Below are 47,336 nucleotides of genomic sequence, written 5' to 3'. Positions count from 1 at the left end.
GGCGCGTACCGACCTGTTCGGCGAACTGGTCGAGCATGTTGGTGCCGCCGCCTTTGGTGTAGTCCACGCGGTTGGCCACGATGCCTGCGAGCTGTACCTTGTAGCGCACGCTCTTCTGCTGAATGGCCATGCAGAGTCGGTTGGCCGCGAAGATGCTGTCGAAGTCGTTGGTGGCGATGATGACCGCGTAGTCGGCGTAGTTCAGCGGGGCGCTGAAGCCGCCGCACACCACGTCACCGAGCACGTCGAAAAGAATGACGTCGTACTTGTCGTACAGCCCCATCTCCTGCAACAGCGTGACCGACTCGCCGACGACGTAACCGCCGCAGCCACTGCCCGCTGGCGGGCCACCCGCTTCGAGGCCGTCGATGCCCGCGAAACCGGTTTCGACGATGTCTTCAGGCGAAAGCTCCTCGTGGTGGAAATCGACCTCTTCAAGAGCCTCGATGACGGTTTTCTGGAGCTTTCCGGTAATCGGGAAGGTACTGTCGTGCTTCGGGTCGCAGCCGATCTGAAGCACCTTGGCTCCCTTGAGCGCCAGCGCTGCCGAAATGTTCGCGCTGGTCGTGCTCTTGCCGATCCCGCCTTTTCCGTAAACGGCCAATACTAAACTCATGGTATGATAGAGGTCAATTGGTTTGTTGATTTTTCAGATTTTCCCGTTACCCGCCGAGATGCTCCTTCGCCTTCCGGAATACATCCGCCGTGATAACCTGTTCCCCGATTTCGCGGGCATAGTTATCGGTGTTCTTGCGAACCTTCTTGCGCACGAAGAACGGAACCTTGCCGAGCATCTTCTCGGCCTCGGCAGTCCAGCTCAGTTCGCCGGTTGCCGTTGCGGTCGCGACCGCGGCTTCCGCCGGAGCCTCCGCGGACGAAGTCACAGTGCCATTGCCGGACATCGCCGGTTCGGTGAACACTTCCGGCTCCTCCTCCTCGTATTCGAGACCGGCATCGCCGAAGAAGTCGATCAGGTGCTTCTCCAGACCAAGCTTGGCCGAGGTGTAAACCCTGTCGGCCATCACATCCGCGCCGTCGAAACCGAAGAAGGGGTAGTAGCCGAGCAGGTGGTTCTCGATATGGGTCGGCGTCGAAATGACCATGCAGGGCACGTCGAGCTTGCGGCAACTGTGCCGCTCCATCTGGGTACCGCAGACCAGCTCCGGCATCTCCTCCTCGATGAAAGCCGAAACCTCCTGGAATTTGTCGGTCACCATCAGCTCGCCCGGCAGGTAGCCTTCGAGCTGCTCGCGCACCCAGTCCGCCTGCTTCGGCAGGTAGGTGCCCGCGCCGATGATCTTCATGCCGAGTTCGTCCTTGAGGAACTTCGTCACGCCGACAACCTGCGTGGCGTCGCCAAACACGAACGCGCGCTTGTTGCTGAAGCTCTCCATGTCCGCCGTCCGCGCGAACCACGGCACGCCGCTCGGAGCGCTCTGGCCGTCGAGCGAAAAGTCCCGCATCTCCGGCATCTCGATCGGAGCCATTCCTTTTTCAGCGCCGATTTTGTTCACCTCGGCAATAATCGCCCTGAGCCAGCGCAGCGTTGCGTTGACGCCCAGCGGTGCTTCGGTGATCGAGGGCATACCAAAATTCTCCTTGAGGTATCCGGCAGCCTGGCAGCCAAGCTCACGGAACGGCGCGATGTTGACCCATGCAGCGGGCAGCTTCTTCAGATCGTCGATGCCTGCGCCCCACGGAGCCACCACGTTCACCTCGATGCCGAGCGTCTTGAGCATCCGGCGAAGGCTGGTGAGGTTGGAGCGAAGGTGGAAGCCGAGGGAGGTGAAGCCGAGCAGGTTCACCGAAGGCTTTTCAGTTTTCGGCTGTTCGGCGGCGAAGCGCTTCACGAGTTCGGTGAAGAGTCCTTCGGCGGCCTCGGTTTCGGCCACGCGGAACGGGTTGACCGCATAGACCATGATCTTGTTTTCGTCAATCCCGGACGCGCGCGCCATCTGGCCCAAATCCTCCTGAAGCAGCGCCGTGCTGCAACTCGGAGCCACCACGATCAGTTCGGGATTGTAGTGCTTTGCGACCTGCTCGACCGTGCCGGGCAGTCGCGAGGTGCCACGAGCCAGATCCTGGCCGCGCACAACGCTGATGGAAAGCTTCGGGAACTCGGGCGTCCTTTCGAGCATGGTGTAGGTCGCCGTGATGTAGTCGTCACCCTGCGGGGCATGATAAACGGTATGGACCCCTTTCATGCTGTTGGTCACCCGGCTTACGCCGTGCAGCGCGGTCCCTTCATAGAGCCAGAAAGCTAAACGCATGTTGGTTCGTTGGTTTTCGTCTTGAAAGTTACTGAGCGCTGGGCATCACCCCTTCGAGCCACACCGATTCGTCGAACTCAGGCAGGCTCTCGCGGCGCAGGAGCGGAGAGACGAACAGGTTCGCCAAGGTGAACACGCCCGACCAGCTGTGGATCGACATGAGCGTGAACTCCATGCTCCACTTCACGACGAAGCCATTGCCGACGAACGGGTTGGCCGTCATGAGCGAGGTGACAATCATGTCTGGCCTCGTCGCCTTGATCTCTTCGAGCTGGCGATGGAAGTTGGGCTGCTCGACCACCTTGACGCCTTCGAGCGCTTCGAGTTCGCGAGCGTGGAATTTCTTGTTGATGTAGGCGCTGCTGCACTCGACAACCTCCGCGCCGGCGTTCTTGAGGAAGCGGGCCAGCGGCAGCTCCATCATGGTGTCGGCGGTGAGGAAAATCTTCTTGCCCTTCAGCAGATCGGTCTGCGGCTTGATCTTCTCCCACGCTGCTTCGGCGCGGTCGGAGAGATCGACCTTGATGTCGAACATCGCCGCGAGGTCTTCCCAGAAAGTCTTGGTGCCGTCGGGGCCGAACGGGAAGAGCGAGGTGAGCACTTTCGCGCCGCGCTCACGGCTCAGGCGGGAGCAGACGCGCGACAGGTAGGGCTGGATCGGTGCGAGCACCGTGTCGGGGCCGATGGCCGGAAGCTTGTCGAAGCGGCTCTCGGGCAGGAAGCCCGCCACCGGAATGCCGAGCTGTTCGGCTTCGGTGCGCAAGTCATCCGCCGTGATGTCGTTGACCGAGCCGACGAACACCACCTTCTTCTCACCGGCGGGAGCTTCGGGGCAGAAGGGCACCAGCGCCTGAAGCACCGAGTCCTCGGCCTGCGTGAAGTTGAAGACGAGGCCGCTGGCAGGCACGAAAAGCACCGGAGTCTTGTCGGTGCTGAGATGGTGGGCCAGGCCTTTGAAGTCCACCTTCATCACCTCCGGAGTGCAGGACGAAAGCAGGAAGATCACCGACGGGTTGTGGTCGCGCTTGATCTCCTCGATCACCGCTTCGAGCTGAGGCTCGGCTCGGGAAAGATCAGCCTCCTCGATGAGCGCCACGCCGAATCGCGGCTTGGCGAAGATCATCATGCCGAGGGCATTCTGGAGAAAGTGCGCGCAGGTATGGGTACCGAGAATAAGGAAAAAGCTGTCCTTGATCTTCTGGTAGAGCCAGCCGACGCAGGCCAGTCCGCAGAAACTGTGGGTAACGTTATCCTCTTTGAGAATCTGGCAATCGCTTGAAACCGGCATCATGGCAGTATGACTTTATAAGATGGTGCTGGCTGCTCCGAAGTGGCTCCGGGCGCTCAACCCTTGATAATTGAGAACTCGAAGATAAAAATAATTTTCATTTATCCGGCGCGGCTTTGCGGGCTTCGACCGAAGCGACCTTGTCACCGATGGCAACTTGCTTGTCGCGCCGGTCGTCGATCTTGATGACGGTGTAGACTCGCGCTACCTCTGCGCCGAAGCAGTGCTCGTGCAGCTTTCGGCCAATCTCGAACAGTTCATCCGCCGAACCTTCGACGATCGTGCCCATGTCGTTCAGCCTGAACGAAAGGCCGCTCTCTTCGAGCAGCCTTTCAAGCCCGGCAACCCAGGCGCTCAGTCCGCTGCCACCAGCACCGAGAGGAATCACCGTAATGTCGAGGAGAGCCATAGAACAGCAGGAAGAGATTGGGCTAAAGCCCTTATTTATTATACCTTACTTGCGTACCCCGGACTAAAGTCCGGGGCAATTGTTTCTAAGAAAGTTTAAGAGATTTAATGGCCGAAGTAATAACCCCGGCGGACATTCACTCTTACATTGCAGTTCAATTGCCCCGGCGTTCCCATACTCAGGAGGGAAAGCCCAACGGACATTTCATTCTTACTTTCTCTTCTGTTGCCCCGGCGATCTTACATTCAGGAGGGGTTTACCCCGACGGACATTCAACCCCTCTTACATTTCAATTGCCCCGGCTTTCAAGCCGGGGACACGGAATCCCAAAAAACAACTCAGGGCTTCAGCCCAATCTCTTATTTGAACACCGTCTCGTCGCGACCGGGGCCTACAGAGATAAAGGTCACCGGCACACCTGTCGCCTCTTCGAGAAAGTTGACATAGGCCTGGGCGTTTGGATGCATCTCAGCGAAGCTCTTCGCATTGGCGTTCGAGGCCATCCAGCCCTTGAGGCTCTTGTAAACCGGCTGCACGCGACAGAGGGTCTGGTGCTCGGTCGGGAAGTCGAAAATCTCCTTGCCGTCGAGCATGTAGGAGGTGCACACCTTGATCTCCTCGAAAGTGTCGAGCACGTCGAGCTTGGTCAGCGCCAGCTCGGTCACGCCGCTGATGGTGAGCGAGTAGCGCAGCGCCACAAGATCGAGCCAGCCGCAACGGCGCTTGCGCCCGGTCGTTGCGCCGAACTCGTGGCCGATCTCGCCCAGCTTTTCGCCGGTCTCGTCCTCAAGCTCGGTCGGGAAATCGCCGTTGCCGACGCGGGTCATGTAGGCCTTGCAGACGCCGATCACCTTGCCGATGTGGTTCGGCGCGACGCCGGAGCCGGTGCACGCACCGCCGGAGGTCGGGTTGGAAGAGGTGACGAACGGGTAGGTGCCGTGATCCACGTCGAGCAGGCAACCCTGCGCGCCTTCGAGCAGCACGGTCTTGCCCGCCTTGATCTGGCGGTTCAGGTAGAGCTGCGTGTTGGTCACGTAGGGATCGATCACCTTGTCGAACGCCTCGTACTCGCCGATGATCGCGTCGACGTCGATTTCCTCTTTTTCGTAGACCTTGCAGATCAGCTTGTTCTTGGCCTCGATGTTGTCGCGCAGCTTCTCTTCGAGCACCTTCGGATTGAGCAGATCGACCACCCGGATGCCGTGGCGGGCGAACTTGTCCTCGTAGCTGGGGCCGATACCGCGACCGGTCGTGCCGATCTTCTGATCGCCGGAGAGGCAGGACTCGCTCAGCGAATCGAGCCGCTTGTGGTACGGCATGATGAGGTGCGCGTTATGGCTGATGAACAGACGGCCTTTCACGTCGTAGCCCAGCTCTTCGACCTTCTGGATCTCCTCCATCAGCGCGTTCGGATCGATCACCACGCCGTTGCCGATCACGCAGATGCAATCCTTGTTGAAAATGCCCGAGGGGATGAGGTGAAGCACCACGGTTTTGCCATCGAAGCAGATGGTGTGGCCTGCGTTTGCGCCGCCCTGGTAGCGGACTACAATGTCATATTGATCCGAGAGGTAATCGACCAGCTTGCCCTTGCCCTCGTCGCCGAACTGCGTACCGACCAGGACAGTTGCAGACGCCGCCGGCCTGCTGAATGTTCGTTCTTCCACGTCGCTTGCTTTTACTGAGAAAAAAGATCGAGGCGCTCCAGAAGCTTGTCCCGGCCCGCGCCCGACAAAGACGAGTAATTTACAATAAATCTGGCATTCGATGCACAACTTTCAATCGTACGCCGGGCCTTGGACTTTTCGGCCTGTTTGAGCTTGTCCCACTTGGTGAGCACGATGCCGAACGGACGACCACAATAGTCGAGAAACTCCATCATTTCCCGATCGGAGCCCATCCCCGGATGCCGCGCATCGACGAGCAAAACCACAAGGGCGATTTCGTCCCGCTTGACCACATAATCCGTCAGCAACTTCCCCCAGCTCTCCCGCTCGCCGTGCCCGACCTTGGCATACCCATACCCCGGCAGATCGACGAAGTAGAGGTTCTCGTTGATAAGGAAATAGTTGATAAGGCGAGTCTTCCCCGGCGTCGAACTGGTCTTCGCCAGCCCCTTGCGGGCGCAAAGAGAATTCAGCAGCGAAGACTTCCCCACATTCGACCGCCCCACAAAAACAATCTCCGGACGACCGTCTGACGGGAGGCCGTTCAAGCTCGAATAACTACAGAAAAAATCAGCGCTGGTGATATTCATGGACGCGGGTGAAAGGTGAGAATGCGCAGGCGAATTCCGGGCGGAATGACCTGTGCTTTATGGTGATTGCCAAAGAGGGAAGCTAAATAGTAGATGCAGGAAATCTGAACGACTTAAGGCGCTGATCAAGCAGGTTTTGACCAGCACCTTACGGTTGCAAAATAATTTAGACAATGGAGACGTCTTCGTTCGACCACCGCATAAATACGCCGCATCTACTTTGGTAAGATACCAATGATGGAACACCACCAAGCAAAAAGGTTTACGAACCATTTAGAGAAAACTCACTAAAAATCTGAAAGTTCATCAGCTCATCAATTCAGGTTTTGATTTTCTGCGATTTTTCATTTTACGAGATCGACTCCCAGATCGAGACATTTTTTTAGACCCGCTTTCTAAATAAAGCAATCGACTACCAGTTATGAGTACTGATTTACCTTCCTGCCAGACAACCGCATACTGACCCGACTCTTTTTTTCTTTTTAAAGCTTTGTTTACAGCACGCTGAAGAGCGTTAAGTGCAAATTGCCCATCCTTAGAAGGAGTAGCTTTTGAGATTATAGTCATAGCAATGCCTCCTCAAGCAGCACCTGATAGTAATCCCGGTGTATTATGCTACGAACCGAACGATCTTGTTCAAAAATCAGCTCGGGTTTTTTGCCGTGGTTCATAAAGCAAAAACAGTGATTGACACGGTGAGAAAAGACTTTGAATAAATTTTGCAAACTACGGGGAAAACGTCGCTCAATAACTGATTTAGGGATATTATGGCCTCCATGCTCAACTCGCTCGGCAACACGCAATATGGACATTTCAACTGACGGCAAAGCCAAATAAATCAATAAAACATACCACCCCTCGCCTTGAAGACGCTCAACTCGCTTCACTGTCGATTGGCCTGAAAGGGTTGTTTCGAAAGCAAAATTTTTGCGATTTTTGGTGCACTGGTCCATTTGGTCAAAAAAAAGACGGCCTACAGAAGTAAGTGGTTTTCGATCTGGAGCCTCAGACGACAACTCTTGAGCAATAGAATCTGCATTTAAAAAGCAGGAACAATCTGGAACATTAGAGAGAAAATCTTCGGCAAAAGTTGTTTTGCCCGCTCCATTAGGCCCAGCGAAAATCCAACAAGTAGGCATAACGGTACCCTTCGTTTTTTTCTCATATAGATGCCTATCAGTTCAAATCCGTACCGTTCAAACAACTTAAGCCTACATAGCCAAAAACACCTGCCGAAAGAAAGCTCGGACATAAAACATTATCTGCCAATACGATTTTTATGATAATGAAAAAATAGCAAATTCAACAATCAGCCGAGAATTTCAAGAGCTATTTCGCCAATAAGTTCTTACGCCCCTTGCGGATATCCTATCGCCACATCCATGTTGCGCCTTAGAACCATTGTTTCAACATCAAAACGCTTCTCATCTCTATCTCATTTCAAAAAAATTTTTAATCCGTCTTCATCAGCGCTCAAAAACTCATAGCAGGGTATCAACGCGTATCTGGAGCCGTATCGGAAAGGATAAAGAGTAGGGTCGAGAGACGTCAAACAAGAACCGCTGCCCGGGCGCGAAAAGCATTCAGCCTCCTGCAAAAAAGCCAAGGCAGCGGTTCCCGAAAAACGTTATTTATAGCTGAAATTCTTCCTCGCTGCCTGCGTGCGCAGGTTTTCGAGAATCACCGTTCCGAGGCTCTTTGAATCGGCGCTCTCCTGCTCTTTCTGCTGAACATAGGCATCCCGCTTTTTGCTGAGAGCGGAGATCTGCGTTTTCAGGTTTTCGCGCTCCTCTTTTTTCTGCTGCACATACCTGCCGATCTCTTTATCGGATTTGCCTTTCAGCTCTTCGGGAAGGCTCTCTTTCTTGAGCCCCTCGACCGTCACCTTCTTGTTGTCGATGGCATCGACAAGATCCCAGCCGGAAGCCTTGTACAGCGACGAACCTTTCGAGGCCGCACGCTCTGCCGCAACCGGTGCCGATACTGCCGCGGCGTTCCGATCCTGCATGGACTGCCGAGCCTTCAGCTCTTTACCTTGTGCGCCGTAAGGAACGTAGGTGTCGTTGATTCTGCTGTTGAGCCTCATGAGGTCGTCATCGTAGGGGGTCACAATGCCTCTTGTCGAGCGGTCGCTGTCGATGGAGAAGTAGCTGCCGCCGCCAAGCGTGGCGCCTCGTTTCCAGAGGCCCTGAACACCGGCATAATAGTCGCCGCAATAGATCGTGTTGACCGCCACATCGCGCTCGGCTGCCCAGCGGCATGCCGCTTCATAACTGACATCACCCTGGTCGAAAGGCTCATTGCCGGCGATGTAAATCAGTTTCAGACCATCGTGGGAAGTGTTCCATCTCAACTGGTTCAGGCTGCTGCCGATCACATGGCCGCAATACTCCGAACCACCGTTGGTTGTCAGCGAAAAGAGCGCTTCGGAAAGCCGGTCGAGATCCTCGGTGAACGGGACAACCTGACGAATGTACCCGGTTCGGGGAGAGAGGCCATTGTTGCCGTACTCGTACAGCGCAACCTGCAACCGGATCGGCTCGCCCCTTTTGCGCATTCTCGACACCTCGTTCACAATACGCCAGAGCTGGCTCTTTGCCTGGTTGATCAGGCCATCCATGCTGTTGCTGGTATCGAGCAGGAGAGCAAGCTGCACCAGTTTGTAGTCCGACGGGCACTGTCCCTTGATGGGCCTCAGGTTGTCATACTCCTGCGCATACTTCGCGAATGTCTTTTTCAGCGATTGGTCGCGAATTGGCTGCACTTCGGAACGTCCGGCTTCGGTTACGGTTTTCGCTTCGAGGATGGCGTTGCCAGGAAGCACCGTGGACGCCAGCAGCAGTGAGATCAGTTGTTTTTTCATCGGGGGATCTTGGTATAGAGTTGGAAAAAGCCACTACTCTTTTTGACGATGGTATGAATGGCCTCTTGTGCCAGCACTCAAAAAAACAGAACAACCGTGAAGGCAACGTTTTCAGCCTCCGCCAATGCCGCCATAGCGGATTCCGGCCAGCGCGGTCATCTCCTGCTTCCAGCTTACCAGATCGGAGACGGTGAAGCGATTGAGGTGATTGTGGCCGCAGGCTCTTGCCATGACCTGCATCATGGCGACCGAGTTGCGCAGGAAGCGGTAAACCCGTTGTGCGGCGTGGTCGATCTGGAGGCGCTGGCGAAGTTCGGGGTTTTGCGTCGCGACGCCGACGGGGCAGTGGTTGTTGTGGCAGGCGCGCATTCCGAGGCATCCCGCGGCCTGAATCGCCGCGTTGCCGAGAGCGACGGCATCCGCTCCGAGGGCGAGCGCCTTGATGAAGTCGGACTCGGTGCGCAAACCGCCGGTGATGACGAGGCTGATATGGTTGGCGGCGCTGTTGTCGAGATGCCGCCGCGCCCGCGCAAGAGCCGGAATGGTCGGCACGGAGATATTGTTTTTCAGCAGGTTCGGCGACGCGCCGGTTCCGCCGCCACGTCCGTCGAGGATGACGTAGTCCGCACACGCTTCGATGGCGAAGTCGAGGTCGGCCTCGATGTGCTGCGCCGAGAGCTTGAAGCCGACTGGAATGCCGCCAGTCGCCTCCCGGATGCGTTCGGCCCGTTCTGCGAACTCTTCCGGCGTGCGCAGATTGCGGAAGTGCGACGGGGCATGGGCATCGCGATGCGGTTCGAGGCCGCGAACGCGGGCAATCTCTTCGGTGACTTTGTCGGCGGGCAGCAATCCGCCCACGCCGGTTTTGGCGGCCTGCCCGGCCTTGAAATGGAACGCCTGGCAGCGCTTGACCTGCTCGATGTCGAAGCCAAACTCCGCAGGCGCAAGCTCGTAGAAGTAGCGGGAGTTCTCGGCCCGCTCCGCTTCGAGCATCCCGCCTTCGCCGGAGCAGATGCCGGTTCCGGCCAGTTCGGCCCCTCGTGCCAGTGCGATCTTGACCTCACGACTGAGCGCCCCGTAGCTCATATCGGTCACCAGCAGGGGAATTTCGAGGCGGAGAGGCCTCTTGGCGCGAGGCCCGATGACCACTTCGGTTCCCACATGAGCATTGTCGTCGAGCGGCTGGACGGCGAGCTGGGCGGTCAGAATCTGGATGTCGTCCCATTTCGGCAGCTGGTCGCCCGGCACGCCCATCGCCGAAACCGCGCCCTGCGGCGAAAAGCTGGCAGGATCGATTTCGGCAAGCTGATGAATGTGACTGTTGTGAGGCTCTTCCGGGGCGCCGTGGATGTCGGCGTAGAGGCCCTGATACGCCTCGCGATCAAAGGGCTGCGGATGAAGACGCGCCCACTCCGCCACCTCGTTTTCATCAACCAGCACCGCGTCGGCTTCCCGGTCGATCCATGCCCGGAACCGGGGCAACGCCTCCTCGTTGTTGTACTCGCTCACGCCGGTATCAAGGCGATAGTCCCAGTGGTGCACGCCGCAGATGAGGTTGTCGCCTTGTACAAAACCATCGGCCATGAGCGCGCCGCGGTGCAGGCAGCGCCCGTAAAGCACCGAGACCTCATCGCCGTAACGGATTACGACGAGGTCAACCTCGCCGACCAGAGCATAGTGTGGTTTTCTGCCTTTGAGTTCGCTCCATGTAGCGACCTTGACCTGCTTCGGGGATGCGCTGTGACTCATTTCAGTTTTGGACTGGTTGCCTGTGCTTTTTCTTTTAAAACTAACCCGGCTTCACCAACGGTTACTGGCTTTTGTGCAGATACCTGAAGGTGATTTCGCGCCACCGTTCCGACGCCATGATGTCGAGCAGATTCCGGTTCAGGGCTTCCCGTTGTACGCTGCCTTCCGGCAGGGCGATGGCGTAGTATTCGGGGCGGAACACGCGATCGACGATGGTGATGCCATTCACTTCACCCGAGGTGACGAGATAACGCATGATCGGTTCGTCGAACACAACGGCATCGATCTTCCCCTCTTCGAGAGCGTGGAGCGCCTCCGTAATGGCGGGAAATGGCCGGTACCTGATGGCGGCGTCTTCGAGAAAGCTGCCGCTGCTCGACGCCTGCACCGTGCCGACTTTTTTACCGTACAGGTCATCGACCTCCCGGATGTCGCTTTCGAGGCTGCCGACGGTGAGCACGGTGGTCATGGCCGCCGTAAAGCCGGAGATGACCACCAGTCCGGTGAACATCCAGACCAGCGCAATGAGCCTTCCACCCAGCGTGGCCGGCGCTTTGTCGCCATACCCAACGGTGGTCATGGTCACGGCGGCCCACCAGAACCCTGCCCCGATCCCCTGCGTGGGCGTGCCGCCGAACTGTTCGGGATTCTTCCTGCGCTCGAAAAGCCAGACCAGCACCCCCGAAACAAGCAGCAGCATCGACAGCGCGGCAAGCACCCGGAGAAAGGCCGGAGAAAAAAGCCGGCCGATGATATGCAGCCAGCTTGACTCCTTTTCCCTGACGGCAATGGCCAGACCCGAGTGGAAATAGGGATAGGAATAATCGAGCAGACGCTCGCGCTCGGCGGTCATGGTGATGGCTGAAGCTGCCGCATCGACCGCTCCTCGCTCGACGGCTTCGAGCATTCCGGTGAGCGACATCTCGCGGATGGTGAGCTTGCGCTGCTGCTTTTCGGCAATCGCGCGCATGAGGTCGATGGAGATGCCCTCCCACTTCCCCTTGTCGTTTTTCATGGCAAACGGCGGCGATTGTTTCGTGGCTACCACCAGCTCATCTTCGGCGGCGATGGCCGTCAACGAACCGGAAAACGAGCAAAGAAGAAGGGCGATAAAGAGGCGGGTGATCGCCTGCCACGACGATAGCCGACAGCGGCCAGCTCGTCCGGAACAAGAGAGGGAGAAGAATGAGGTCGTATGATACACGTTTTGCATGTCCTCCTGCTGCCGATGGCTTTGAAAGCGAATCGGATTGTCGGTATTCGAGGCGGCCCTCAGCCCAAGCCCATTGCCTCAGCCGGGTTACGCCGACCGGATAAGGTGAACGTCCTGCTGGGGAAAGGGAATCGAGAGGCCGTTAGCGTCCAGCGCCTCCTTGAACTGTTTGGTCAGATCGAACTTGACGCCCCAGTAGTCTCCGGACACAACCCAAACGCGAACCGTGATGTTGACAGAACTGTTGGCAAGCTCGCTGACCACGACCTGCGGAGCAGGCTCCGCATGAATGCGCTTGTCGCCACCGATAACGCCGTTGATAACCGAAAAGGCTTTGTCGATGTTGTCGCTGTAGGAAATGCCGAGCAGAAAATCGACGCGCCGGGTTTCGTGATACGAATAATTGACGATCGAGCCGCTCCACACCTCGCTGTTCGGCAGAATGATCTGGACGTTGTCCGGCGTGGCAAGCTCCGTGGTGAACAGCGAAACGTTTTTAACCGTGCCCGCCTTGCCGGCCACTTCGATATACTGGCCGGTGCGGAACGGCCTGAAGAAAATCAGCATGACACCGGAGGCAATGTTAGAGAGCGTTCCCTGCAACGCCAGGCCGATGGCAAGACCGGCGGAGGCCAGCACCGCCAGAAGGCTCGCAGTCTGCACGCCGATCTGGTTGAGCACGGTGATCACCGTGACGGCGATGATACTGTAGCGCGCAAGGCTTCCGAAGAAATGCACCAGCATCTCGTCGAGCCCCTCCTTCCGGTTCAGCATCGCAACAAGGCGATTACTCAGGAAGGTCGAAAGTCTCATACCGACCACAAGAATGACAAGGCCGACCAGCAGCTTGATTCCGAAGGTTGATACGTAATGCACAAGAAGATTGAAATTCACTTCATTCATTACAATGAGTTTTTAATGAAAAGCATCAGGAAAGCTCAGAGGCGGTTTGAAGCCGCCTCCGGGAAATGCCGCCAGATGCTATTTGACAAATCTGATAAACTGCTTCTGCTGCTTGGCAACCTTGCCGCCCATCACCTCGGCCACGACGCCGCCGAACATTTTGCCCATCAGCCCGGCATTCATGGCGCCGACATAGGTTTGTCCATCAGCTTTCTGATAGACGCTGATCGTGCAGGGCATCATAACCGAAACAACCTTGGTGTCGTCACCCTTCAGAATGTTGAAGGCGTGGTCTGCCTGGCAGAGGTTGACCAGCCTCACCGGCGGAAGATCGCCGCCACCATGTTTTTTCACCGATTGATCGATCGGCATGACGTTGACAACCACCCAGCCTTCGTCTACCGCATTTTTCTTGATGGTGGCAACGGTCTCTTCAACTCCGTAAGGGCTCTGGTACTCCTTCAGCATCATCCCCGGCATCATCATCCACCCCGCGCCAGCGGTGAGAAGAATGCCGACGACAACCCCGATTAACAGACTGCGAATATTCATCATGTCCTCCTGTTTGTTTTGGATTGCTTAACGGCGACAACATGACGGGACAGTGGCGGCAAGGAGTCTCTCGATGCAGCAGGTCATGCGTGAAGGGGCGCTTTGCATCGGCTGGATGGTGATGGACAAACACTGGATAACCACTATCACCGCAAGCAAGTTAACATTCTTTCACTGCATGGTCAATAAAACACCCGGACTGCGCTGGTGACCGAAGGGCTGAGCTGGGGAAAAATTCGCCGACGGTTCTGCCCGAAAACCTTGCCTTACCAAGCCAAAAGTGTAACTTTCAAGACATTTTCCGAACCCCCCTTGGCGGGCTCATCTCAACCTATTCATAGCAATCCGGATGCCCTCTTCTCTGCATATCTATAATTCGCTTACCCGCAAGAAAGAACCTTTTGAACCCATCCAGCCCGGTCTGGCAACGATCTACGTGTGCGGCCCGACCGTGTACGGCCACGCCCACCTCGGCCACGCCAAAAGCTACGTATCATTCGACGTGGTGGTGCGCTGGCTGCGTCATGTCGGCGAGCAGCAGGGCTACAAGGTGCGGTACGTGCAGAACATTACAGACGTTGGCCACCTGACCGATGACGCCGACGAGGGGGAGGACAAGATCCAGAAGCAGGCGCGTCAGGAGCGCATCGAGCCGATGGAGGTGGCGCAGTTCTACACCCGCAGCTTTTACGAGGATATGGACCGGCTCGGCGTCGAGCGCCCAAACATCGCGCCGACGGCAACCGGCCACATCCCGGAGCAGATCGCGCTGGTCGAGCGGCTTGTCGAAACCGGCCACGCCTACGAATCCAACGGTAACGTCTATTTCGATGTCAACTCGTTCGCCGGGTATGGCAAGCTCTCCGGGCGGACTGATCAGGAGGCGTTGCAGTCGGGCGGACGCGTCGCGGAGCGAAGCGACAAGCGCAACCCCTCGGACTTCGCGCTCTGGAAAAAGGCCGAGCCAAGTCACATCATGAAGTGGCAATCGCCGTGGGGCGAGGGCTACCCCGGCTGGCATCTGGAGTGCTCTGCAATGGCCATGAAGTACCTTGGCGACACCATCGACATCCACGGCGGTGGCATGGAGAACAAGTTCCCGCACCACGACTGCGAAATCGCCCAGTCCGAAGCGGCCACGGGCAAGCCCTTCGTGCGCTACTGGATGCACAACAACATGGTGACGGTCGATGGCGTCAAGATGGGCAAGTCGCTCAAGAACTTCGTGAACCTCAAGGAGTTGTTCGGCACGTTCGACCCGCTGGTCATCCGCTTCTTCATCCTGCAATCGCACTACCGCTCTCCGCTCGACTTCTCCGAAGCGGCCATCAAGGCCTCGCAGTCCGGCTTCGAAAAGTTGCAGGAAACGTACAAGCGATTGGTAGAGTCGGCGGAGGACAAGGGCCAGCTCGAAGTGGCAACGTTCGAGCAGAAAATCACCGACGCGCTCAACGACGACTTCAACACGCCGGTCGCCATTGCCGTGCTTTTCGAGTTCATCAAAGCGCTCAACGGCGCGCTCGACAAAGGCGGGCTTGACGCTGCATCGAAAGCCGCCGCTCTGGCGCTTCTCGCCACTTACGCCGGAGAGGTGCTCGGCATCCTGAAAAGTCGCAACGAACTGTTGGCCGGAGAGAGCGGCGAAAGCGCACAGACGCTCGACGACGTGATGCAGGTGCTGCTCGAACTGCGCAAAGAAGCCAGAGCAAACAAGGATTTCGCCACCAGCGACAAAATCCGCGACCTGCTCATGGAACGAGGCATCGAAGTCAAGGACACCAAGGAAGGCGCAACCTGGACAAAGAAAAAAGCCTGAACTAAAAAAGCCGGAGCACTCAACCTCCGGCTTTTTCATTTATGCTGTGACATTTTGCCCCGGCTCTCCCACATTCAGGAGGGCTTCAGCCCAACGGATATTCATCTCCTCTTACATTCATGTTGCCCCGGCTTTCAAGCCGGGGAGCGGGTCAGCGCCTCATAAAAACTTGTCCAGCCCCTCCTCGCGCCTCATCACCTCAACAGCCTTGGCAACATCACCCGACTGCCCCTTTCGACAGATCAGCAGCGCATCGGGCGTATCGATCACGATGATGTCGTCCACGCCGATGGTCACCACTGCCTTGCCGTGAGGCTTGCGGACGAAGACCTGGTTCGAATCGATCATGATCGCCTCGCTGCCGTCCATATCGCGACCTTCGAGGCCGAGTCCCACCTTGATCACCTCGTCCCAGCATCCCAGATCGGTCCACCCGAAATCACCGGCCAGCATGTAGACCTTTTCGGCCTTTTCCATAATGCCGTAAGCGATCGAAACCGGATGAACCCAACTATAGACATCCTCGATAACCGACTCCTGCCGATCGGTTCCGATGAAGGCATGCACGTTCTGCATGTCTTCGTACAGGTCGGGCAACGAGCGGCGGAACTCCCGGTTGATGTCATCAACGTGCCAAATCAAGACCCCGCTGTTCCACCAGAAGTCACAGCTTTGCAGAAACTGTTCGGCGGTGGCAATGTCAGGCTTTTCGGCAAAGGTTTTTACCCGAAACAGGGGAATGTCGTCATCATCTGTCTCATCCTCCATCATGACCGACGCTTCCACCTGAATATAGCCGTAGCGCGTCTCAGGCCGATCCGGCTTGATGCCGATGGTGATCAGCCCCTGTTTTTCCCGCGCCATGCAAATTCCCTTCTCGACGGTTTCCAGAAAGCGCCCCTCATTGTGCACGAGGTGGTCAGCCGGAAGCACGACAGTCACGGCATCGGGATTGCGTTTCCGGATGAAGGTGGTCGCCAGGGCGATACAGGTAGCCGTATCCCTGATGGTGGGTTCGATGATGATGTTGTCGGCATCGAAATCGGGTAGCGAGTCGAGCACAAGACGCCAGTGCTGCTTGCTGGTGATGATGAGGATGTTCTCTTTCCTGACGATGCGGGCAATCCGCTCGACGGTTTTGCGGATCATGGTTCCGCCATCAAAAAAATGGAGAAACTGCTTGGGATAGCGCTTGCGCGAAAGCGGCCAGAGCTTGCTGCCTATGCCCCCAGCCATGACCACGGCATAGACATGGCTGCAGAAATTCTTTGTCGTGCCCATACTTTTCTTTCTCTACCTTCGAGCCCTCACCGTCATGATTCCGGCAACAGCCGATTCAGCTCCCGATGAGATGCCCGTCATTCTGTACAGACGAATCGTTTAATGATTGTATTTATAATGTACAATAAATTTGGATGCTCATCTTTTTTCCGGTGCCCACCGAATTGCCGCTGTCACTCTTATCGTTACAATAACGCATGAGCGCTCTTGCCATTACCGGCAAAATCGCTTTCTTTTCTGATGGAGTCTTTTTTCATAGCACCAGAGAACGATACGTCATGCCGAACGACCTACAACTTTTAGAAAGACTTTGCCGTGAACATGGCATTCCTGCTGAAAAAAACGCCCTGAAACTGCTGGTGCGCTACACAGAGCTGCTCGAAGAGTGGAACCACAAAGTGAACCTTATCAGCCGCAAGGAGGATGCGCCGGTCATCGTCAAGCACGTATTCCACTCGATGCTCATCAGCCGCATTCACGACTTCAAGCCTGGAGAAAAAGTGCTTGATCTGGGTACCGGAGGTGGCCTGCCCGGCATTCCGCTGGCCATTCTTTTTCCCGAAACCTCATTTCTGCTCGTTGATTCAACCGGCAAGAAAATCGCCGCCTGCAAGGCGATGATCAAAGAGCTCGGGCTCGGTAATGTGATGGCGGTTCATTCGAGAGTGGAGGAGCTGCGGGGAGTGATTTTCGATACAGTGCTCAGTAGGCAGGTGGCGCCGCTTGAAGAGCTTTGCAGCTACTGCACAACGTTGCTGAAACGTGATGGCGTGCTGATCTGCCTGAAGGGTGGAAAACTTGACGAGGAGATTGCAAAAGCCGTGATGGCACGGGAGAAGCATTTCGGGTTCCCGGCCTCGGTTGACCGGCTGCCGATTGAAGAGATCGATCCGCTCTTCTCTGAAAAGCAGATAGTCATCGCCCGCTGGTGATCTTGCTGATCCTGCGAACGATGACTACCGTGTTTCTGTACCGAGTACTGTATGCTGACCGAACCGTTACTCTGCCGATTCGCCGCCCTCTTTTTCAGTCTCGGCTTTCTTCGAACCTTTGACGCGCTTTGCACGATCCTGCTTGGCTGCCGTCGATGCCGCTGCCGGAGCCTCGGCAAAGTCTACCAGCTCGATAACCGCCATCTTGGCTGCATCGCCGAAGCGCGGTGCGAGCTTGATGATGCGGGTGTAACCGCCATTACGCGAGCCGATGCGTCCTACGATTTCCTCGAACAGCTCCTGAACAGCTTCCTTGTTGCGAAGGGCGCTGAAGATTTCACGCTGTGCATGGTGGGTGCCCTTGCGCGCCTTGGTGATGATCTTCTCGACAACCTTGCGGGTTTCCTTGGCTTTCGCTTCGGTGGTTTCGATACGCTTGTGGATCAGCAACTGCGTCGAAAGATTCGACAGGGTAGCTTTTCTATGGGCGGTCGTTCTCCCGAGTTTCCTTGCTGGCTTTACTTTACGCATTTCTTGTTTCCGCTCTCATTGATTTCTAATGTACTATTGGCCTGCGTTCACCCTTTCATCTGGTAACGGGTGATATCCATCCCGAACTTGAGCCCCTCTTTTTCAAGGGCCTCTCTCAACTCTGTCAAAGACTTCTTGCCGAAGTTCTTGTAGTTCAACAGCTCATCTTCCCTTCTGGAAACCAGATCAGCGAGCGTGTCGATTTCAGCAAGCCTCAGGCAGTTGTGCGAACGAACCGAAAGGTCGAGATCCTCGATCTTGGTCTGGAGCTTTTTGCGCATGTTCTCGAACTCTTCGTCGAGCTGCTTGTACTCCTCTTCAGCATACTCCTCTTCGGTCGGCGAGAAGTTCGCAAAGAAGGTGACGTGATCGTTGATGATCCTGCCGGCAAGGCTGATGGCGTCGTCGGGAGAGATTGATCCGTCGGTCTCAACATCGAGAATCATCTTTTCGTAGTCGGTCTTCTGCCCGACACGGGTGTTCTCGACGGTCAGTTTGACGTTCTTGATCGGTGTATAAATCGAGTCGATGGCGATGAAGCCGATCGGCATTCCGTCGCTGCGATTCTCTTCGGCGGGCACATAACCACGACCGCGGCCGATATAAATATCGATCGTCACGGCAGCCTCAGAGTTGATCGTCGCGATATGCAGATCCTTGTTGAGCACCTCGAATTCACCTTCCTGTGCGACGATGTCGCCGGCAAGGAAATCTTTAGGCCCCGCAAGGGTCAGAGTCGTTTTGCAGCTGCGCTTGCAGTTCGACTTGAAGCGCACTTTTTTCAGATTGAGTACAATCTCGGGCACATCCTCGCGAACGCCGTCGATCGTTGAAAACTCGTGAAACACACCATCGATCTTGATCCCGGTGATTGCTGTTCCGGGAAGAGAGGCAAGCAGAACCCTTCTCATGGCATTGCCCAGCGTAACTCCGTATCCCCTCTCCAGCGGCTGGGCTATGAATCGCCCGAAGCTGCCGGTGTGGGTCGCTTCGTCCACATCGATCTTTGCAGGCATCTGCATCTGATATATCATAGTCTTGCTTCCTTAGGAATTCAAAAAGATCACTTGGAGTACAACTCGACGACAAGCTGTTCATTGAACGGTTCCTGTACGGCTTCGCGCTCAGGAATAGCCAGGAACACCGCTTTGCGGTTCGCTTTGTCAACCTGGATCCACTCGGGAATCCTTGACTCGGCAGCCTTGTTGAGCGAATCGGCTACGGCATCGAGATTGCGGCTCTTCTGCCTGAACTCGATCTGATCGCCAGGTGATACCAGGAATGAAGGAATGTTGACCTTCTTGCCGTTGACCAGCATGTGACCGTGCGTAACAAGCTGACGGGCACCGGCGCGAGACGGCGAGAAACCGCAGCGATAGACCACGTTGTCGAAACGGCGTTCGAGCATCTTCACCAGGTTGTCACCGGTAACGCCGCGCTGGGCGACAGCCTTCTTGTAGTAAATCCTGAACTGCTTTTCGAGAACACCATAAAGATATTTCATCTTCTGCTTTTCTCTGAGCTGCAGCGCATATTCCGACACCTTGCCCCTGCGGGACTGGCCGTGCTCACCCGGAGCGTACGGGCGTCTTTCGAGATATTTTTCAGCCTTGGGAGAAAGAGCTATTCCCAGCCTGCGTGAAACCTTGGTAATTGAGCCTCTGAATCGTGCCATAGCAATTGCTTCATTGAAAATTCTTAATTATAACCATCAGACCCTTCTGCGCTTGGGAGGCCTGCAACCGTTATGCGGAAGCGGCGTAATATCGCGAATGGAGCGCACCTCCAGACCGACTCCCTGAAGCGCCCTGATGGCAGCATCACGACCGGAACCAGGTCCTTTGATAAGCACGTCAACATAACGCATACCAAGATCGTAGGCCTCTTTGGCTGCCGCCTCGGAAGTCACCTGCGATGCATACGGGGTATTTTTCTTGGAGCCCCTGAAGCCATTTTTGCCTGCGCTCGACCAGGAAACCGTATTACCGAGCGTATCGGTGATGGTCACCATGATGTTGTTGAACGATGCCTTGATATGGACGGTACCTTCCGGGGTAACCTTGACTTTCTTTTTTTTCCTGCTCGCTGTTGCCATGAGTCTGTCGGTATTTTATCTCTCTTGTTGCTTGATTGCTCCGCTCGTTACTTCTTGCCGGCCTTCTTCTTGCCTGCAACCGTCTTGCGCTTGCCTTTCCTGGTTCTCGCATTGGTGCGGGTACGCTGACCACGAGCCGGCAGGGAACGCCTGTGACGAAGACCACGATAGCATCCGATATCCATGAGGCGCTTGATGGAAAGCTGCTGTTCAGCACGTGCCTCACCCTCGACCGTGTATTCGTTGCCGATGATTTCCCTGATAGCGTGAGCCTCTTCATCGCTCAGCTCTGAAATTTTCTTGTCAGGAGCGACTCCGGCTTTTGCGAGTATGTTTTTGGCGGATGTGTTCCCGATGCCATAAACATAGGTCAACGCGATGACCGCATGTTTGTTCAATGGCAAATTAACCCCAGCTAACCTCATATGTTTTTCTCAAATCTGTTGATTGTTCCTGAAGATCACCCTTGGCGCTGCTTATGGCTTGGATTCACCTTGCAGATCACATACCGTTTTCCTTTGCGCTTGATAATCCTGCAGTGCTCGCAACGTTTTTTGATAGACGAATAAACTTTCATGGTAAACCCCACATGTATAATTGTCCGGTCTGTCCAAAATATGAAAAGGCATGTAATGTAATCAAAACACACCAAACAATCAACCGGATGAAGGCCAAATATTTTCTTTTTTATTTATAACGGTAGGTAATTCTACCTTTGCTCAGGTCGTAAGGCGAAATCTGAACCTTCACCTTGTCACCGGGCAGAATCCGGATGTAGTGCATCCGGATCTTTCCCGAAACGTGCGCAAGCACTTCGAGACCGTTTTCGAGCTTGACCCTGAACTGCGCGTTCGGAAGCGCTTCCAGAATTTCGCCTTCTACCTCAATTGATTCTTCCTTGGCCACTGTCTCTCTCCGCTTTTCTTCAGTTCGTTATAAATAGTGCTCTCTGTTGCTTACCGGGTCAGAATTTCGGCAGGGCCGTCACCGATGGCGATGGTGTGCTCGAAATGGGCTGACGGCTTGCCGTCTTCGGTTACAGCAACCCAGGCGCCTCGTTTACTGACCGCACGTCGAGAGCGGCCAAGGGCAATCATCGGCTCGATGGCCAGCGTCATTCCCTTGCGCAACTTCACACCGGTATGCGGCCGTCCATAATTCGGAACGGCAGGGTCCTCATGCAGTTCGCTGCCGATTCCATGGCCGACCATGTTCTCGATCACACTGTAATTGAACGAGCGCGCATGCTTCTCGATGGCCGCCGAAATGTCGTGCAGACGGTTGCCTGCAACGGCCTGCTCAATACCGCGATAGAGGCATTCGCGCGTCACATCGACAAGCTGCTGAACCTCGGGGGCGATCTCTCCAACCACAAACGTTCGGGCAGAATCGCCGTGGTAACCGCTTTTGTAAGCTCCGCAATCGACCGAAACGATCTCACCTTCCTGAATCACACGCTTGTCGCTCGGCACGCCATGCACAACCTCTTCATTGATCGAGACGCACAGGGTGGCCGGGTAAGGCGTCACATTGGGCTCGCCTTTCGGCGCGTAATTCAGAAAACTCGGCACGGCCTGATGATCGCGAATGAACTGCTCGGCAAGCTCGTCGAGCCGCTTGGTCGTCATACCTGGAGCAATTTCCTCTTCGAGCATGTCGAGAACGCGACCGACGATTTCGCCAGCCTCGCGCATCAACCCGATTTCACGCTCGCTTTTGATGGTGATCATCGACGCCCCCGAGCCTTCGCGGTCTTCATGAACCCGTCGTAGTGGCGCATCATCAGATGGCTTTCGACCTGCTGAAGCGTGTCGAGGCCGACGCTGACAATAATGAGCAAGCTGGTGCCACCGAAAAACTGGGCGAAACCGGGCGTCACGTTTCCGAACTTGGTCAGAAAGGTTGGCAACACAGCAATCACAGCCAAAGCGATAGCGCCAGGCAGCGTGATTCGGGTAAGGATATTGTCGATAAACTCTTCGGTACTCTTACCGGGGCGAACACCGGGAATGAATCCCCCCTGACGACGCATGGTATCAGCAACCTCTTTCGGATTGAACGCGATAGCCGTATAGAAGTAGGTGAAGAACACGATCATGAGACCAAAGATAATGGCGTACCACCACGAATCGTAGGCAAATGCCGAAGCGATCTTCTGCATGGCCTCACTTTCGGGGAAGAACGACAGGAAGGTGCTCGGCAGGAACATGATCGACTGCGCGAAGATGATCGGCATAACACCGGCCGTATTGACCTTCATCGGAATGTACTGCGTGCCGCCACCGTAAACCTTGCGGCCAACGACGCGCTTGGCGTGCTGTACCGGAATTCTTCTCGTCGCTACGGTCAGCAACACCACGATCGCTACGATTGCCGCCATGAGCCCCATGATAACGATCTCGACAATCCAGTTCTTGCTGCCAAACGAAACAGACTGAATTTCAGCCACAAGCGACTGCGGGAACCTGGCAAGGATACCGATCATGATGATCAGCGAAATACCGTTACCAATGCCACGCTCGGTAATCAGCTCACCAAGCCACATGATGAACACAGTGCTGGCGGTCAGAATAACGATGGCCGTGATGGTAAAGAAAATGCTCGGATCGGGAACAACCACCTTGCCGAACGATGAAGGGCTCGACAGGTTGACGCTGACGCCCCATGCCTGGAGAAACGCCAAAAGAACCGTACCGTAACGGGTATATTGATTGATTTTCTGTCGTCCCTCTTCGCCCTCCTGCTGCAACTTCTGCACGAACGGCGTCACCGCTCCAAGAAGCTGAATGATGATCGATGCCGAAATGTACGGCATGATACCGAGCGAAAAGATCGAGGCGCGTGCAAACGCGCCTCCGACAAACAGGTCAAACAGACCGAAAAGGTCATTGGAGTGTGACGTGGTCGCACTCGCAATTGCTGCGGCGTCAACCCCCGGAATGGTGATATGCGATCCCAGCCTGTACACAAACAGTAGCAGGAGGGTATAGAGGATCCGCTGCCTTAACTCAGGGATTTTGTTAATATTCCGAATGCTCTCATTAAGCTTCATGGCAGCTCATTCCGTGGTTCACGACTTGTCCGACTTCTTTTTTTTCTTCAACACCGGGGCTTTGGGAGTCAAAAGAGCCTCTTCGAACGGCAGGCCATTGACCTTTGAAGCCTCCTCAAGCGTACGGTAAGCAGTGACGGTCTTGCCACCAGCCTTTTCGATCTTTTCCACAGCACTCTTGCTGAAGAAATGAGCCGTGATGGTTACCGCGGACTCAAACTCACCGTTGCCAAGAATCTTGAAGTAGTCCTGATTGCTGGCGTTGCAGAGATGCTTGAGATCAAGCACACTGATTTCTTCACCAACAAGCCCCTTCTCGATCCACATCTGAATCTGGGCAAGGTTGACGCATGCGACAGACTTCTTGTTTGGCGGCGTGAAACCGAACTTCGGAAGCCTTCTGTACATAGGCATCTGTCCGCCTTCAGTGACCGGACGCGTATAACCGCTCCTCGACTGCTGTCCCTTGTTACCCTTGCCGGCAGTAGTACCGTTGCCTGAACCGGGTCCGCGACCGACCCTTTTTCTTCCCTTGACTGCACCTTTAGCAGGGCGGAGTGAACTTAAATCCATTGTTTGAATTCCCGACTATCTTTAGTGATTCTTCTTAAAGCTCTTCAACCTTGACAAGGTGCTGGACGACGCGAATCTGCCCTCTGGAGCAGGGGTTGTCCTTGATCTGAACCTTGTGGTTCGGCCGTCCGAGGCCGAGAGCCTTGATCGTTGCCTTCTGCTTCTTGGTGCCACCGATAACGCTGCGCACCTGGGTAACCTGTAACATTTTCTCACTCATGCTCGCCACTCCTTTTTAGCTTTCGTATACCTCTTGCAGGGTCTTCGAGCGGCGCTCTGCCACATCGTTGGCATCGGAGATGCTCTGGAGACCCTTGATGGCTGCCTTGACCACGTTGTGCGGGTTGGAGGAGCCGAGAGACTTGGTCAGGATGTCATGGATACCGGCCATTTCAAGCACGGCCCTGACAGCGCCGCCAGCGATCAGACCCGTACCGGGCGTCGCAGGCTTCATCAAAACTTTAGCTGATCCGTATTTGGCGACGATCGGGTGAGGAATGGTTCCCTTGACAATCGGCACCTTGATGACGTTCTTTTTGCCATCTTCAACGCCCTTGGCGATAGCATCCTGAACTTCATTGGCTTTTCCGAGCCCGTATCCGACATGGCCTTCCTTGTCACCGACAACGACAATAGCGTTGAAACCGAAGCGCTTACCACCTTTGACAACCTTGGCGGTTCTGTTGATGTGCACCAGCTTCTCTTTCAGATTCAACTCACCGGGCTTGATATTCCTGGCAGATTTTTTCGACATGTACGTTCTCTTTGAAAAGTTTTAAAAGATCAGGCCAGCTTCACGTGCGCCGTCGGCCAGAGCCTTGATGCGACCGTGGTAGCGGAATCCGTTCCTGTCGAAAACGACATTGGAAATACCCTGGGCAATCGCCTTTTCAGCAAGCTGCTTGCCTACTGCGGCACTCCTCTCGGATTTGGATCCCTGAAGACCTGCATTGTCTTTGGACATGGTCGATACCGCCATGAGTGTCTTGCCACTCTCATCGTCGATCAATTGCGCATAGATCTGCGAAAGACTCCTGTACACGCACAGCCTTGGTCTTGTTGCGTTGCCATGCACCGTAGCCCTGCTTCTTGCCTTGATTTTCTGCCTGCGGGCAGCTTTATCGATTTGGCTCATTATCTCTAACCGTATAAATGTTTGTTACCTGACTTTTTCCGATCCTCGGCACGGCCGACTTACTTACCGGCAGCCTTGCCTTCCTTGCGGCGAATAACCTCACCTTCGTACTTGATACCCTTGCCGCGATACGGTTCCGGCTTCCTGAAGGAGCGGATCTTTGCAGCGATCTGGCCAACCAGAGCCTTGTCAATACCGCTGACAAGAATGACGGTCGGTTCGGGCACCTCGATTTTGATTTCGGCAGGAGCCTGGAAGTAGATCATGTGCGAGAATCCGACGGTCAGCGCAAGCAGATCGCCCTTGAGTTCAGCGCGATAACCGACGCCGGACATTTCGAGCTTGCGGGTAAACCCTTTGGTCACACCTTCAACCATATTGTTGACCAGCATGCGGTACAAGCCGTGCATGGCTCGCGAACGTTTGCTGTCATCAATTCTCTGCACGGTCACGGCGCCATCTTCAACCGTAACGATAACCTCATCAACCAGAGCCTGCGAAAGCGAACCCTTCGGACCGGTTACGTTGATCATCTTGTCCTTGACCTCGACCTTAGCCTGATCAGCAAGCTGGATCGGCATTTTTCCTATTCTTGACATGGTAAACTGATGCTCTTTGGCTTAGAAAATTTTAATAAATACGGAACAGCACCTCACCGCCGACGTTCTGCTCGCGTGCCTCCTTGTCGGTCAGAATACCCTTCGAGGTCGAAAGGATGAACAGACCGAGACCGCCAAGGTATCGTTTGATATCCTTGCCCTGATAGACTCTGCGGCCAGGAGAGCTGACCCTCGAAATCTCCTTGATGGCATGCCGTCCGTCAGCCGTGTATTTCAGCTCGACGCGGATGAACGGGAACTTGTCGGCTTCGGTTTTGATCACCGTGTAGTTCTGGATGTATCCCTTTTCGACCAGCAGTTTCGAGAGATTCTCGCGGACGCGGGTATAAGGAATATCGGTCGTCTTGTTTTTTGCGCTCCCGGCATTTCTGATGCGGGTGATGAAATCGGCTATGGAATCCGTTACGGGCATGGCTCTAACAATTGGTTACTTTCGTAAATGATCAGACATCTATCTATCGATCCCGGTGGCGCGCTTACCAGCTCGCCTTTCTGACGCCGGGAAGCTTGCCTTCGAGTGCCAGCTTGCGGAACATGTTCCTGCACAGGCCGAACTTCTCGTAGTTACCGCGACCGCGACCGGTCAGGACGCAGCGGTTGCGCACTCTCGTGGCGGAACTGTCTCGGGGAAGCTTGCGAAGGGCTTCGTAATCGCCGGCTTTTTTCAGCTCTTCACGTTTTGCCGCATACTTCTCGACAAGCTCTTTCCTTCTTTCGTTACGTGCAATGATGCTTTTCCTTGCCATCTTGGTTCGTGCTTTGTTTGTTTAGTTCTTCTTTTTGAAGGGCATGCCGAGCAGGGTGAGAAGCTCGTGGGCCTCCTCATCCGTTTTTGCCGACGTGACAAAACTGATGTCCATGCCGTTGATTCTCGGCACCTTGTCGATGTCGATTTCCGGGAAAATGATCTGTTCGCGGATACCTGCGTTATAGTTACCGCGACCGTCGAAGCTCGTGTCGCTCAGACCGCGGAAGTCGCGGATACGAGGCACGGCAACCGTCACGAAACGATCGAGGAATTCGTACATCATCTTGCGACGGAGGGTAACGCGGCAGCCGATTGCCTGGCCTTCACGAAGCTTGAAGTTCGAGATAGCTTTCTTGGCTTTGCGAATCTGCGGCTTCTGGCCGGTGATCTGGCCGAGCTCCTGCATGGCGGTTTCGAGCAGCTTGGGCTCCTGGGCGGCTTCGCCCACACCGATGTTCACCGCGATCTTTTCGAGGCGGGGAACCATCATGATATTCTCGTATTTGAATCGCTCCATCATCTTCGGAACGACGGTCTCCTTGTAGTAGACCTCAAGGCGAGCAGGCATAGCTACTTCCTGCTCCGCATTCTCTTTTTTAGACATCTTTGCTTGTACTTTTTACACAGGATGGTCTTGGTCATCCTGCCTTTTAATGAAATCTCAGTCAGCTCTTCTTGACGTTCGACGCATGAATCGGAAACTCGCGCTCGATGATCGAGCCCTGAGGCGAAGTCTGGGTCGGGCGCATATGGCGCTTGCGAATATTGACGCCTTCGACGATCACGCGACCTTTCTGCGGGAAGACTTTCAGAACCTTGCCCGACTTGCCCTTGTCGTTACCGGCAATGACAACGACATCATCATTCTTCTTGACGTGGAGCTTGATCTTTTTAATGCCTGTTTTCATGGTTGACCTGTATGATATTATTCATGAACCTGAGCGGGAGACGGGACTCGAACCCGCGACCAACAGCTTGGAAGGCTGTGACTCTACCAGCTGAGTTACTCCCGCTGATCGCTCCCTCAGAGAACCTCGGGAGCCAGCGATACGATCTTCATATACCTTTTGTCGCGAAGCTCGCGAGCGACCGGCCCGAAAATACGAGTGCCTCTCGGCTCGCCCTGAGCGTTGAGCAGCACAACGGCATTCTCATCGAACCTGATGTAGGAACCGTCCTTACGACGCTGCTCCTTGGCGCAACGCACGACAACAGCCTTACAAACATCTTTTTTCTTGACGACGCCGTTCGGAACCGCTGCCTTGACCGTTACCATGATCTGGTCTCCGAGAGCTGCATAACGCCTTCCGGTACCACCGAAGACATGAATGCAACGCACTTTTTTCGCTCCGCTATTATCGGCAACAACCAGATTTGTCTCTTTCTGGATCATCCTGCATTAACCCCTGTTAATTGATAATAAATCGGTTACTTGGCTTTTTCGACGATTTCGACGAGCCTGCAACTCTTGTTTTTGCTGAGCGGCCTGCACTCCATCACGCGAACCACATCGCCCACACCAGCTTCGTTCTTTTCGTCATGGGCCATCAGGCGAGTCGTCTTCTTGAAGTACTTCTTGTACACCGGATGCTGAACCCTGCGTTCGACCGCAACGACGATTCCCTTATCCATACTGCTGCTTACAACTTTGCCCAACCAGCTCTTTTTACGGCCTCTCGTTTCAGCTCCACTTGACATTGCTGCGTTGTCCATTTTGTTTTATTTCCTGTTGAAACCGGTTATTGATAACTCTGCCGGACGCTGTTGTCAGGCGTTGCTGCTTTCCTGCAGCTCCATCTGCCTGAGCCTGGTCTTCATTCGTGCGATGTCACGCTTCGAATTGCGGAAAACCATCGGATTCTGCGGCGGTTCAATAGCCTTGTGAAAGTTGATATCGGCCAGTCTGTTTTCAAGCTCGTCGATCTTCTCGAGAAGCTCTTTCCTGCTCATAGCCGCTATTTCATAGTTTTTCATAATTCGCACTCTTGGCGGTTAAATTGCACGTTATCCTTCGTAATCGGGCCTGACGATAAACCTGGTCTTGATCGGCAGCTTCTTGGCGGCGAGCCTGAACGCTTCCTGAGCGATCTCACGCGGCACACCGGCAGCTTCGAACATGATGCGGCCTGGCTTGACGACGGCAACCCAGAACTCCGGATTACCTTTACCGGAACCCATTCGGGTTTCTGCAGGCTTCTTGGTGACCGGCTTGTCAGGGAAAATCCTGATCCAGATCTTACCGTCTCTCTTCATATATCGGTTCATGGCGACACGGGCAGCCTCGATCTGACGGCTGGTGATCCATGCCGGCTCCAGAGCTTTCAGGCCGAAGGAGCCAAACGTAACGGCAGTCCCGCGCTGGGCGTTCCCCTTCATGCGGCCACGCTGTGTCTTTCTGTATTGAACCCTCTTTGGCATTAACATACCGGCAACTCCATTCTATTTCGAATTATATGGTATTATAGTCTCGTCAGGCTTTTTTCGCAGCAGGACGGCGGCGGCGTTTCGCACCGCGGCCATCGCCACGGCCTCTGCCACGTGAATCGTTACGACGCTCCTGCATTTTCTTCATCTCTTCCTCTTCGATGGCATCGAGCCTCTGGACGAGCACTTCACCTTTATACACCCAAACTTTGATACCGATGGCACCAGCGATGGTGTGAGCGGTTACACTTGCGTAGTCAACGTTGGCGCGGAGGGTATGAAGCGGAATCTTGCCCTCTTTATACTGCTCGGATCTGGCGATTTCAACACCGCCAAGACGGCCTGCACAGCGAATCCTGATACCTTCGGCACCTGCCCTCATGGCCTGCTGGATCGCCTGTTTCATAGCGCGACGGAAAGAGACGCGATTTTCCAGCTGGTAGGCGATATTCTCACCGATGAGCTGCGCCTCAATTTCGGGCTTGATCACCTCGATCACGTCGATCTTTACCTCTCTGCCGGTGATGCGGGTCAGCTCCTGGGAAAGGTTGTTGATCTCCTCACCCTTGCGACCGACCACGGCGCCTGGACGGGCAGCGTAGATGTTGATCTTGATATGCTTGGTCGTACGCTCGATGACAACCTTGGAAACACCGGCCTTCTCTTTTTTGAGTCTGGCCGAAATGTAGTTACGGATAACCTGATCCTGCTTGATCTTTTCGGCGATAACCGGTCCGTCGTCATACCAGCGGGAGGTCCAGTCCTTGATGATTCCCAGTCTGAATCCGGTTGGATTTACTTTCTGACCCAATGCTATCTCCTTGTTTATTTGGTTACCGGTGTCTTGACCTTGTCAACGATGATCGTCAGGTGGTTCGAACGCTTGCGAATCCTGTATGCACGACCCATCGGTGCGGGCAGAAGTCCTTTTGAGCGAAGGTCCTTCATCGACGAAAACCGCTTTAACGAACAGCTCATTGTCGCTGACCCTTTCATCGGGGTTAAGCTGCGAGTAGTTGGCCACAGCCGATTTGAGCGTAACCATCACGTTACGGGAGGCACTCTTGGTGGAGTTGAGCAGGATGGCTTTCGCCTGATCGACCTGCTTGCCACGAACAAGGCCGGCTACGAGCCGCATTTTGCGGGGCGACGTCGGGGTATGCCGTAAAATTGCTTTAGCTTGCATGATATCTCTTTACCTTTCCGCTTGATTCAGTTTATTTTTTCCTGGGTGCCGAACCGCCCTTCTCTGCCTTGCCGCCCGCATGGCCACGGTACAACCGGGTCGGAGCGAATTCGCCAAGCTTGTGGCCGACCATGTTTTCGGTAACGTACACTGGCACATGAGTTTTGCCGTTATGAACCGCTACGGTGTGACCGACAAAATCAGGAGAGATCATCGAACTTCTAGACCAGGTCTTCACAACCTTTCTTTCACCTTTGCTGTTCATATCAAGGATCCGCTTTTCCAGCTTGAATTCGATGAAAGGACCCTTCTTCAGTGATCTTGGCATAATTCTCTCTGCTTGTTGTTAGTTACCGCAATGTTACTTGGCTTTCCGGCCGCGAACGATCAGCTTCGTCGAGGCTTTCTTTTTATTTCTGGTCTTCTGACCCTTTGCAAGCTGACCCCATGGGGATTTCGGATGCTTGCGGCCACCGCCAGATTTGGATTTACCTTCACCACCGCCCATCGGGTGATCGACCGGGTTCATGGCCATACCGCGAGTCTGCGGACGAATGCCTAACCAGCGGCTGCGACCTGCTTTACCCAGGCTGATGTTCTCGTGCTCGGAGTTGCCGATAACGCCGATGGTTGCACGGCACTCAACACGGACCTTCCTGATTTCGCCGGATGGCAGCTTGAGCGTTGCATGAACGCCTTCACGAGCAGCAAGCACAGCATAGGAGCCGGCTGACCTTGCCATCTGTCCACCCTTGCCGGCCTTCATTTCGATGTTGTGCACATCGGTGCCGAGCGGGATGTTCTTCAGCGGCATGGTATTACCAACCCTGATGTCCACCTTTTCGCCACTCTCGATGCGATCACCGACCTTCAAACCTTTAGGGGCGAGAATATAACGTTTTTCTCCATCAACATAATGAAGAAGTGCAATTCTTGCAGAACGGTTCGGATCATACTCGATAGCAGCGACTTTGGCAGGAACGTTATCCTTGTTACGCTTGAAATCGATGAGTCGGTAGAACCGCTTATGACCACCGCCCATGTGGCGGGAGGTTATGCGCCCGTTGGTGTTACGGCCACCGCTTTTCTTGAGCGGTACGAGAAGACTTTTTTCGGGCTCACTCTTGGTGATCTCCTCGAAACTTGCGTATGAAGCGAACCTTGTGCCCGGAGTGTTCGGAGCTAATTTCCTGACTGCCATCGTACTGTTTTATCTATCCGGTTGTTAATCCTGTTTATCGCTCTTGTCGGCTGGCTGGGCATAGTAGTCAATGGCCTGGCCTTCGCCAAGCGTCACAATCGCTTTCTTCCAGTCGCTCTTTTTGCCGGCGATAAGTCCTTTCCTGGTATACTGCCGCTTGGTTTTGCCGAGGCAATTGATCGTACGGATGGAAACGACATCAACATTGAACTTTTCCTCGACAGCCTTCTTGATATCGCTCTTGTCGGCGTCCTTTTTGACCTGGAACACATACTGGCCTTTCTGCTCAGTGAGTCCGGTGCTCTTTTCGGTCAGCCACGGCCGCAACAACGGGTTTTTCATTGCAATCTTCTCCTTTTTACTGGCAAACGGTGGATTACCCTAATGTTTCTTCTATTTTCTGCAGGGCGGCCTTCTGGAAAAGCACGGCCTGGCTGTTGAGAATATCGTAGGTCGAAGCCTGATCGGCGACCTGGATGTTCAGCTTTTCGATGTTCCTGCCGGAGGTGCTGACCACATTATCGTAGTGCGGCATCATAAGCAGGGTTTTCTTCTCGGCAAGACCGAGGTTTTTGAGCATGTCGGCCACCGGACGGGTCTTGATCGACTCAAGGCTGAAATCTTCAACCACGACAATCTGACCTGCTGCGGCTTTCGAGCTCAGAGCAGAACGACGAGCGAGCTGCTTGACTTTACGGTTGACCTTCTGCTCGTAGGAGCGGGGCTGAGGGCCAAAGATGGTGCCGCCACCAACCATGATCGGCGAGCGGGACGAGCCCTGGCGTGCATTACCGGTGCCCTTCTGGCGATACGGCTTTTTGCCGCCACCGCGAACTTCAGCGCGGGTCTTGGTCTTGTGGGTACCCTGTCTGCGGTTGGCGAGAATCGCCTTCACATCGAGGTACATAGCGTGTTCGGAAACCTCAACGGCGAAAATATCATCGTTCAGCGTAACCACTTCACCGGTTTCTGCGCCTTGTATATTGAGTACTTTTAATTCCATTGTTCTCTGCACTCACCGTTTACTTGGTTGTTGAAACAATCTTTACATAGGAGTTCTTCGGTCCCGGTACAGCACCTTTCACGACGATGAGATTCGATTCGGGCATAACCTTGACGATCTCGAGATTCCTGACCGTTTTATTTTCTCCACCCATTCTTCCGGCCATTCTGGTGCCCTTGAAGGTTCTGGACGGATCGGAAGAACCGCCGACCGAACCCGGAGCCCTGAGCCTGTCGGACTGACCGTGCGTTCTGGAACCGCCACCGAAGTTGTGGCGCTTGACCACACCGGCAAATCCTTTACCCTTGGTGACACCCAGCACATCGACAATCTCACCTTCCGTGAAGACATCGACGGCAACCGTAGCGCCAGCCTCGAGTTCACCAGCGATCAGGCTTTTGCTGACTTCTGAAAGCAGGTAACCGGGGGTCTTACCGGCCTTTTTATAGTGGCCTGCAAGAGGCTTGGTGACCTTTTTTTCATCACGCTCGCCGAAGCCGAGCTGATAGGCATCGTAGCCATCTTTTTCGGTGCTCTTGACCTGAGCCACAAAACACGGCCCGGCCTGAATCACCGTGCAGGGAACAGCTTCGCGTTTATTGTTATATAAACGGGTCATGCCGATTTTTTTCCCGAGAATCGCACCCATATCCGATTAGCTTTTCTATTTACTTTAAAACACTTTAAGACTTGATTTCCACATCAACGCCACTGGGAAGCTCGAGCTTCATGAGCATATCAATCGTTCTGGCCGTCGGGTTGATGATCTCGATCAACCTCTTGTGCGATGAGAATGCAAACTGCTCACGGGATTTTTTGTCCACATGAGGGGAACGGTTGACCGTATATACATGAGTTTTCGTGGGAAGCGGAATGGGGCCAAAAATGATGGCATCCGTCTGCTTGACCACATCGATAATCTTCAAAGCCCACTTATCAACGAGGCTATGGTCGTACGACTTGAGCTTAATCCTGATCTTTTGCTGAACAGCCACTGGTCTATCCCTGTTTCGATGGTTTCAATAAAAAAGGGGCGAGAGCGCTGCCTCGCCCCGGGATAACAATCTGTCGATTACTCGACGATCTTGGTTACCGAACCGGCACCAACCGTACGGCCGCCCTCGCGGATAGCGAACCTGAGGCTCTCTTCCATAGCGATAGGAGCGATCAGCTCGACATCGACGGAGAGGTTGTCACCAGGCATGACCATCTCGACACCCTCAGGGAGAGTTACCGAACCGGTCACGTCAGTGGTTCTGAAATAGAACTGCGGACGATAGCCGTTGAAGAACGGAGTATGACGACCGCCCTCTTCCTTCTTCAGGATGTACACCTCAGCCTTGAACTTGGTGTGCGGGGTGATCGAACCAGGCTTGGCGATAACCATACCACGCTCGAGCGCCTCTTTGTCCACACCGCGGAGGAGCAAGCCGGCGTTGTCACCTGCCTGACCTTCGTCGAGGGTCTTCTGGAACATTTCGATACCGGTAACAACCGATTTGGTGGTCGGCTTGATACCGACGATTTCGACTTCGTTACCAACCTTGATGATGCCCCTCTCGATACGACCGGTACCGACAGTACCACGACCAGAGATCGAGAACACGTCTTCGACCGGCATCAGGAACGGCTTGTCAACGTCACGAACCGGCTCAGGAATGTAGTCGTCAACAGCGTCCATGAGCTCCATGATGGCTTTCTCGCCTTCCGGATCGCCGTTCAGGGCGTTCAGAGCGGAACCCTTGATGATCGGAATATCGTCGCCCGGGAAACCGTACTCGGTGAGAAGCTCACGGAGTTCCATTTCGACCAGCTCGAGAAGTTCCGGGTCGGCGATGTCAACCTTGTTCAGGAAGACGACCAGCGCAGGAACGTTCACCTGGCGGGCGAGCAGGATGTGCTCACGAGTCTGAGGCATCGGGCCGTCGGTACCGGCAACGACGAGGATAGCGCCGTCCATCTGGGCAGCACCGGTGATCATGTTTTTAATGTAGTCAGCGTGACCGGGGCAGTCGATGTGTGCATAGTGACGCTTGTCGGTCTGGTACTCGACGTGTGCGGTCGAGATGGTAATACCGCGCTCCCTCTCTTCCGGAGCCTTATCGATGTCACCAAACTCACGAGCTGCTGCTTTACCAGATTTAGCAAGCACCGAGGTGATTGCTGCGGTAAGGGTGGTTTTGCCGTGGTCAACGTGACCGATAGTACCAATATTTACGTGAGGTTTATCCCTCTTGTATGACTCTTTAGCCATAGCTGTTCTCCCTGTCGGTTATCTTGTTTAGTGATGCGGTGAAAAAAACTGTTATTCGGAATCCTTTCCGACCCTTTTCTCCTGCAAGGTCTCAGCAATATTGCGCGGCACCTCGCGATAGGTCTCGAACTCCATTGAGTAGTTCGCACGGCCCTGCGTCATGGAACGAAGCGTCGTCGAATAGCCGAACATTTCGGAAAGCGGCACCTTGGCCTTGACGAACTGCGCACCTGCGCGCTCGCCCATACCTTCGATGTGACCGCGGCGGCCGGACAGGTCACCCATCACATCGCCGAGATACTCTTCAGGAGTGATGACCTCTACCTTCATGATCGGCTCGAGCAGTACCGGGTTCGCCTTTTTGGCAGCGCCCTTGAAACCAATCGAACCAGCGATCTTGAATGCCATTTCCGAAGAGTCGACCTCGTGATACTTACCATCGATCAGCGCAACCTTGACATCCTGCATCGGGAAACCGGCAACCACACCATCTTTCATGGCCTGCTGGATACCGGCATTCACCGACGGGATATACTCTTTAGGAATTGCGCCACCTTTGATCTCGTCGACAAACTCGTAGCCCTTGCCCTCTTCGAGAGGCTCGAGCCTGAGCACGACCAGACCGAACTGACCTTTACCACCGGACTGACGAACGAATTTACCTTCGTGCTCGACCGTTCCGCGGATAGTTTCGCGGTAGGCAACCTGCGGCTGACCGACGTTGGCCTCAACCTTGAATTCGCGCTTCAGACGATCGACCAGAACTTCCAGATGAAGCTCACCCATACCGGCGATCAGCGTCTGACCGGTCTCTTCATCGGTTTTCACCCTGAAGGTCGGATCTTCCTCAGCAAGCTTGGCAAGCGACATACCGAGTTTATCGTTGTCTGCCTTGGTTTTCGGCTCGACAGCGATCTCGATAACAGGCTCCGGGAACACCATCTTCTCAAGCACGATCGGCTTGTTCTCGTCGCAAAGCGTATCACCGGTACGGACCTCTTTGAGGCCGACAGCGGCGGCAATATCACCAGCGTACACAGCGTCGCGCTCTTCACGCTTGTTGGAGTGCATCTGCAGCACGCGACCGACACGCTCTTTCTTGCCAGTCACCGAGTTCAGTACATAGCTACCTGCATTGAGCACACCGGAATAGACGCGGAAGAAGGTCAGCTTGCCGACGAACGGATCGGTTGCGATCTTGAACGCAAGCGCCGCAAAGGGCTCTTCATCTTTCGGCTGCCGAACAATCTCCTCTTCAGTTCTGGGGTCGTGCCCCTCAACCACACCGTCATCGACCGGCGAAGCCAGGTAATCGATCACGGCATCCAGCATAAACTGCACGCCCTTGTTCTTGAAGGACGAGCCGCAGAGCACCGGAATAATGGAAACATTGAGGGTAGCCTGACGAAGCACCGAACGAATCTCTTCTTCGGTAATGTCATCGCCGTTCAGGTATTTTTCAAGAAGAGTCTCGTCAAGCTCGGAGACAGCCTCAAGCATGTTGATCCTCCAGGTACGAGCCTCGTTTTCGAGATCGTGCGGAATAGCAACCTCTTCGTAGGTGCTGCCATCTTCTTTATCGTAGATAATCCCCTTCATGCGGATCAGATCGACGAAGCCGGCGAACATCTCGCCCTCACCGATCGGAATCTGAATCGGAACCGGGTTGGCCCCGAGGCGCTCACGAATCGCTTTGACGGCGTTGAAGAAATCAGCGCCGGTACGATCCATCTTGTTTACATAGGCGATCCTCGGAACGCCGTACTTGTTAGCCTGACGCCAGACCGTCTCGGACTGAGGCTCAACACCACCGACAGCACAGAACAGCGCAACAGCACCGTCGAGCACGCGGAGCGAACGCTCAACCTCAACCGTAAAGTCAACGTGACCAGGCGTATCAATAATATTGATCCTGTGATTGACGCCGGAATAGTTGCCAAACTTTGGAGTCCAGAAACAGGTGGTAGCAGCGGAGGTAATCGTAATACCACGCTCCTTCTCCTGCTCCATCCAGTCCATGGTAGCGCCGCCCTCATGAACCTCACCCATCTTGTGCAAGCGACCCGTGTAATAGAGAATCCTCTCGGTCGTCGTGGTCTTGCCAGCATCAATATGGGCCATGATGCCAATGTTCCTGACTTTATCTAACGCAACTTGCCGTGCCATAACTTAGATCAATATTTATATAATTCGTTCTTCTCTTTCAGAATCAGAACCTGAAGTGAGCAAATGCCTTGTTCGCATCTGCCATACGATGCACTTCGTCGCGCTTCTTCACGGAAGCCCCCTGCTCGTTGGAAGCATCCAGCAACTCGGCCGCAAGCTTCTCGGCCATCGAGCGACCACCGCGCCGTGTAGCAAACTGCTTGATCCAGCGGAATGCCAGCGCAGTTCTTCTTGCCGGCTGAACCTCCATCGGAATCTGATAGGTGGCACCACCGACACGCTTGCTGCGAACCTCGACCAGCGGAGCGACATTGCTCATCGCCTTGCGGAACACCTCAAGAGCATCGCCATCTTCGCTCTTCGATGCAATAATATCAAAAGCGTCATACACAACTTTGGTTGCAACCTCTTTCTTACCATCAAGCATAACAGCATTGATCAGGCGAGCGACCGTCTCGTCATTGTAACGAAAATCACCGCCTCGCAATCCGTATCCGGCACCCTTCTTTCCCATTATAAACCCGAGTTATAATTCAGTTTGATTACTTCTTCGCGGCACCAGCTTTCGGCTGCTTGGCACCATACTTGGAACGACTCTGCTTGCGATCAGCAACACCCGACGTATCGAGAGAGCCACGAACAATGTGATAGCGAACACCAGGAAGATCCTTAACCCTTCCGCCGCGAATCAGCACAATGGAGTGCTCCTGAAGATTATGACCCTCACCAGGGATATATGCAGTCACCTCGATCTTGTTGGACAGCCTAACACGAGCGACCTTGCGAAGCGCGGAGTTCGGCTTTTTAGGAGTGGTCGTGTAGACACGGGTGCAAACACCTCTTTTCTGAGGGCACTTTTCCAGAGCCGGTGAGGCGGTCTTAGACGCCTTCATACTTCTTCCGTGCCTGATAAGCTGCTGAATCGTCGGCATACAGTAAACTCTCTTTTTCTATTTCGTTTGAGATTCCCGGTGAAATCCAATCAGGAAAAACCATAAGGACGACCAAAGTAAAAGATTTACCATAAAAAACAAAATATGAATCCCCGTTTTTTTTGATTTATCGACCTCTTTTCTCCATTCTTCAGCCTCTCTTTGCAGGAAACCACCAAATTGTGCTTGTTCCCTCTCGATCTTCGGCCTTAATCGTATAAAGAATATGGTGTCCTGGCATCATAGCGATCAAAGCACACCGCCCGAAACTGCCGGTCTTGACGGCTATGTCGAAGAAAATGATTATCATCATCGAACCACAACCCTCGACCGACCAGAAACGATGATCATCAGCAAAGAGAGTGTCACGGCCATCCATACCGACATTCAAGCCATCGGAATTCCCGAGGAGGAGCTCTCTGCCCTTCTTTCGGACGATGAACGAGTGCGGATCGACACGTTTCGTTTCGAAGCTGACCGGAAACGCTTCATCATGCGGCGAGGACTGCTCAGGCGCATCATTGGTGAAACCCTCGACACCGATCCCACTCGCATCCGCTTTGCGACCACGGCTGTCGGCAAACCCGTCATTGCCTTTCCTGAAAACTCCGGCCTCTGGTTCAACCTTTCTCACTCCGGCGACCAGATAGCATATGCCTTCTCCGGCCATGCCGAAACCGGCATCGATATCGAGCGCATCCGCACGGTCGAGGGGATCGACCGGCTTGCCCGCAACTACTTCTCCGCCGAGGAGTACGCGCTGGTTGTCAACCTGCCTGCATGGGAAAAGAATAAAGCCTTCATCAAGCTGTGGTGCATCAAGGAGGCGCTCATCAAGGCCAGCGGCTGGTCGCTCGAGCATGGCCTGCTTGCCTCGGACGTGGCGGCCCAGTACCGCATGACCCGCTTCAACGTCCAGTTTGGTGAAAGCCTGACGCTCACCTGCGTCACCCCCGTCTTCGATCGCATCTGCGGCTACGCCACAGCTTTGGCGATCCGCCTCGACGACAACGAACCCCTGAAACTGCATCGCTACACCCTCCAGAACGGCGAGTATATCGACTTCTGAACCTGCATGCCGTCGCCAGACCGCAAACGGCACCTCAGATTTGGCCTTTCAAATCATAGCGTCAAAGACTATTTTTAAAAAACAAAGCTGACGGCCACTTACGGATAGCGATGTTTTCAGTGCACATTCCTGACGACTCCTGAAGGACAAAACGCAGAAAACAGACGCCTGAACGCTTTCGGGATAAGGATTTCAATTTCGACCACCTGCAGGATGGTGTTGCGTGCCCCCGTTGAAACCTGCATCCCGAACAACAGCTCCAGCCATGAGAAAAGCTTTCCTCACATGCTGCCTTGCCTGGTGGTTTGCCGTGCTGCAAGGCCTTTCTTTACAGGCTTTTGCCGCCTATAATCCGGCACTGATCGACACCTCGAACACCAGCAGTTCCCAACCGCCGGCCGTCATGTCCACCCCACCGCCGGCCGACGGTGCTTCATCGGAGCCACGCCCCCAAATCGAAGGCCTGCGTCCCATCCTGATTACCGTACCATCACTTGCCGGTCTGTCGCTGGACGATGCCCGGGCAACGCTTCTCGACACAAACCTGCGAGTCGGCCAGGTCACGCGCGCCGAATCCAGCGATGAACCGGATACGGTCATCCGGCAGTCCCCCGAGGCCAGAGCAAGAGTCAGGCCCGGCACAGCTGTCTCGCTGGTGATCGCCGAGCCCGCCATGGTCACCGTTCCCCCACTGACCGGCCTGCCGCTGAACCAAGCCCGCTCGATACTCTCGGAACTTGATTTACAGTTCGGCCAGCTCACCAGCGCCGAATCCGATGGCGAACCGGGCACAATCATCGAACAGTCGCCGAAAGCCCGGACGAGAGTCAAGCCTGGTACGCCTGTCGCGCTGGTGCTCTCAATCCGAAGCTTGGTCGAGGTTCCCCATGTTGTCGGGCTTGAGTTGGGCGATGCCCGCAAGGTCATCGAACGTGCAGGGTTGATACCAATCACGGACACTATGAACAGCCGGAACGATGAGGCTGTCGTCACCAGCCAAAATCCCGAGCCGCCCACCACCGTCCGAAAAGGCTCATCGGTCGTGCTGACATTAAGAACCATCGCCGCGCCGCCAATCATAAAGAAACCGTCCCGGCCGACGAAAACTCCACCATGGCCAGCCATTTTCGGCGGAGCAGCGCTGATGACCATCATCGGCGGAGCCCTTCTTTTCATGCGAAGCAGCCGCGTCAAAGCAGCCCCGCGCAACAAAGAAGTTCATGTCTCCATCCGTGAAAAGCTCGATGAGGGAACCCAGCAGGTGCAGACTACCGGAAATCCTGAAAAAGCTCCGACGATTGTCGTAACCATCCGCCCGGACAACGGCGTGCAGGAAATCCACCCGTCATAACAACGAACAGAAGACCGACCCGGAGAAAACCATGCAGACAGTCACCCTCGGCGATTTTTTCGGCCATCTGAACCGCGATGATTCCACGCTCGACAAGCTTCAGAAAAAAGAGGTGTTTGAAGAGCTGCGCAAAAACCTGCCCGCACAAGAGCAGGCGCTCCAGTGGAAACCGGTCTGGAGCAGCGTCGTCGATCATGTCGGAAAACTGCTCGACATCGATCTGGCGAAAATCATGCTGCGGGCATGGAAAAATTATTTCGACCTCTCAAAATATACCGATACCGAAACCTACCCGCCAGACCGTTCCTACCTCGAACCGCTGCTTGAGCACACCATTTCATCAAGGCACAAACCGGAAATCGAGGTCGAAATCGACCGCATCATCTCAAAAACCATCGCGTTCGACATCACCGTGCAGTTGAACCTCAAGGGATTCACACTCGAAATAACCGGTGGAAAAATCATGAAGATTCACACAGGAGAGTGCCGAGGCAAAGGCAGCATCAAATGCCTCGACGTAACGCTTCTGGAAAAAGCGCTCGGAACCGTGACGCTACCAGGAATCATCGATCTCGGCGAAGGCATTCCGGTGGAATGAGCGAAACCGTACTGGAGAGATGAAAGGGGGATGATAAGTTTACCTAGTTAGGAATACGAACACCATCAACATCCAACGATGCTCTGACAACTTCTACTTGTTCCCCAGCCAACCGACGCACAAGATTCTCGAGCATCGGTGTAGCTCGCGCCCCAAGAATCACGCGGCGAATCCGGTTTGCAACAGACACGTACTCATCCCTGGCAAATATCCGATACTCTTGCTCATACGTCCAGTGTTCAGTTTTGCGAGTAAGCACTTGTTCAGCTGATGGCGCCCCCATCAAAGTTGTACTCCATTTTTTTAAAGCAGGCTCGTAGATAACCTGATGCGCATTGATATCAAGTCCACTAAAATCCAATTCGAACGCAACCCCCTTGTGTCCAGATGCATACAAAGACCACATTCTCACATCACATAACGTTGACGTCAAGCTGCATATTCGCAAATCATCATGCTTGCTCATAGGAAGATCTGTAACAGACTTCATCATGCGACTTATTGGTTTATTCGTAGGCGAGAATCCTAAGCCTGTTTTTGCAACTGCATACATGGCCATTCTTAATTCAGGTGTATCAAGAATTTCTTCGATAAACTGCCCTTCAAAAGGATCATTAAGTTCTTCATATTTTGAGCAATACAGGCGTTGCTCGAGCAAAATATCAATCAAATATGATAATGGTTCCGCTGGCCTGAACTTATAGAGCAATGACATAAGATTGAACTCTGACATTAATTGAATTGAGATGGTCTGTTTCTTAAGTCAAGAAAAGCGATTAGCAGCAACATCCTGAAATCTACATCCTGCGGATATTGAAAGAAAACGCTTATTGGAAAACCCACGCTGAGCAGTTCCAATTCACCTCGGCATTACCTAACTTATGCGCTGCTAATTCACGTTCATCAATTCATCACACCATCATGTTACAGCGACTGCTCTCTTCAAGCCGCTATCTCGTTCTCATCGCCGTTGTCGGCACCTTCCTCGCCTCATTGACGCTGCTTGTCTTCGGCGGCATTTCGGTGGTGCAACTCATTGCCGACACCGTCATGCACGCAGACATTTCCGGCAAAACCGGCAAGCTGCTCGTGCTCGGGTTCATCGAAGCCATCGACCTGTTCCTGCTCGGCACAGTCTTTTTCATGATTTCGCTGGGCTTGTACGAGCTGTTTATCGACGACTCAATTCCCGTACCGGACTGGCTGGAAATTCACACGCTCGACGACCTGAAAGACAAGCTGGTCGGCGTCATCGTCGTGGTTATGGGCGTAGTGTTTCTCGGCCATGTCATCAAGTGGCACGGAGAACAGGAGCTGATCTGGCTTGGCGGGGCGATCGCGCTGGTCACGGCGGGGCTGACCTGGTTTGTGAGCAACAAGAAAAAGAAATAGGCCTCAGGACGCCGCTCAGAACCACTTCCTCGATCGGTAGTAAACCATAAACCCGATCGCGATCAGCACCATCACACCAAGTACGGTGAAGTATCCCCAATGGAAGCTCAACTCGGGCATGTATTTGAAATTCATGCCATAGATGCCGGCGATAAATGAGAGCGGCATGAAGACCGTGGCGATCATGGTGAGGAACTTCATGATTTCGTTCATGCGGTTGTTCACCCCGGCCAGGTAGGTTTCGTGCATGCCGTTAACGATTTCGCGGAACACTTCGATGGTGTCGATCACCTGCACGATGTGGTCGTAAATATCACGGAAATAGGGATCGACCCCTTCGCCCACGACGTCGAAATCCTCCCGCGTGATGCTGCCGATGATCTCCCGCAATGGCCAGACGGTTTTGCGGAAAATGATCAGCTCCCGTTTCATGGCATAAAGCGCGTTGAAGGCCTCCTGGCTGAAGTCGGCCATCATTTCAGAATCGAGCGTATCGATGCGGTTCTCGATCTCTTCGAGGATCGAGAAGTAGCGATCGACCACCGCATCGACGAGCGCGTAGGCGAGAAAGTCGGCATCATGCTTCCTGAGTTTGGAAGCGGCGCTTCTGATGCGCTGGCGCACGGGCTCGAACATGTCGCCGGGCTTTTCCTGAAAAGTGATGACATAGCCGGGGCCGAGCACGATGCTCAACTGCTCTTGGGTGATTTCGTTCAGCTCACGGTTGAAATCGAGCATCCGGAGCGACAGAAAGAGGTATCGCTCGAAATCCTCCACCTTCGGGCGCTGCCCGGTGTCGAGAATATCCTCCTGCGTCAGCGAATCGATGCCGAACAGCTCCCCGAGCATGCCGATCACCGCGGTGTCATGCAAGCCATCGACGTTGATCCAGAGCACCTTGAAACGCTCTTTCAAGCCAAGGCACTCTTCGACATTCTTTACTTCAACCGCAACTGCCTGCCCCTCATCGTAGCCGAATGCCGTGATGCCGGTCTGTTCGACCTTCTGCTCACCGATATGGATCAGGGAACCCGGCGGCTGGCCGAGCGCTTTGACGCGGCTTCGGAAGATCCGCTTTTTCTGCCTTTTCTTGTGGGGCGTATGATTTCCGGTGCTCATCGGTCACAGTGTAAGCGTTGCGAAGCCAGCCCGTTTTTTGAAAGGTAACCCCGCCGTCGCACAAAAAAAATCCAGGCGCCCCGTGCTCACGATCAGGACGGCTGGATTATCAATTGTTAACCAACAAAAGCAAAAAAAAGCCGATCAGAGGGCAGCAATAACGCGATGCATCTTTTCAGCCACCTCTTTGGCGTGCGCTACGACTTCCGGATGTTCGGCCATCGAAAGCGGAGGCACGGGGTCCATGACGACCACGGAGGTTTTGTCGTCGTCGGTGGAGTAGAGTACGACGTTACAGGGCAGCAGCGTTCCGACCGGCAACTCGCGGCTCAGCACCTGATGGGCAATGGGCGGATTGCACGCGCCGAGAATGACATAGTTGCGGAAGTCGATCTTAAGCTTTTCGGCAAATTTTTTCTTCACGTCGATCTCCGAAATGACGCCGAACCCTTCTTTGGCAAGCTCTGCGCGAACCTTCGGATCGGCTTCGGCAAAGGGCAGATCGATGGTTTTTCCGAAAGCGTATGGGGTTTTAATCTCCATAGAGTGATCTCCTTGATTGATGATTGGCACTGAAAAAGCAAGGCAAAAGGCGCTTAATGCAAACCGCGTTATTGCGATAAACGGAAAGGGGCGAGCAACGCCAAGAGCATATTGGTATATACTCAAATAACGCACTCGTAGCAATACGTCAATGGGGTACGCCTGCCTACACCGGCTGGCTGGCGATCACGCTGGTCAGTGCGCGCATCGCCTCGGAGATGTCGTATTTCTCCCGGATAGGCTCTGGTGCGCCTTGCAAGGTTCGTGCAAACCAGCCTGAGGCCATCGCGCGGAACAGCTCCGTGATGGCTCCGGCATCTCCCGCCGGCGCGTACATCCCCCCGGCGTCGAGCACCAGCCGCGAGGTTGCGCCTTCGGGAGCAATGGCGCACAACGCCTGCCCCATGCCAAGCGCATCGGCAAGGCGATCGGGTACGGTGCTGGCGCTGGACGCCGTGCCGGCCTGAACCGCACAGAAAAATCCGGCCTTGCGGGAGAGCTTCAGCTCGCTGTCGATGCCGCCGGTCTCGTCGAGCGTGAGGAGCTTTTCAAGCGGCTTTTTCGCTGCCCGGCGCAACAACTCCGAAGCTCCGGCGCCAAGCAGCAAGAACTCGACGCCGCCCGCGGGAATCCCCCCTTGCAGCCACGCTTCAAGCCCGGCGATCAACGCCTTCAGCTCGGCCTTGGGCAGCTCCTCCACCAGAAGTGCAATGCGCAACACGGTGTCGGAGGCTTCGGCTGCCGAGCGTCCGAAAGCTGGATGCGACCGATCAAACGACGGCGACACGATGGTCATCAAACCGTGGTCGAGCCGACCGTGGTACTTCTGGAGGTAGTACTCCTTGAGGTGGCGCGTCGGCGCAAGCAGGTGCACGCCGGAAAGCAGAATCCGCGCCTCAGCCTCGGCAGCCTCCGACGAGCTTGACGAACCGGGCTGAGGCATGGCCGGATCGAGCGGGCTGACAATGTCCAGAATGACCGCAAGAGAGTGCTTGCGGGCGGTTTCCAGCGCAAGGCGGAGCGGTTCGAGCGGTGGCCCCTGGGCGTAGAGCAGGTCGATCTCCGGCTCCTCTTCGAGCAGGCGATCGATCAGCTCTGCGGCGTTTTTCTCCCAGGTCGCGCCATTGGAGTTCTCTCTGAACAGCCCGGAGAGCCTGGCTTTCAACGACTGGTTCAGCGCCGCGACCTCCTGGCCATGCAGCAAAGCGTTACGGTCGGCAACGTCAAGCCCTTCGGCATCGATCTCCGGACCGGTGCGGTGTACCGCGAGCACGGGATTCGCGCCCGACTGCACAGCGTTCGGCACCCCGTTGATTCCCGGAGGCGCGATGACGACCGGCTCCCAGCCGATGGTGGAGAGGTTGGAAGCAAACTTCCAGGCCCGCGACGAACCACAGGTGACGTAAGGCGGAAAATTCCGGGTCAGAAACAGCGCTTTTCTCACGATTTGCTGGCTAAATTTGATGATTTTGATGAACCTCGGCCAAGCACGCTACCGGCCACGATGAGCCCGAGCGAAAGCAGTGTGGCGACAGTCGAAACCATCCGGCCGGTCTCGAAGCGGCTGCGATCATAGACGAAGCGCACTTCATGCTCGCCGGGCGGCACGATGACGCCGCGAATCACGCCGTCAACCTTGAGCGCCTGCTGCGCGCGGCCATCGACGGTGAGCTTCCAGCCCTGCGGATACCAAACCTCGCTGAGCACCAGCAACGCCTCGCCGTCCGCGCGAACCTTCATCGTGATCGACTCGGCACTGCGCTGCATGGAGAGCACTTCGCCCGGCGCAAAACGCTTCACTCCCTGCCAGGGCGCAGCTTCGACAAAGACACCGCCATCGCTTCCCCCTCCCTGCATGACCGCCTCCACTGCCGCGGCTTCGCTCTGCACAGCATCGGCCTGCGGTGCGAACCACGCGCGCGGCATCGCTCCGGACAGCTCATAGACCGCCACCGGCACCTGGCCCGACACCAGCGACAGCGCGCCCGACGCCACCGGCTTCAGCTCTTCGGCGTGCAAAGGCTGCGGCGACACCACATACCTGACGTTGAGCATCCGAAGCACATCGAGATTGGCCAGATTCTCCGTGCGGCTGAGCAGTTCCTGATAAACGCCGAGCTTGGCGGCATGGTAGCCGCCGGTCGATTCGATTCCCGCGACACTGAACTTGTTCTCCGAGAAAAGGCGTCCGACCGGATAGATTCTGAACAGCCCCTCGCGGCTCGACAGAAAACGCGTGACTTCGTCCTCTTCGAGCGCTACATCGAGCGAGGCGCGCTCCACCAGCGGCGACATGCGGAGGGAGTTGTCCGCAGGCGAAACGATCTTGTGATCCATCCAGAGCAAATCGATGGAGGAAACCGTCACCAGCACCAGCGCAGCCTGCCGCGCATTGATCATCCCTTTTGCAACCAGCCACAACAGACCAAGCACACCGGCAAAAACAAGGATAAGCATGAACAGGCTGCTCCTGAACAGCTCCCAGCGGAGGTCGCCCACCATCGAAACCAGGCTGAAGTTGTCGATGCGCACGGGCGGGAACGATGCCCGAAGCAGCTGCTCCAGACCACTCTCAAGCGACAGGAACAGAATCGCCATTACCCCTACGGCAATGCCAGCCCATTTCAGGAAGCGGGAGGAGTCGCCAAGCGGCTTGTCGAGCCACGCCTGCAAGCCGAATCCGGAGAGCATCGCGAGACAGAGCGCTACGACAATCAGCACCATCGACGGCACTCGGAAGGAGCTGAACTTGGGCGCGAAACGATAGAAGAGATCATACACCGGACTGAAGAAATTGCCGAACGAAAGCAGCAGAGCCAGCACCGTCATGGCGATAAAAAAGAGCACGACGGGCTTTTTGCGCCCGGCAACCGCACCGCCAACCGCAAATCCGAGGACGATGAGGCCCGCGTAGTGCGGAAAATCGGTGAAGGGCATGAAGCCCCAGTAGGTGACACCGCCGAAGCCGTAAGCGCCCGGCAACAGGTAGGTGAGCAATTCGGCGGGGTGCATCGACCACATCGTCGCGTAACGATACGCATCGGCAGCATCACCCGCAGCGCCGCGCGCCGAAAAGGGCAGATAGCCGAGCGCGGGCAGATAGACCTGCAACGCCACCGCCACGCCAAGCACCAAAGCCGCGAGCGCGAATCCGCCGGTTTTGATTTTCGATCCACCCGCATTTTTGTCAACCAGAATCTTCACAGCGAGCAATGGCACAACAAGCATCCAGGTGTACCAGGCGATCTGCACATGTGCGCGCTGGAGCTGCAAACCGACCAGGAGCGCCAGCAAACCCGCATCAGCAAGGCTGCCCCGCTCGGAAAGGCGGATCGCCGCCCAGAGCACCCACGGCATGTACGCCGCCGTCATGAGCTGGCTGCCGTGCCCATAGGCGAGCATGGCGGTCATGTAGGGATTGAGCATGAAGGCCGACCCGGCAAAAAAAGCCGCAGTGCTGCCCAGCCCGAGCTGCCGCGCAAGCACGAAGCCACCCATGCCAGCAAACACAAGGTGCAAAAGCTGGATGTACATCGGATCGATGTGCAGCGCACCGAACACGAGGTTCGGGAGATAAAGTCCGCTCAGATAACTGAACGCCGCTACGGTCGGCATTCCTGAAAAGGTCCAGGGCTGCCAGAGCGGATAGTGGCCGGATTGAACCTGAAGCGCCTCGAGCGCCTTGCCGAGCGCCATCGGTGTGACGCTGTCCGGCGAGCCCGGCACGAGATGCAGGCTCAGAATCGGGCCGAAAGGCAGCGCCAGCATAAGGGCAAAAAGGAGAATGGCAATCAGGTACGGCCAGGCAGCG

The 47,336-nt window shown here is 55.1% G+C and carries 58 protein-coding genes, 1 tRNA gene and 2 pseudogenes (2 of these 61 only partly in view); 7 read left to right on the top strand and 54 right to left on the bottom strand.

From position 1 onward, the window contains the following. The 13 genes and pseudogenes from bchL to CPAR_RS01090 form a co-directional block, all read right to left on the bottom strand. Positions 1-616: the 5' portion of a ferredoxin:protochlorophyllide reductase (ATP-dependent) iron-sulfur ATP-binding protein gene (gene bchL, locus CPAR_RS01140; protein ID WP_012501482.1), read on the bottom strand. 215 nt of this gene lie to the left of the window's left edge; the window shows 616 of its 831 coding nt (coding positions 1-616); its start codon is at positions 614-616; its stop codon lies off the left edge, out of view. Between the two features lie 46 nt (positions 617-662). Next, a complete protein-coding gene (locus CPAR_RS01135; protein ID WP_012501481.1) occupies positions 663-2,270 on the bottom strand; it encodes a ferredoxin:protochlorophyllide reductase (ATP-dependent) subunit B in 1,608 nt (535 codons plus the stop codon). A 28-nt stretch (positions 2,271-2,298) separates the two neighbouring features. Next, the gene (gene bchN, locus CPAR_RS01130) at positions 2,299-3,561 is read right to left on the bottom strand and encodes a ferredoxin:protochlorophyllide reductase (ATP-dependent) subunit N (RefSeq protein ID WP_012501480.1); all 1,263 of its coding nucleotides are present in this window, start codon (positions 3,559-3,561) and stop codon (positions 2,299-2,301) included. Between the two features lie 94 nt (positions 3,562-3,655). Beyond that, entirely contained in the window at positions 3,656-3,967 is a 312-nt protein-coding gene (locus CPAR_RS01125) for an MTH1187 family thiamine-binding protein (protein WP_012501479.1), read from the bottom strand. A gap of 359 nt (positions 3,968-4,326) precedes the next feature. Continuing rightward, positions 4,327-5,634, bottom strand: coding sequence for an adenylosuccinate synthase (locus CPAR_RS01120; protein WP_012501478.1), 1,308 nt, complete (start codon positions 5,632-5,634; stop codon positions 4,327-4,329). Between the two features lie 11 nt (positions 5,635-5,645). Continuing rightward, on the bottom strand, positions 5,646-6,224 hold the full coding sequence (gene yihA / locus CPAR_RS01115; RefSeq protein WP_012501477.1) for a ribosome biogenesis GTP-binding protein YihA/YsxC: 579 nt from the start codon (positions 6,222-6,224) through the stop codon (positions 5,646-5,648). Between the two features lie 306 nt (positions 6,225-6,530). After that, positions 6,531-6,791 (bottom strand): hypothetical protein, encoded by a 261-nt coding sequence (locus tag CPAR_RS10725; RefSeq protein WP_083762331.1) that lies wholly within the window; start codon positions 6,789-6,791, stop codon positions 6,531-6,533. Next, a pseudogene (locus CPAR_RS10720) lies at positions 6,788-7,372 on the bottom strand (zeta toxin family protein); the annotation flags it as partial. The pseudogene CPAR_RS10720 and the gene CPAR_RS10725, both read right to left, overlap by 4 nt. A gap of 479 nt (positions 7,373-7,851) precedes the next feature. Further along, entirely contained in the window at positions 7,852-9,087 is a 1,236-nt protein-coding gene (locus CPAR_RS01110; protein WP_012501475.1) for a vWA domain-containing protein, read from the bottom strand. Between the two features lie 111 nt (positions 9,088-9,198). Beyond that, complete coding sequence (locus CPAR_RS01105) at positions 9,199-10,836, bottom strand: glutamate synthase-related protein (RefSeq protein ID WP_012501474.1); 1,638 nt, start codon at positions 10,834-10,836, stop codon at positions 9,199-9,201. A 61-nt stretch (positions 10,837-10,897) separates the two neighbouring features. Then, positions 10,898-12,049, bottom strand: coding sequence for a transporter substrate-binding domain-containing protein (locus CPAR_RS01100; protein WP_012501473.1), 1,152 nt, complete (start codon positions 12,047-12,049; stop codon positions 10,898-10,900). An 87-nt stretch (positions 12,050-12,136) separates the two neighbouring features. Beyond that, on the bottom strand, positions 12,137-12,952 hold the full coding sequence (locus CPAR_RS01095; protein WP_012501472.1) for a mechanosensitive ion channel family protein: 816 nt from the start codon (positions 12,950-12,952) through the stop codon (positions 12,137-12,139). 78 nt (positions 12,953-13,030) lie between these two features. Beyond that, positions 13,031-13,504 (bottom strand): DUF302 domain-containing protein, encoded by a 474-nt coding sequence (locus tag CPAR_RS01090; RefSeq protein ID WP_012501471.1) that lies wholly within the window; start codon positions 13,502-13,504, stop codon positions 13,031-13,033. A gap of 73 nt (positions 13,505-13,577) precedes the next feature. On the opposite strand from CPAR_RS01090, the gene CPAR_RS10895 reads away from it, so the two are divergent. Both CPAR_RS10895 and cysS read left to right on the top strand, forming a co-directional pair. Further along, a complete protein-coding gene (locus CPAR_RS10895; protein ID WP_012501470.1) occupies positions 13,578-13,715 on the top strand; it encodes a hypothetical protein in 138 nt (45 codons plus the stop codon). Between the two features lie 138 nt (positions 13,716-13,853). Continuing rightward, complete coding sequence (gene cysS, locus CPAR_RS01085) at positions 13,854-15,320, top strand: cysteine--tRNA ligase (protein ID WP_012501469.1); 1,467 nt, start codon at positions 13,854-13,856, stop codon at positions 15,318-15,320. 159 nt (positions 15,321-15,479) lie between these two features. Here cysS and CPAR_RS01080 read toward each other — a convergent pair whose 3' ends face one another. Further along, the gene (locus CPAR_RS01080; RefSeq protein WP_012501468.1) at positions 15,480-16,601 is read right to left on the bottom strand and encodes a mannose-1-phosphate guanylyltransferase; all 1,122 of its coding nucleotides are present in this window, start codon (positions 16,599-16,601) and stop codon (positions 15,480-15,482) included. A 278-nt stretch (positions 16,602-16,879) separates the two neighbouring features. Between CPAR_RS01080 and rsmG the strand changes: the two genes are divergently transcribed. After that, a complete protein-coding gene (gene rsmG / locus CPAR_RS01075; protein ID WP_041466222.1) occupies positions 16,880-17,533 on the top strand; it encodes a 16S rRNA (guanine(527)-N(7))-methyltransferase RsmG in 654 nt (217 codons plus the stop codon). Positions 17,534-17,599: 66 nt separating this feature from the next. Here the strand turns inward: rsmG and rplQ are convergent, their stop codons facing one another. The 35 genes and pseudogenes from rplQ to rpsL form a co-directional block, all read right to left on the bottom strand. Continuing rightward, a complete protein-coding gene (gene rplQ / locus CPAR_RS01070) occupies positions 17,600-18,064 on the bottom strand; it encodes a 50S ribosomal protein L17 (RefSeq protein WP_012501466.1) in 465 nt (154 codons plus the stop codon). 47 nt (positions 18,065-18,111) lie between these two features. Then, on the bottom strand, positions 18,112-19,098 hold the full coding sequence (locus CPAR_RS01065) for a DNA-directed RNA polymerase subunit alpha (protein WP_012501465.1): 987 nt from the start codon (positions 19,096-19,098) through the stop codon (positions 18,112-18,114). A gap of 29 nt (positions 19,099-19,127) precedes the next feature. Continuing rightward, positions 19,128-19,739 carry a 30S ribosomal protein S4 gene (gene rpsD / locus CPAR_RS01060; RefSeq protein WP_012501464.1) on the bottom strand — a complete coding sequence of 204 codons (612 nt, stop codon included), beginning with the start codon at positions 19,737-19,739 and terminating at the stop codon, positions 19,128-19,130. A gap of 36 nt (positions 19,740-19,775) precedes the next feature. Next, on the bottom strand, positions 19,776-20,159 hold the full coding sequence (rpsK, locus tag CPAR_RS01055) for a 30S ribosomal protein S11 (RefSeq protein ID WP_012501463.1): 384 nt from the start codon (positions 20,157-20,159) through the stop codon (positions 19,776-19,778). A gap of 47 nt (positions 20,160-20,206) precedes the next feature. Next, a complete protein-coding gene (gene rpsM / locus CPAR_RS01050) occupies positions 20,207-20,584 on the bottom strand; it encodes a 30S ribosomal protein S13 (RefSeq protein WP_012501462.1) in 378 nt (125 codons plus the stop codon). A 35-nt stretch (positions 20,585-20,619) separates the two neighbouring features. Next, a complete protein-coding gene (rpmJ, locus tag CPAR_RS10715) occupies positions 20,620-20,736 on the bottom strand; it encodes a 50S ribosomal protein L36 (protein ID WP_012501461.1) in 117 nt (38 codons plus the stop codon). Between the two features lie 110 nt (positions 20,737-20,846). Beyond that, positions 20,847-21,065 carry a translation initiation factor IF-1 gene (gene infA / locus CPAR_RS01045; RefSeq protein WP_010933820.1) on the bottom strand — a complete coding sequence of 73 codons (219 nt, stop codon included), beginning with the start codon at positions 21,063-21,065 and terminating at the stop codon, positions 20,847-20,849. A 50-nt stretch (positions 21,066-21,115) separates the two neighbouring features. Further along, positions 21,116-21,889, bottom strand: a complete 774-nt coding sequence (map, locus tag CPAR_RS01040; RefSeq protein WP_012501460.1) for a type I methionyl aminopeptidase — start codon at positions 21,887-21,889, stop codon at positions 21,116-21,118. Beyond that, complete coding sequence (gene secY / locus CPAR_RS01035) at positions 21,886-23,211, bottom strand: preprotein translocase subunit SecY (RefSeq protein WP_012501459.1); 1,326 nt, start codon at positions 23,209-23,211, stop codon at positions 21,886-21,888. The genes map and secY overlap by 4 nt, the downstream gene beginning before the upstream one ends. 18 nt (positions 23,212-23,229) lie before the next feature. Beyond that, positions 23,230-23,784, bottom strand: a complete 555-nt coding sequence (gene rplO / locus CPAR_RS01030; RefSeq protein ID WP_012501458.1) for a 50S ribosomal protein L15 — start codon at positions 23,782-23,784, stop codon at positions 23,230-23,232. Between the two features lie 34 nt (positions 23,785-23,818). Next, complete coding sequence (gene rpmD, locus CPAR_RS01025; protein ID WP_012501457.1) at positions 23,819-24,004, bottom strand: 50S ribosomal protein L30; 186 nt, start codon at positions 24,002-24,004, stop codon at positions 23,819-23,821. A gap of 15 nt (positions 24,005-24,019) precedes the next feature. Beyond that, entirely contained in the window at positions 24,020-24,538 is a 519-nt protein-coding gene (gene rpsE, locus CPAR_RS01020; RefSeq protein WP_012501456.1) for a 30S ribosomal protein S5, read from the bottom strand. 21 nt (positions 24,539-24,559) lie between these two features. After that, on the bottom strand, positions 24,560-24,919 hold the full coding sequence (rplR, locus tag CPAR_RS01015; protein WP_012501455.1) for a 50S ribosomal protein L18: 360 nt from the start codon (positions 24,917-24,919) through the stop codon (positions 24,560-24,562). Positions 24,920-24,978: 59 nt separating this feature from the next. Beyond that, the gene (gene rplF / locus CPAR_RS01010) at positions 24,979-25,518 is read right to left on the bottom strand and encodes a 50S ribosomal protein L6 (protein WP_041466088.1); all 540 of its coding nucleotides are present in this window, start codon (positions 25,516-25,518) and stop codon (positions 24,979-24,981) included. A gap of 31 nt (positions 25,519-25,549) precedes the next feature. Further along, positions 25,550-25,951, bottom strand: a complete 402-nt coding sequence (gene rpsH, locus CPAR_RS01005) for a 30S ribosomal protein S8 (RefSeq protein WP_012501453.1) — start codon at positions 25,949-25,951, stop codon at positions 25,550-25,552. 64 nt (positions 25,952-26,015) lie between these two features. Further along, positions 26,016-26,285 carry a 30S ribosomal protein S14 gene (gene rpsN / locus CPAR_RS01000; RefSeq protein ID WP_012501452.1) on the bottom strand — a complete coding sequence of 90 codons (270 nt, stop codon included), beginning with the start codon at positions 26,283-26,285 and terminating at the stop codon, positions 26,016-26,018. 21 nt (positions 26,286-26,306) lie between these two features. After that, complete coding sequence (gene rplE / locus CPAR_RS00995) at positions 26,307-26,855, bottom strand: 50S ribosomal protein L5 (RefSeq protein WP_156773444.1); 549 nt, start codon at positions 26,853-26,855, stop codon at positions 26,307-26,309. Positions 26,856-26,952: 97 nt separating this feature from the next. Beyond that, positions 26,953-27,195, bottom strand: a complete 243-nt coding sequence (rplX, locus tag CPAR_RS00990; RefSeq protein ID WP_012501450.1) for a 50S ribosomal protein L24 — start codon at positions 27,193-27,195, stop codon at positions 26,953-26,955. Positions 27,196-27,227: 32 nt separating this feature from the next. Next, positions 27,228-27,300: transfer RNA gene (locus CPAR_RS00985), tRNA-Gly, on the bottom strand. 11 nt (positions 27,301-27,311) lie between these two features. After that, on the bottom strand, positions 27,312-27,680 hold the full coding sequence (gene rplN, locus CPAR_RS00980; RefSeq protein WP_012501449.1) for a 50S ribosomal protein L14: 369 nt from the start codon (positions 27,678-27,680) through the stop codon (positions 27,312-27,314). Positions 27,681-27,715: 35 nt separating this feature from the next. Then, positions 27,716-27,985, bottom strand: a complete 270-nt coding sequence (rpsQ, locus tag CPAR_RS00975) for a 30S ribosomal protein S17 (protein WP_041466221.1) — start codon at positions 27,983-27,985, stop codon at positions 27,716-27,718. 69 nt (positions 27,986-28,054) lie between these two features. Beyond that, a complete protein-coding gene (gene rpmC, locus CPAR_RS00970) occupies positions 28,055-28,261 on the bottom strand; it encodes a 50S ribosomal protein L29 (RefSeq protein ID WP_012501447.1) in 207 nt (68 codons plus the stop codon). 30 nt (positions 28,262-28,291) lie between these two features. Further along, positions 28,292-28,711, bottom strand: coding sequence for a 50S ribosomal protein L16 (gene rplP, locus CPAR_RS00965; RefSeq protein ID WP_012501446.1), 420 nt, complete (start codon positions 28,709-28,711; stop codon positions 28,292-28,294). A gap of 46 nt (positions 28,712-28,757) precedes the next feature. After that, positions 28,758-29,522 (bottom strand): 30S ribosomal protein S3, encoded by a 765-nt coding sequence (gene rpsC / locus CPAR_RS00960; RefSeq protein ID WP_012501445.1) that lies wholly within the window; start codon positions 29,520-29,522, stop codon positions 28,758-28,760. 14 nt (positions 29,523-29,536) lie between these two features. Then, positions 29,537-29,897, bottom strand: a pseudogene (gene rplV / locus CPAR_RS00955) (50S ribosomal protein L22). A gap of 31 nt (positions 29,898-29,928) precedes the next feature. Continuing rightward, positions 29,929-30,225: a 30S ribosomal protein S19 gene (rpsS, locus tag CPAR_RS00950; RefSeq protein ID WP_012501443.1), complete on the bottom strand. Its 297-nt coding sequence runs from the start codon at positions 30,223-30,225 to the stop codon at positions 29,929-29,931. A 33-nt stretch (positions 30,226-30,258) separates the two neighbouring features. Further along, the gene (rplB, locus tag CPAR_RS00945; protein WP_012501442.1) at positions 30,259-31,098 is read right to left on the bottom strand and encodes a 50S ribosomal protein L2; all 840 of its coding nucleotides are present in this window, start codon (positions 31,096-31,098) and stop codon (positions 30,259-30,261) included. Between the two features lie 24 nt (positions 31,099-31,122). Then, positions 31,123-31,440: a 50S ribosomal protein L23 gene (gene rplW, locus CPAR_RS00940; RefSeq protein WP_012501441.1), complete on the bottom strand. Its 318-nt coding sequence runs from the start codon at positions 31,438-31,440 to the stop codon at positions 31,123-31,125. A gap of 34 nt (positions 31,441-31,474) precedes the next feature. Next, entirely contained in the window at positions 31,475-32,101 is a 627-nt protein-coding gene (gene rplD, locus CPAR_RS00935) for a 50S ribosomal protein L4 (protein ID WP_012501440.1), read from the bottom strand. Positions 32,102-32,120: 19 nt separating this feature from the next. Continuing rightward, a complete protein-coding gene (gene rplC, locus CPAR_RS00930; RefSeq protein ID WP_012501439.1) occupies positions 32,121-32,750 on the bottom strand; it encodes a 50S ribosomal protein L3 in 630 nt (209 codons plus the stop codon). A 34-nt stretch (positions 32,751-32,784) separates the two neighbouring features. Next, positions 32,785-33,096 carry a 30S ribosomal protein S10 gene (gene rpsJ, locus CPAR_RS00925; protein ID WP_012501438.1) on the bottom strand — a complete coding sequence of 104 codons (312 nt, stop codon included), beginning with the start codon at positions 33,094-33,096 and terminating at the stop codon, positions 32,785-32,787. Between the two features lie 77 nt (positions 33,097-33,173). Continuing rightward, positions 33,174-34,355 carry an elongation factor Tu gene (gene tuf / locus CPAR_RS00920; protein WP_012501437.1) on the bottom strand — a complete coding sequence of 394 codons (1,182 nt, stop codon included), beginning with the start codon at positions 34,353-34,355 and terminating at the stop codon, positions 33,174-33,176. Positions 34,356-34,406: 51 nt separating this feature from the next. After that, on the bottom strand, positions 34,407-36,521 hold the full coding sequence (gene fusA / locus CPAR_RS00915) for an elongation factor G (RefSeq protein WP_012501436.1): 2,115 nt from the start codon (positions 36,519-36,521) through the stop codon (positions 34,407-34,409). 43 nt (positions 36,522-36,564) lie between these two features. After that, on the bottom strand, positions 36,565-37,035 hold the full coding sequence (gene rpsG, locus CPAR_RS00910) for a 30S ribosomal protein S7 (RefSeq protein ID WP_012501435.1): 471 nt from the start codon (positions 37,033-37,035) through the stop codon (positions 36,565-36,567). 28 nt (positions 37,036-37,063) lie between these two features. Beyond that, positions 37,064-37,453 carry a 30S ribosomal protein S12 gene (gene rpsL, locus CPAR_RS00905; protein WP_012501434.1) on the bottom strand — a complete coding sequence of 130 codons (390 nt, stop codon included), beginning with the start codon at positions 37,451-37,453 and terminating at the stop codon, positions 37,064-37,066. 343 nt (positions 37,454-37,796) lie between these two features. Between rpsL and CPAR_RS00900 the strand changes: the two genes are divergently transcribed. The 3 genes from CPAR_RS00900 to CPAR_RS00890 all read left to right on the top strand — a co-directional run bounded on the left by CPAR_RS00900 (position 37,797) and on the right by CPAR_RS00890 (position 40,471). Then, complete coding sequence (locus tag CPAR_RS00900; RefSeq protein WP_012501433.1) at positions 37,797-38,522, top strand: 4'-phosphopantetheinyl transferase family protein; 726 nt, start codon at positions 37,797-37,799, stop codon at positions 38,520-38,522. Positions 38,523-38,787: 265 nt separating this feature from the next. Then, positions 38,788-39,873, top strand: a complete 1,086-nt coding sequence (locus tag CPAR_RS10585; protein WP_012501432.1) for a PASTA domain-containing protein — start codon at positions 38,788-38,790, stop codon at positions 39,871-39,873. Between the two features lie 31 nt (positions 39,874-39,904). After that, entirely contained in the window at positions 39,905-40,471 is a 567-nt protein-coding gene (locus CPAR_RS00890; RefSeq protein ID WP_012501431.1) for a hypothetical protein, read from the top strand. Between the two features lie 43 nt (positions 40,472-40,514). Here the strand turns inward: CPAR_RS00890 and CPAR_RS00885 are convergent, their stop codons facing one another. Then, entirely contained in the window at positions 40,515-41,186 is a 672-nt protein-coding gene (locus CPAR_RS00885; protein ID WP_198002626.1) for a DUF2971 domain-containing protein, read from the bottom strand. Positions 41,187-41,392: 206 nt separating this feature from the next. On the opposite strand from CPAR_RS00885, the gene CPAR_RS00880 reads away from it, so the two are divergent. Further along, complete coding sequence (locus tag CPAR_RS00880) at positions 41,393-41,863, top strand: YqhA family protein (RefSeq protein ID WP_012501429.1); 471 nt, start codon at positions 41,393-41,395, stop codon at positions 41,861-41,863. A 15-nt stretch (positions 41,864-41,878) separates the two neighbouring features. Here CPAR_RS00880 and corA read toward each other — a convergent pair whose 3' ends face one another. The 4 genes from corA to CPAR_RS00860 all read right to left on the bottom strand — a co-directional run. Further along, positions 41,879-42,982 carry a magnesium/cobalt transporter CorA gene (gene corA, locus CPAR_RS00875; protein WP_012501428.1) on the bottom strand — a complete coding sequence of 368 codons (1,104 nt, stop codon included), beginning with the start codon at positions 42,980-42,982 and terminating at the stop codon, positions 41,879-41,881. A gap of 144 nt (positions 42,983-43,126) precedes the next feature. Further along, positions 43,127-43,525: a DUF302 domain-containing protein gene (locus CPAR_RS00870; RefSeq protein ID WP_012501427.1), complete on the bottom strand. Its 399-nt coding sequence runs from the start codon at positions 43,523-43,525 to the stop codon at positions 43,127-43,129. Between the two features lie 166 nt (positions 43,526-43,691). Then, positions 43,692-44,969: a hypothetical protein gene (locus CPAR_RS00865; protein WP_012501426.1), complete on the bottom strand. Its 1,278-nt coding sequence runs from the start codon at positions 44,967-44,969 to the stop codon at positions 43,692-43,694. After that, positions 44,966-47,336, bottom strand: the 3' portion of a protein-coding gene (locus tag CPAR_RS00860) for a glycosyltransferase family protein (protein WP_012501425.1). The gene runs 8 nt beyond the window's last position; 2,371 of the gene's 2,379 nt are visible here — the last part of the coding sequence; its start codon lies off the right edge, out of view; the stop codon is at positions 44,966-44,968. Before CPAR_RS00860 ends, CPAR_RS00865 begins: the two co-directional genes overlap by 4 nt.

This window comes from Chlorobaculum parvum NCIB 8327 (assembly GCF_000020505.1).
Taxonomy (GTDB): domain Bacteria; phylum Bacteroidota; class Chlorobiia; order Chlorobiales; family Chlorobiaceae; genus Chlorobaculum; species Chlorobaculum parvum_A.
The sequence above is the reverse complement of the archived record's forward strand: the minus strand, read 5'-3'. Positions and strand labels throughout refer to the sequence as shown.

What these genes read in the sequence shown, in the direction of transcription:
- rpsD (WP_012501464.1), bottom strand. Translation starts at nt 19,739, where the DNA reads ATGGCACGATTCAGAGGCTCAATTACCAAGGTTTCACGCAGGCTGGGA.
- CPAR_RS01125 (WP_012501479.1), bottom strand. Translation starts at nt 3,967, where the DNA reads ATGGCTCTCCTCGACATTACGGTGATTCCTCTCGGTGCTGGTGGCAGC.
- cysS (WP_012501469.1), top strand. Translation starts at nt 13,854, where the DNA reads ATGCCCTCTTCTCTGCATATCTATAATTCGCTTACCCGCAAGAAAGAA.
- CPAR_RS01100 (WP_012501473.1), bottom strand. Translation starts at nt 12,049, where the DNA reads ATGCAAAACGTGTATCATACGACCTCATTCTTCTCCCTCTCTTGTTCC.
- CPAR_RS10725 (WP_083762331.1), bottom strand. Translation starts at nt 6,791, where the DNA reads ATGACTATAATCTCAAAAGCTACTCCTTCTAAGGATGGGCAATTTGCA.
- rpmC (WP_012501447.1), bottom strand. Translation starts at nt 28,261, where the DNA reads ATGAAAAACTATGAAATAGCGGCTATGAGCAGGAAAGAGCTTCTCGAG.
- CPAR_RS01095 (WP_012501472.1), bottom strand. Translation starts at nt 12,952, where the DNA reads ATGAATGAAGTGAATTTCAATCTTCTTGTGCATTACGTATCAACCTTC.
- CPAR_RS01080 (WP_012501468.1), bottom strand. Translation starts at nt 16,601, where the DNA reads ATGGGCACGACAAAGAATTTCTGCAGCCATGTCTATGCCGTGGTCATG.
- rsmG (WP_041466222.1), top strand. Translation starts at nt 16,880, where the DNA reads ATGCCGAACGACCTACAACTTTTAGAAAGACTTTGCCGTGAACATGGC.
- rpmJ (WP_012501461.1), bottom strand. Translation starts at nt 20,736, where the DNA reads ATGAAAGTTTATTCGTCTATCAAAAAACGTTGCGAGCACTGCAGGATT.
- rplX (WP_012501450.1), bottom strand. Translation starts at nt 27,195, where the DNA reads ATGAAAACAGGCATTAAAAAGATCAAGCTCCACGTCAAGAAGAATGAT.
- rpsE (WP_012501456.1), bottom strand. Translation starts at nt 24,538, where the DNA reads ATGTCGAAAAAATCTGCCAGGAATATCAAGCCCGGTGAGTTGAATCTG.
- fusA (WP_012501436.1), bottom strand. Translation starts at nt 36,521, where the DNA reads ATGGCACGGCAAGTTGCGTTAGATAAAGTCAGGAACATTGGCATCATG.
- rpsG (WP_012501435.1), bottom strand. Translation starts at nt 37,035, where the DNA reads ATGGGAAAGAAGGGTGCCGGATACGGATTGCGAGGCGGTGATTTTCGT.
- CPAR_RS01090 (WP_012501471.1), bottom strand. Translation starts at nt 13,504, where the DNA reads ATGAATATTCGCAGTCTGTTAATCGGGGTTGTCGTCGGCATTCTTCTC.
- yihA (WP_012501477.1), bottom strand. Translation starts at nt 6,224, where the DNA reads ATGAATATCACCAGCGCTGATTTTTTCTGTAGTTATTCGAGCTTGAAC.
- bchN (WP_012501480.1), bottom strand. Translation starts at nt 3,561, where the DNA reads ATGATGCCGGTTTCAAGCGATTGCCAGATTCTCAAAGAGGATAACGTT.
- CPAR_RS00890 (WP_012501431.1), top strand. Translation starts at nt 39,905, where the DNA reads ATGCAGACAGTCACCCTCGGCGATTTTTTCGGCCATCTGAACCGCGAT.
- tuf (WP_012501437.1), bottom strand. Translation starts at nt 34,355, where the DNA reads ATGGCTAAAGAGTCATACAAGAGGGATAAACCTCACGTAAATATTGGT.
- rpsL (WP_012501434.1), bottom strand. Translation starts at nt 37,453, where the DNA reads ATGCCGACGATTCAGCAGCTTATCAGGCACGGAAGAAGTATGAAGGCG.
- CPAR_RS00870 (WP_012501427.1), bottom strand. Translation starts at nt 43,525, where the DNA reads ATGGAGATTAAAACCCCATACGCTTTCGGAAAAACCATCGATCTGCCC.
- rplE (WP_156773444.1), bottom strand. Translation starts at nt 26,855, where the DNA reads ATGCCTGCTCGCCTTGAGGTCTACTACAAGGAGACCGTCGTTCCGAAG.
- rpsH (WP_012501453.1), bottom strand. Translation starts at nt 25,951, where the DNA reads ATGCCCGTAACGGATTCCATAGCCGATTTCATCACCCGCATCAGAAAT.
- CPAR_RS01110 (WP_012501475.1), bottom strand. Translation starts at nt 9,087, where the DNA reads ATGAAAAAACAACTGATCTCACTGCTGCTGGCGTCCACGGTGCTTCCT.
- CPAR_RS01105 (WP_012501474.1), bottom strand. Translation starts at nt 10,836, where the DNA reads ATGAGTCACAGCGCATCCCCGAAGCAGGTCAAGGTCGCTACATGGAGC.
- CPAR_RS00900 (WP_012501433.1), top strand. Translation starts at nt 37,797, where the DNA reads ATGATCATCAGCAAAGAGAGTGTCACGGCCATCCATACCGACATTCAA.
- CPAR_RS10585 (WP_012501432.1), top strand. Translation starts at nt 38,788, where the DNA reads ATGAGAAAAGCTTTCCTCACATGCTGCCTTGCCTGGTGGTTTGCCGTG.
- rplW (WP_012501441.1), bottom strand. Translation starts at nt 31,440, where the DNA reads ATGAAAAACCCGTTGTTGCGGCCGTGGCTGACCGAAAAGAGCACCGGA.
- CPAR_RS01135 (WP_012501481.1), bottom strand. Translation starts at nt 2,270, where the DNA reads ATGCGTTTAGCTTTCTGGCTCTATGAAGGGACCGCGCTGCACGGCGTA.
- rplR (WP_012501455.1), bottom strand. Translation starts at nt 24,919, where the DNA reads ATGAGCCAAATCGATAAAGCTGCCCGCAGGCAGAAAATCAAGGCAAGA.
- rplB (WP_012501442.1), bottom strand. Translation starts at nt 31,098, where the DNA reads ATGGCAGTCAGGAAATTAGCTCCGAACACTCCGGGCACAAGGTTCGCT.
- corA (WP_012501428.1), bottom strand. Translation starts at nt 42,982, where the DNA reads ATGAGCACCGGAAATCATACGCCCCACAAGAAAAGGCAGAAAAAGCGG.
- rplP (WP_012501446.1), bottom strand. Translation starts at nt 28,711, where the DNA reads ATGTTAATGCCAAAGAGGGTTCAATACAGAAAGACACAGCGTGGCCGC.
- map (WP_012501460.1), bottom strand. Translation starts at nt 21,889, where the DNA reads ATGATCACCATCAAAAGCGAGCGTGAAATCGGGTTGATGCGCGAGGCT.
- CPAR_RS00880 (WP_012501429.1), top strand. Translation starts at nt 41,393, where the DNA reads ATGTTACAGCGACTGCTCTCTTCAAGCCGCTATCTCGTTCTCATCGCC.
- rpsM (WP_012501462.1), bottom strand. Translation starts at nt 20,584, where the DNA reads ATGAGGTTAGCTGGGGTTAATTTGCCATTGAACAAACATGCGGTCATC.
- rplN (WP_012501449.1), bottom strand. Translation starts at nt 27,680, where the DNA reads ATGATCCAGAAAGAGACAAATCTGGTTGTTGCCGATAATAGCGGAGCG.
- rplC (WP_012501439.1), bottom strand. Translation starts at nt 32,750, where the DNA reads ATGGGTGCGATTCTCGGGAAAAAAATCGGCATGACCCGTTTATATAAC.
- rplD (WP_012501440.1), bottom strand. Translation starts at nt 32,101, where the DNA reads ATGGAATTAAAAGTACTCAATATACAAGGCGCAGAAACCGGTGAAGTG.
- rplF (WP_041466088.1), bottom strand. Translation starts at nt 25,518, where the DNA reads ATGTCAAGAATAGGAAAAATGCCGATCCAGCTTGCTGATCAGGCTAAG.
- rpsN (WP_012501452.1), bottom strand. Translation starts at nt 26,285, where the DNA reads ATGGCAAGGAAAAGCATCATTGCACGTAACGAAAGAAGGAAAGAGCTT.
- CPAR_RS10895 (WP_012501470.1), top strand. Translation starts at nt 13,578, where the DNA reads ATGCAGCAGGTCATGCGTGAAGGGGCGCTTTGCATCGGCTGGATGGTG.
- rpmD (WP_012501457.1), bottom strand. Translation starts at nt 24,004, where the DNA reads ATGAGTGAGAAAATGTTACAGGTTACCCAGGTGCGCAGCGTTATCGGT.
- CPAR_RS01065 (WP_012501465.1), bottom strand. Translation starts at nt 19,098, where the DNA reads ATGATATATCAGATGCAGATGCCTGCAAAGATCGATGTGGACGAAGCG.
- CPAR_RS00885 (WP_198002626.1), bottom strand. Translation starts at nt 41,186, where the DNA reads ATGTCATTGCTCTATAAGTTCAGGCCAGCGGAACCATTATCATATTTG.
- rpsK (WP_012501463.1), bottom strand. Translation starts at nt 20,159, where the DNA reads ATGGCAACAGCGAGCAGGAAAAAAAAGAAAGTCAAGGTTACCCCGGAA.
- rplO (WP_012501458.1), bottom strand. Translation starts at nt 23,784, where the DNA reads ATGGATTTAAGTTCACTCCGCCCTGCTAAAGGTGCAGTCAAGGGAAGA.
- secY (WP_012501459.1), bottom strand. Translation starts at nt 23,211, where the DNA reads ATGAAGCTTAATGAGAGCATTCGGAATATTAACAAAATCCCTGAGTTA.
- rplQ (WP_012501466.1), bottom strand. Translation starts at nt 18,064, where the DNA reads ATGCGTAAAGTAAAGCCAGCAAGGAAACTCGGGAGAACGACCGCCCAT.
- rpsQ (WP_041466221.1), bottom strand. Translation starts at nt 27,985, where the DNA reads ATGTCAAGTGGAGCTGAAACGAGAGGCCGTAAAAAGAGCTGGTTGGGC.
- rpsS (WP_012501443.1), bottom strand. Translation starts at nt 30,225, where the DNA reads ATGCCAAGATCACTGAAGAAGGGTCCTTTCATCGAATTCAAGCTGGAA.